This window comes from Mucilaginibacter phenanthrenivorans (genome assembly GCF_024721155.1).
GTDB classification, from domain to species: Bacteria; Bacteroidota; Bacteroidia; order Sphingobacteriales; family Sphingobacteriaceae; genus Mucilaginibacter; species Mucilaginibacter phenanthrenivorans.
Genome location: NZ_JAHVAP010000008.1, coordinates 346,029 through 403,699 on the forward strand (window position 1 = coordinate 346,029; position 57,671 = coordinate 403,699).

The 57,671-nt window shown below is 40.7% G+C and carries 42 protein-coding genes (2 of these 42 cut by a window edge); 26 read left to right on the plus strand and 16 right to left on the minus strand.

The annotated features are described in order from the left end of the window. A protein-coding gene (locus tag KXD93_RS20865; protein ID WP_258139289.1) for a hypothetical protein crosses the window boundary here: on the plus strand, window positions 1–190 show its end. 308 nt of this gene lie to the left of the window's left edge; the window shows 190 of its 498 coding nt (coding positions 309–498); its start codon lies off the left edge, out of view; it ends in the stop codon at window positions 188–190. A 105-nt stretch (window positions 191–295) separates the two neighbouring features. On the opposite strand, the gene KXD93_RS20870 is transcribed toward KXD93_RS20865, so the two are convergent. After that, on the minus strand, window positions 296–571 hold the full coding sequence (locus tag KXD93_RS20870; RefSeq protein ID WP_258139290.1) for an NAD-dependent epimerase/dehydratase family protein: 276 nt from the start codon (window positions 569–571) through the stop codon (window positions 296–298). Window positions 572–886: 315 nt separating this feature from the next. Here KXD93_RS20870 and KXD93_RS20875 point away from each other — a divergent pair, with 315 nt between their 5' ends. Further along, window positions 887–1,750 carry a DMT family transporter gene (locus KXD93_RS20875; RefSeq protein ID WP_258139291.1) on the plus strand — a complete coding sequence of 288 codons (864 nt, stop codon included), beginning with the start codon at window positions 887–889 and terminating at the stop codon, window positions 1,748–1,750. Between the two features lie 18 nt (window positions 1,751–1,768). Here KXD93_RS20875 and KXD93_RS20880 read toward each other — a convergent pair whose 3' ends face one another. After that, window positions 1,769–2,227 (minus strand): GNAT family N-acetyltransferase, encoded by a 459-nt coding sequence (locus KXD93_RS20880; RefSeq protein WP_258139292.1) that lies wholly within the window; start codon window positions 2,225–2,227, stop codon window positions 1,769–1,771. 363 nt (window positions 2,228–2,590) lie between these two features. Here KXD93_RS20880 and KXD93_RS20885 point away from each other — a divergent pair, with 363 nt between their 5' ends. The 17 genes from KXD93_RS20885 (at window position 2,591) to KXD93_RS20965 (ending at window position 27,581) form a co-directional block, all read left to right on the plus strand. Continuing rightward, window positions 2,591–3,280 (plus strand): ApaLI family restriction endonuclease, encoded by a 690-nt coding sequence (locus tag KXD93_RS20885; RefSeq protein WP_258139293.1) that lies wholly within the window; start codon window positions 2,591–2,593, stop codon window positions 3,278–3,280. After that, window positions 3,267–4,478: a DNA-methyltransferase gene (locus tag KXD93_RS20890; protein ID WP_258139294.1), complete on the plus strand. Its 1,212-nt coding sequence runs from the start codon at window positions 3,267–3,269 to the stop codon at window positions 4,476–4,478. Before KXD93_RS20885 ends, KXD93_RS20890 begins: the two co-directional genes overlap by 14 nt. Before the next feature lie 344 nt (window positions 4,479–4,822). Beyond that, on the plus strand, window positions 4,823–5,464 hold the full coding sequence (locus KXD93_RS20895; RefSeq protein ID WP_258139295.1) for a hypothetical protein: 642 nt from the start codon (window positions 4,823–4,825) through the stop codon (window positions 5,462–5,464). Between the two features lie 223 nt (window positions 5,465–5,687). Further along, the gene (locus tag KXD93_RS20900; protein WP_258139296.1) at window positions 5,688–7,430 is read left to right on the plus strand and encodes a sensor histidine kinase; all 1,743 of its coding nucleotides are present in this window, start codon (window positions 5,688–5,690) and stop codon (window positions 7,428–7,430) included. Then, window positions 7,427–8,185 (plus strand): LytR/AlgR family response regulator transcription factor, encoded by a 759-nt coding sequence (locus KXD93_RS20905; protein WP_258139297.1) that lies wholly within the window; start codon window positions 7,427–7,429, stop codon window positions 8,183–8,185. The genes KXD93_RS20900 and KXD93_RS20905 overlap by 4 nt, the downstream gene beginning before the upstream one ends. An 11-nt stretch (window positions 8,186–8,196) precedes the next feature. Further along, window positions 8,197–9,723, plus strand: coding sequence for a TlpA family protein disulfide reductase (locus KXD93_RS20910; RefSeq protein ID WP_258139298.1), 1,527 nt, complete (start codon window positions 8,197–8,199; stop codon window positions 9,721–9,723). Between the two features lie 745 nt (window positions 9,724–10,468). After that, window positions 10,469–11,041, plus strand: a complete 573-nt coding sequence (locus KXD93_RS20915) for an RNA polymerase sigma-70 factor (protein ID WP_258139299.1) — start codon at window positions 10,469–10,471, stop codon at window positions 11,039–11,041. Window positions 11,042–11,291: 250 nt separating this feature from the next. Beyond that, the gene (locus KXD93_RS20920) at window positions 11,292–12,257 is read left to right on the plus strand and encodes a FecR family protein (protein ID WP_258139300.1); all 966 of its coding nucleotides are present in this window, start codon (window positions 11,292–11,294) and stop codon (window positions 12,255–12,257) included. A 197-nt stretch (window positions 12,258–12,454) separates the two neighbouring features. After that, window positions 12,455–15,793, plus strand: coding sequence for a SusC/RagA family TonB-linked outer membrane protein (locus KXD93_RS20925; RefSeq protein ID WP_258139301.1), 3,339 nt, complete (start codon window positions 12,455–12,457; stop codon window positions 15,791–15,793). A gap of 38 nt (window positions 15,794–15,831) precedes the next feature. Then, window positions 15,832–17,643 (plus strand): RagB/SusD family nutrient uptake outer membrane protein, encoded by a 1,812-nt coding sequence (locus KXD93_RS20930; RefSeq protein WP_258139302.1) that lies wholly within the window; start codon window positions 15,832–15,834, stop codon window positions 17,641–17,643. A 107-nt stretch (window positions 17,644–17,750) separates the two neighbouring features. Next, window positions 17,751–18,752 (plus strand): hypothetical protein, encoded by a 1,002-nt coding sequence (locus KXD93_RS20935; RefSeq protein ID WP_258139303.1) that lies wholly within the window; start codon window positions 17,751–17,753, stop codon window positions 18,750–18,752. A 4-nt stretch (window positions 18,753–18,756) separates the two neighbouring features. Beyond that, complete coding sequence (locus KXD93_RS20940; RefSeq protein ID WP_258139304.1) at window positions 18,757–19,488, plus strand: basic secretory protein-like protein; 732 nt, start codon at window positions 18,757–18,759, stop codon at window positions 19,486–19,488. A 50-nt stretch (window positions 19,489–19,538) separates the two neighbouring features. Next, window positions 19,539–20,678 carry a TlpA disulfide reductase family protein gene (locus KXD93_RS20945; protein WP_258139305.1) on the plus strand — a complete coding sequence of 380 codons (1,140 nt, stop codon included), beginning with the start codon at window positions 19,539–19,541 and terminating at the stop codon, window positions 20,676–20,678. A gap of 14 nt (window positions 20,679–20,692) precedes the next feature. Then, window positions 20,693–22,141 carry an alpha-L-fucosidase gene (locus tag KXD93_RS20950; RefSeq protein WP_258139306.1) on the plus strand — a complete coding sequence of 483 codons (1,449 nt, stop codon included), beginning with the start codon at window positions 20,693–20,695 and terminating at the stop codon, window positions 22,139–22,141. 8 nt (window positions 22,142–22,149) lie between these two features. Continuing rightward, window positions 22,150–23,823 carry a trypsin-like peptidase domain-containing protein gene (locus tag KXD93_RS20955; RefSeq protein ID WP_258139307.1) on the plus strand — a complete coding sequence of 558 codons (1,674 nt, stop codon included), beginning with the start codon at window positions 22,150–22,152 and terminating at the stop codon, window positions 23,821–23,823. 193 nt (window positions 23,824–24,016) lie between these two features. Continuing rightward, a complete protein-coding gene (locus KXD93_RS20960; protein WP_258139308.1) occupies window positions 24,017–24,961 on the plus strand; it encodes a BT_3044 domain-containing protein in 945 nt (314 codons plus the stop codon). A gap of 406 nt (window positions 24,962–25,367) precedes the next feature. Continuing rightward, a complete protein-coding gene (locus KXD93_RS20965; RefSeq protein WP_258139309.1) occupies window positions 25,368–27,581 on the plus strand; it encodes a tetratricopeptide repeat-containing sensor histidine kinase in 2,214 nt (737 codons plus the stop codon). Window positions 27,582–27,839: 258 nt separating this feature from the next. On the opposite strand, the gene KXD93_RS20970 is transcribed toward KXD93_RS20965, so the two are convergent. Then, window positions 27,840–29,060, minus strand: coding sequence for a DUF1015 family protein (locus KXD93_RS20970; RefSeq protein ID WP_258139310.1), 1,221 nt, complete (start codon window positions 29,058–29,060; stop codon window positions 27,840–27,842). A 121-nt stretch (window positions 29,061–29,181) separates the two neighbouring features. Next, complete coding sequence (locus tag KXD93_RS20975) at window positions 29,182–29,961, minus strand: DeoR/GlpR family DNA-binding transcription regulator (RefSeq protein ID WP_258139311.1); 780 nt, start codon at window positions 29,959–29,961, stop codon at window positions 29,182–29,184. Window positions 29,962–30,255: 294 nt separating this feature from the next. On the opposite strand from KXD93_RS20975, the gene KXD93_RS20980 reads away from it, so the two are divergent. Genes KXD93_RS20980 through KXD93_RS20990 form a run of 3 tightly spaced genes read left to right on the plus strand, consistent with a single transcriptional unit; the run spans window position 30,256 to window position 34,164 of the window. Beyond that, window positions 30,256–31,848 (plus strand): glycerol-3-phosphate dehydrogenase/oxidase, encoded by a 1,593-nt coding sequence (locus KXD93_RS20980; RefSeq protein ID WP_258139312.1) that lies wholly within the window; start codon window positions 30,256–30,258, stop codon window positions 31,846–31,848. A 45-nt stretch (window positions 31,849–31,893) separates the two neighbouring features. Further along, on the plus strand, window positions 31,894–33,408 hold the full coding sequence (gene glpK / locus KXD93_RS20985; RefSeq protein ID WP_258139313.1) for a glycerol kinase GlpK: 1,515 nt from the start codon (window positions 31,894–31,896) through the stop codon (window positions 33,406–33,408). A gap of 24 nt (window positions 33,409–33,432) precedes the next feature. Further along, window positions 33,433–34,164, plus strand: coding sequence for an MIP/aquaporin family protein (locus KXD93_RS20990; protein ID WP_258139314.1), 732 nt, complete (start codon window positions 33,433–33,435; stop codon window positions 34,162–34,164). A gap of 299 nt (window positions 34,165–34,463) precedes the next feature. Here KXD93_RS20990 and KXD93_RS20995 read toward each other — a convergent pair whose 3' ends face one another. After that, a complete protein-coding gene (locus KXD93_RS20995; protein ID WP_258139315.1) occupies window positions 34,464–35,702 on the minus strand; it encodes a FecR family protein in 1,239 nt (412 codons plus the stop codon). 92 nt (window positions 35,703–35,794) lie between these two features. Beyond that, complete coding sequence (locus KXD93_RS21000; RefSeq protein ID WP_258139316.1) at window positions 35,795–36,397, minus strand: RNA polymerase sigma factor; 603 nt, start codon at window positions 36,395–36,397, stop codon at window positions 35,795–35,797. Window positions 36,398–37,774: 1,377 nt separating this feature from the next. On the opposite strand from KXD93_RS21000, the gene KXD93_RS21005 reads away from it, so the two are divergent. Genes KXD93_RS21005 through KXD93_RS21020 form a run of 4 tightly spaced genes read left to right on the plus strand, consistent with a single transcriptional unit; the run spans window position 37,775 to window position 45,517 of the window. Next, window positions 37,775–41,203, plus strand: coding sequence for a TonB-dependent receptor (locus KXD93_RS21005; RefSeq protein ID WP_258139317.1), 3,429 nt, complete (start codon window positions 37,775–37,777; stop codon window positions 41,201–41,203). A gap of 58 nt (window positions 41,204–41,261) precedes the next feature. Beyond that, window positions 41,262–43,148 (plus strand): RagB/SusD family nutrient uptake outer membrane protein, encoded by a 1,887-nt coding sequence (locus KXD93_RS21010; protein ID WP_258139318.1) that lies wholly within the window; start codon window positions 41,262–41,264, stop codon window positions 43,146–43,148. Between the two features lie 42 nt (window positions 43,149–43,190). Continuing rightward, window positions 43,191–44,375: a DUF5000 domain-containing lipoprotein gene (locus KXD93_RS21015; RefSeq protein ID WP_258139319.1), complete on the plus strand. Its 1,185-nt coding sequence runs from the start codon at window positions 43,191–43,193 to the stop codon at window positions 44,373–44,375. A gap of 29 nt (window positions 44,376–44,404) precedes the next feature. Then, complete coding sequence (locus KXD93_RS21020; protein ID WP_258139320.1) at window positions 44,405–45,517, plus strand: DUF4998 domain-containing protein; 1,113 nt, start codon at window positions 44,405–44,407, stop codon at window positions 45,515–45,517. 1,308 nt (window positions 45,518–46,825) lie between these two features. Here KXD93_RS21020 and KXD93_RS21025 read toward each other — a convergent pair. From KXD93_RS21025 to KXD93_RS21070, 10 genes are all read right to left on the minus strand, one after another. Then, window positions 46,826–48,175: a sugar transferase gene (locus KXD93_RS21025; RefSeq protein ID WP_258139321.1), complete on the minus strand. Its 1,350-nt coding sequence runs from the start codon at window positions 48,173–48,175 to the stop codon at window positions 46,826–46,828. A 120-nt stretch (window positions 48,176–48,295) separates the two neighbouring features. Continuing rightward, complete coding sequence (locus KXD93_RS21030) at window positions 48,296–49,408, minus strand: glycosyltransferase family 4 protein (protein WP_258139322.1); 1,113 nt, start codon at window positions 49,406–49,408, stop codon at window positions 48,296–48,298. Window positions 49,409–49,434: 26 nt separating this feature from the next. Beyond that, window positions 49,435–50,547: a glycosyltransferase family 4 protein gene (locus KXD93_RS21035; RefSeq protein WP_258139323.1), complete on the minus strand. Its 1,113-nt coding sequence runs from the start codon at window positions 50,545–50,547 to the stop codon at window positions 49,435–49,437. Next, window positions 50,544–51,908 carry an O-antigen ligase family protein gene (locus KXD93_RS21040; protein ID WP_258139324.1) on the minus strand — a complete coding sequence of 455 codons (1,365 nt, stop codon included), beginning with the start codon at window positions 51,906–51,908 and terminating at the stop codon, window positions 50,544–50,546. Before KXD93_RS21040 ends, KXD93_RS21035 begins: the two co-directional genes overlap by 4 nt. Window positions 51,909–51,918: 10 nt before the next feature. Next, window positions 51,919–52,800 (minus strand): glycosyltransferase family 2 protein, encoded by an 882-nt coding sequence (locus KXD93_RS21045; RefSeq protein ID WP_258139325.1) that lies wholly within the window; start codon window positions 52,798–52,800, stop codon window positions 51,919–51,921. Between the two features lie 3 nt (window positions 52,801–52,803). After that, entirely contained in the window at window positions 52,804–53,943 is a 1,140-nt protein-coding gene (locus KXD93_RS21050) for an NAD-dependent epimerase/dehydratase family protein (protein WP_258139326.1), read from the minus strand. Window positions 53,944–53,966: 23 nt separating this feature from the next. Further along, window positions 53,967–54,527 (minus strand): acyltransferase, encoded by a 561-nt coding sequence (locus KXD93_RS21055; protein WP_258139327.1) that lies wholly within the window; start codon window positions 54,525–54,527, stop codon window positions 53,967–53,969. A gap of 71 nt (window positions 54,528–54,598) precedes the next feature. Then, on the minus strand, window positions 54,599–55,144 hold the full coding sequence (locus KXD93_RS21060; protein ID WP_258139392.1) for an acyltransferase: 546 nt from the start codon (window positions 55,142–55,144) through the stop codon (window positions 54,599–54,601). Window positions 55,145–55,225: 81 nt separating this feature from the next. After that, entirely contained in the window at window positions 55,226–56,686 is a 1,461-nt protein-coding gene (locus KXD93_RS21065) for an oligosaccharide flippase family protein (protein WP_258139328.1), read from the minus strand. Further along, on the minus strand, window positions 56,687–57,671 hold the 3' portion of the coding sequence (locus tag KXD93_RS21070; RefSeq protein ID WP_258139329.1) for a GumC domain-containing protein. 92 nt of this gene lie beyond the right edge of the window; the window shows 985 of its 1,077 coding nt (coding positions 93–1,077); its start codon lies beyond the right edge, outside the window — the gene reads right to left on this strand; the stop codon is at window positions 56,687–56,689.

Consider the following 57,671-nt stretch of genomic DNA (forward strand, 5'->3'; position numbering starts at 1 on the left):
ATTGAGCAAAAGCTTTCGCCGTAAAGGGGACAGCGTTGGACAAATTATTGAAGTAAAAGAAAAAAATTATCAGGGACCACTGATAGGATATACTATAACGCACACATTTAGGGCTAAAAATGGTTTTGGAGCCTTGGAGTTAAACACGAAAGATTTTATGCTTGACAGCAAGCTTACGATAGCATTTTAGTTTATTAATTACAATTGTAATCAATAGACATGTCAGTAACTTCTTCGGTTTGCACCAGCTATCCAATCAATATTGTGTTTTAATGGCGAGGCAATAGCTAATTGTTTAAAGAATATCCAAATCACGCGCTACATAATAACTGGGTACAAGTGGCCTGAAGCCGGTCTGTTTCCTGAGTTTTGAAATGTCCATTATGCCTTCAAATGGATCGTTTAGTGGCCCTTCAGCCGGGGCAAAGGCATCAGCCGCCTGTCCAACAGAATCAGCAAGCTCATATAAGGTGATGGGCGCATCATTTGCAATATTGAATATCTCCCCATTTAGCCCATCGGTATGAAGCAGTAAAGTTAACGCCTGGGCAACATCAAGGTGGTGTACCATGTGCATTCTTGAGCCTGAGTGACGTTCCCTTTTTTTTCAACGAGGAATGAATTCTTCTTTATTTGGATCATTAACGCCTCAACCTAAACCTATCCGCGACAAACGTATAACAAATCCTTTGCTTTATGACGCGACATGAATTTCTGCTGCAGCATGGCATGGTATAACTTAAAGTCATCCTGAATTACTATTTGTCATTTGCCTTGAATTATAATTACAAGGACCTTAGTTATTAATTAACCAGCTAAATTTTCGCGGGATGTATTTTCAGCTAACTATGAATACCTTATTACAATACTTCAAACCAGATCGCAGATGAGCTTTTATGTCCTCTCGTTAGTGTTAACGGCAGCCGTGCTTCATGCCTTTTGGAATTTGCTTGCCAAAAAGGCAAATGGGAAAGCTCCCTTTATCTGGCTGATGTATATTGTTAGTACTATTTTGTATTTACCGCTATTGCTTTATAGCGTAGGGCAGGGCGATAACATTTTTTCTCAGCCGGTGCTATGGCTTTCCCTGAGCAGCGCAATATTGCATATGGCCTATTTTCTCATCCTGCAAAAAGGATACAGAAGCGGCGACCTGTCTGTTGTATATCCCCTTGCACGCGGCACAGGTCCGCTGTTCTCATCACTTGCTGCCATTTTGCTTTTGCACGAACAGTTAAAATTAAAGGCAACCATCGGATTGTTCTTAATTCTTATAGGTGTATTGGTAATAACCGGCCTGAGTTTTAAGAAAGCGAACAATGCTAAAATAATGACCGGTGTGTTTTGGGGTGTATTAACCGGTTTATTTATTGCCTTGTACACCTTTAACGACACGGTTGCGATAAAAACATACGCGGTATCCCCGGTGATAATCACGTTTGTTTCAAGTGTTTTCAGCATCATCCTGCTTTTTCCGTTCGTGTGCTCGCAAGGGGATGAAATCAAAAGAGAAATTAAGCAGCACAAATGGAGCATTATAGCAATCGGCCTGTTGAGCCCGGCGGCTTACATATTGGTGTTGGAAGCCTTAAAATATGCCCCGTTAACAGTTGTTGCCCCGGCGCGGGAAACCAGCATTTTGCTGGGCGTGTTTATGGGCTCGCGGGCGCTAAATGAGAAAGATGGAAAAAGGAGGCTAATTGCCAGCGCGTTGATACTAGGGGGAATAGTTGCGTTGGGTTTGAGTTGAGTGGCGAAACCTTTATAATTAATCAGAAGTTGATGTTCTTATCATCTCCACATGTTCAATCCCGTCTTCGTCATATACTTCGCCGTCACTGACAAAACCCAGGGATGTATAGAAGGGAAGGGCGTAAGTCTGTGCGCCGATGCGGATAACCTTTGCGCCGAACAGGTCTTCACAGCCTTCTATTGCCAGTTCCATTACTTTTTTGCCGAGGCCAGTGCCCCTGAACGCAGAGGAAGTGATCACCCGTCCGATAGACACCTCCGGGAAGGATACGCCGGCCGGAACCAGCCGGCTGTAAGCCGCCAGTTTACTGCCAGAAAATAAAAGCAGGTGATAACACTGCTGATCCTTACCATCCATGTCCTGGAACACGCAATTCTGTTCAACCACGAACACCTCGCTGCGCAGGCGGAGCAGTTCATATAACTCGGTGACGTTAAGCTCCTGGAAGGATTTAATTTTATGTATGAGGTTCATCAGATCTGTTGTCAGCAGCAAAAATATCTAAATAATTCGTTTTAAGGGCGTTCCCGGTAAAAGTCTGTTTGGTTTATTCTAAAATAAGCGAAGCGGCTTCACGTGTTAAAGCTAATATGAAGGAGGATGTTGGTAAGTTGCTGGGGGAGTGATTGGTGGATTTGGAATTGTGATAAAAAGAGCGGCTTCCTGAACGCGGGCAACAAGGCGGGAGCCTCATATCTTTGTTGAAGACAATAAAACAGGACTAAGGCAGCATTTTGAATGGAGCCTATCTTGCTGCAGCTGAAAACGCTTGCTGTAGCTGGGGTAATCTACACTTACAGCTTAATAACATACAAATTTTCGTAATTTTACAGAGAGATGGACGAATTAAAGAAAAAAATAAAAAAGTTAGCTGAAACTTATTCCACCAACCTTAAAGAACGGATCGAAGGTAGAAAGGAAGAAATGAAAAGTGATGACAACTCACATTATCTAATTTATAGGGTTTTAGGAATAACTACAGAAGAGGGGAAGCTTATTGATATATATCAGAATACAGGCCGTTTTCTTTATAAATATGCTGGATCTTTTTTGGAAGAAGCAGCAACTTTATGTTTTAACTATAAGTTTCCTGAAGGTATTAAAAGTAAAGTTCAAAACACTTTAGGGCGACGTCCCCAAACATTTGAAATAGACTTTCTTAATAACAATGATGCATTAGAGGTCAAATGGCGTGATGCCACGACAGATGGCGATCACATTACCAAAGAACACACCAGAGTTCAAGTAATAAAAGGACATGGTTATAAGCCGATCAGAGTTATGTTTTACTATCCACAGCGAGAGCAAGCCATTAGAATCCAACAAACCTTAAAAACTTTATATGCGGGTGTTGATGGAGAATATTATGGCGGAGAAGAAGCATGGGATTATTTAAAGAACTACACAGGCGTTGACTTAAAGACTATCCTGACTGAAATTGCGCACGAAAGCGTACCGGTTGTGAGCAATGAATTGAGCCATGTAGTCTCTGAAATTAAGAAAAATGAATTAGATGGAGATAAATAGCATCATTCACGGAAATTGCGTTGATAAACTCAAAGATATAGAGACTAGCAAAGTTGATCTAGTTTACTTTGATCCGCCGTTTTTTACCCAAAAAAAGCACTCATTGTCGAATCGGGACAATTCTAAATTGTATGAGTTTTTGGATAAATATGAATCATTAGAGGAGTATTTATACCTAATTGAAAGCACGTTGAAAGAATGTAAAAGAGTGTTGAAAAACACAGGTAGTGTCTTTCTACATTGTGACAAAAATGCATCACATTACATTAGAATAGTTTTAGATAAAGTGTTTGGAAAGAGTAACTTTCAAAGTGAAATTGTCTGGGCTTACAAGCGTTGGTCAAATGCCAAAAAAGGACTTTTAAACTCCCATCAAATTATATTTTTTTATTCTAAAACTGAAGACTTTAAATTCAACACGCTATATACCAATTATTCATTAACAACAAACCTTGATCAGATTTTGCAAGATCGAGAAAAAGATGAAAATGGTAAATCTATTTACAAAAAAAATGAAACCGGCGGTGTCGTAATTGGAAAAGAAAAAAGAGGAGTTCCTTTAAGTGATGTTTGGGGAATCCCATATTTAAATCCAAAAGCAAAAGAGAGAACTGGATATCCTACGCAAAAGCCGGTTTTATTATTACAGCAAATTATAAATATCGTTACAGATGAAGGAGATTTAGTTTTGGATCCATTTTGTGGAAGTGGGACTACGTGTGTGGCTGCAAAATCACTAAAACGGAATTTTGTTGGAATTGACGTTTCAGTGGACGCGATTAACCTAAGTAAATCTCGTTTAGAAGAAATGGTAATTTCTGAATCTAACTTGCTGAATAAAGGAGTAAACGAGTATTTAGAAAAAACAAATAAAGAATTATCCATTCTTCAAAACCTAAATGCTTTTCCTGTGCAAAGAAATTCGGGGATAGACGGGTTTTTAAGAGATTATTGCGATGGTATGCCGGTTCCCGTTAAAATCCAAAATGAACATGAGACACTTGAAGACGCCATTGAAAAACTGGAAAAAGCTTCAATTGGAAAAAATTATTCAATTAAAATTGTAATTCAGACCCGAGAAACGGGACTAAGCCGACTTTTTGGTTTTGAAACGGATATAAAAATAATACAATCACTCGAACTTCAAGCAAAAAGCATAGCGAGAACGTTACAAAGTCCCTCTAAAATAAGTGTTTAGGTAATTCATAACTTAAACAATGCGAACTTATGTCTTGGGTCACGATGAAAGACAACTTATTGTTGTCCGAACCCGCCACACCAGCGCGTAAGGCCTATGGTTTTATAAGCAAAATATCTAAATAAAAATGCCGCATCGAAGACTATGTAGCAAGCGGCATCTTTTTCATTTTGGCACGGGGCATGAGTATGCCTTTACGCTTTTATACGATGCTGCATACTTATATCGTTTCTGATACTCGAGTCTTTGGAAATAACTTTTACCTTCAATACTTGAATGTTACCGAATTATTTCAACTACGCAAATAGGTTGCGCATTAAATAGTTTTCTTTGTAGAGTAAAAAATGATGGAAATGGATGAAATGACATTAAAGTTGGATAGCCTGATTGAAGAGCTGGCTACATATGAGGGAAAGTATGTAAATCTAAGCGCCGAGATAATTAGTGCTGATAACCAAAATATGTATACAATGGATCTGTTATCAACAGCAATCGCAAATAGGGCGATCCAGCTAGTCAATGGATTTTGTCTTTTAGTTAGGGACGATAACTACCTGTGTGCAATTCCATTGATTAGATTACAATTGGATAATGCGTTACGGTTCTACGCTTTTTTTCTTGTTAAAAGCAGGGATAATTTATTTAGTCATTTTAGTGACGGAAAACCTATCAATAAATATAGGGATAGTAAGAATAACTTTCTGACAGATAATTACCTGGCAACAAATCTCGACAAATTGTTCAAAGGCGTATTGGACACTTACAAAAATACCTCTAGCCATATCCATTTAAGCGACCAACATTTATTGGCGACACGGTTACTTCGTACTGATAAGTCAAAACCGATGAGAATAGGTGTTGGCCCCAAAATAGATGCATTTTCTGTAGAACTCAAAATAAATTTCGCTTCGACAATGAATGAAGTTAGTAGGCTTGTGCTGATTATTTTGAATCAATGGAAACTTGAAAAGGAGGGCAAATCCTGATATTATACCGTAATTTCAAAAATAGCTTGAAGTGCTGTTTAAGATGTTTAGATCTTACTCTAACCTTAACGCGGCTCACGAGATAAAAGCCTTACGGCAGCGAAAAACGCTTGCGGTTGCGGGGAAATTCCACCCAATTCAAAATAACCCTTACCAGATTCAAATCGGCATATCTTAACAAGGGCTTAAAACGTTTACTTTGGTCTATACAAATCAAAGAGCAATGCGCAGTGTAGTTATAATCTTGTTTTTCTGCTTTTTAAAACTCTGCTGTTACGCGCAAAAGCCGGTAATGTATTTGGATAGCGTAAATCCGGTTATTCAGCACGATAGTCACGGCGATTCCATTCGTAAGTATTTTTCCAGTACAATTGTTAACTACAGTAATTCTCCTTCAAAGAAGAAAAACGTAGTGATTACAGCATTTTATTCTAATAAACTGGCGGTGAACTATCGGCAGGCTTTACAAAAGATCCCGCGGTTAAAAGAATTCGGCAACCCCGGATCGCAGTTTTATGTACAATTTATTGACGGCTACGCCGGTAAATATGCGATCCCTGTTTTCGATTCATCCGGAATAATCATTACGGCTAATGGCATTAATCCGCAAAACGTTAACGAATATCAATTCAGGGTTATTGAGAATAAGCGGAAAGTAGTATTGCCCTGGACAACGCCGAAGTTATTTTGCAAGGCCTATTTGATGACTAAAATTGCTGATCCTAATAAAATAGATGAGTTTTCGGCTTACATAGGCCAATTTAAAGAAACATATGGTAACGCGCTTACTTTTCAAATTCGCAAGATCAGTATGCCTGATAGTATTGAAACTTCAATATCAGCGTATTGGGTAAAATGGCAGCCAAGGGTTGTCGGGGTGTTCACGTTTTCCCAGCTCCCCGAATTCTTAAATATCTTTAAAAAGCAATGGACGAGTCCAATCGAAGATCCCAATCAAAGCGACTGGAGTAAGGATATTGCTTTGCTGAAACTAAAAAAAGACTTTCGATACAATGAAAATGACCTCATCTTTTATTTAGATGATATCATTAAATCAAAAAGGATTATTGAATACAATCTTGTAAACGGAAAAGATAGTACGGGTTGGACGGTCAATGATTTCGATTTTAATTTGGTTTGGCTCAAAAATCTGTCTCCGGGGAAATATCAGCTAAAAATACGTTATAGCGTACAGCGCAATAATATATGTACCTATGCATTTACTGTAAAAGCTGCATGGTATCAAACTTTATGGGCTAAGGCTGCTTTAAGTTTGCTTGGTGCATTGGCTGGCGGTTTTCTTTTATTGCTATGGAGATCAAGAAAGCAAGCGGAAAAGCTAAAGGAACAAAGTACTTTAAAGCAATTGGTGCAAACCGAGCTCAAATCTATCCGGTCGCAGTTTAATCCGCATTTTGTATTTAATGCGCTTAGCTCCATACAAGGGCTTATTACTAAAAACGACTCGCAAAATGCGTCGAAATATTTAATTGAGTTCAGCAATTTAATGCGCGATTCATTAAAAGCCAGTGATAAAGAATTTGTAAGTATTTCTACCGAAATAAAGATCCTGGAGAACTACTTAACGCTTGAAAAGCTGCGTTTTGGGTTTGATTATCACATTAAAGTAAGCGAACAGATAGATGCCAGTGCATTTGAAATACCGGGCTTGTTTTTACAACCCCTGGTAGAGAATGCGGTAAAGCATGGCATATCGGCCCTGCAGGAAAACGGGCAACTGACCGTAACGTTTGAGAAGTTGAATAACGATATGGTAGTCAGCGTAAACGATAATGGCAAAGGGTTCAACGAAAATGAAAGCGCCAACGGATTTGGCCTTCAGCTTACAAAGGAGCGGATAAAGCTATTGAACCAAACACTTAACGGGCAGCAAATAGAATTTTCAGTAAAAAGGACGGATAATAAAACACAAGTTATTATCCATTTTAAAAATTGGCTTATATGATACGAGCGATAATTATTGATGACGAAAAAAACAATATTGAAAATATTGTGCGCTTACTAAAAAAGCATGAACTACCTGTAACTATTGTAGGCTCGGCCACTAATGCCGATGACGGGATCAGCTTAATTACAGCAAGCAATCCAGACCTGTTGTTTTTAGATATCCAAATGCCGGATAAGAATGGCTTTGAAGTACTTAAAGCCTTGCCGCATCACCAGTTTGAGGTGGTTTTTGTTACCGCGTTTGACCAATATGGCATACAAGCCGTTAAGTTTTCGGCTATAGATTACCTGTTGAAACCAATAGATCCCGAAGAGTTAAAAGCATCCGTTAATAAGGTAGAGGCAAAGCTTAATAAAAAGAAGGCAAACCTTCAGCTTGAAAATTTGATGGCGTTTATTAAGGATACGGATGCAAAAAAGGAACACAAGCTGGCCCTGGCTTCAACTAAGGAGATCAGGTTTGTGCATACCGGCGATATCATCCGTTGCGAATCGTCAAATACTTATACCCAGTTCTTTTTATCCGATGGAAAAAATATCATGGTATCAAAACCCATTTTTGAATACGAAGAATTATTAAGCAGCTATGACTTTATCCGGTGCCATCAATCGCATTTGGTCAATAAAAAGTTTATCAAAAGTTTGCTCAAGGAAGATTCTGGCTACCTGTTAATGGACGATAATACCCGCATCCCCATCTCCAGGAATAAAAAGGAAAATGTAATGAAGGCTCTGCATACCATAAAAAAATAAAAAACCATATCATGAAAAATCTATTATTGATCGCACTAATGTGCTGCTGCAATTATTTAAATGCGCAAAATTCACCTCTGGTTGCTATTGAGGATAAAAAAATGGACGCCTATCTTGCCGGCCGTAAGCCCGCAACACTTACTATCGAAATAAAAAATCTCCCTGATAGCGTTAAAAAAGTGAATATTAAATATACCCTTGTACAATTTGGCGGAAGCCTCCAGGTTACTAAATATGCCGAAACAAATGCCGCCGGCCTGGCCAAAATAATCCTTGATCAGAATTTACCATACCAGCAGGTATGGCTAAGCGCCGGCGATTACTTGTACGCCGGGATCTATGTTAATACCGGGCTTATTGTTACCGTTGACGCGCACAAAGTACCCAAAGACGGCGCTTATATGATAGGCGAGGGGGTAAGCTATTCTGGCAACGACGGCGAATTTAATACCGTAATGAATAAAAAGTCACTTTTTAGAAAAAACGAAAGGGAAGGTTTGTTTAATGATCTCCGTGCTTTGTGTAATTCGAGAAGGAAATATGCCGTGGATGCCTTCACCTTTAAAACCGATTCCATTTTGAAATTGGTGAAAAATATCGATAACGAATTTATCGCCGGTTTCCCTAATTATGGCTGGGCCGTTAGCAATGAAACTTTGTCTGATTTTTACGGAAATATTTGCACGGCCTATTGGAATGATATCATGCCCACCCAGGTTTTTAATGAAATAAACGCACACCATCCCTTATTTACAAGTAACGACGGCGGTTTGTTTTACAGGTACTTAGGGATCTATAGTTTGAGCAAAGGACGTTTTAAAAACGAAGAAAAACTTAGCGGTGCTATAAAAGTGTTCGACAGTTTATATACGCAGCAGCGATCTGACTTGTTGAAATTATACCTATTGGAAACGGAAAAAGATAGTTACGCCCGGCCATACCCGGTAATCATCAATAGTATTAAAACAAGCTGGTGCAAGAAAATTGCGATAAATGAATTGACTAAAGTGAACGCAAACCAAAAAAGGATAGACAGCGTTTTTGCGCTATCAAAAAAATTAGAAGACGCAAATATTGGCACCCCGTTAATGAAGTTACCGTTTGATGCCAGCTTATATAAATTAGATACGGTAGCAAACATTGATAACTTTATACTGAGCCTAAGGTCAAAATTTCCCAATAAGGCACTCATTATCGATTTTTGGGCCACCTGGTGTGCCCCTTGCATAGCCGATATGCCCTACAGCAAAAGCTTGCATGAGAAAAATAAGGACCTGCCTATTGAATATATTTACCTGTGTACCAGCAGTGGTTCGAGTATGGATTTATGGAAAAATAGGATAGGGGACCTGCAAATTCCGGGTACGCATATTTTTGTGAACGATAAAATTATATCCAGGTTGAAGACGGCTTTCAATTCAGAGGGAGGATTTCCAACTTACGTGGTTATAGATATTAACGGTAAAGTAAATCAAAAAAAGATCACGTTCATGGGCGCTTTAGACAGGGACAGTGTGAAAAAAACTGTGGGACTTTAGCGGGAGAATATTTATTGGATACGTTAAGAACGCCCTCTACAAGCCTGTTCCACAAGAAAATTTTTCAGAAAGTGCAATTTTTAAACGGTGATTATTAGCTGTTCACCGATGCGTAAAATTAAGTAGTTGATAATGAGCGTGTTTCATAGCGTTCCGGGTGTTCCATGTGAAAAAATGGAACACCAAATTTGAATCAGGCAGAAATTAAACATGCACACCTTAAGCAGGTCGGTTCCAAATGCAAGCTTTTTAAGAAAGAGAAAAAAATAGGTATTTTATCATGCCTGATTATCGGTCTTTATCATTGACTAAAAGTGAAGTATCTGATAGTGAGAATGTTTCACAGTGTTCCGGGTGTTCCATGTAAAAAAATGGAACACCAAATTTAAACCCGGAAGAAATTAAGTAGGTTGTTACCAAAAACAATGGCTTAGGCGGGGAACGCTCATTAGCTCATTAATCAACTATTAATTTTTCAATAGGTAATTTGTAAAATATTATATCCGCGTCATCCTGTTTTATTTAGAAAATTTTAGTTTAGTCGGCTAATTCCCGCTTAGACGAGCAATTGCATTGAATCTTAAATAAACAGTGCTAAAAGTCAAGTCTTTGTATATAGTTGATAAAAAAAAGAAGATTTTTTTGAATAAGTGATAGTTTATTTCTTCTAATAATAAAACATATTCAATAAACTAATAGCTTTACGTAAAAAAATGTAATTTAGGGCATTCATCCCATATGTTTTATGACGTCATACGCACATCTTCCTGACAAAGAAGTACTACAGCAGATGGTTGATGGTGATGATATAGCGTTTACAGAAATTTATAACAGGTACTGGAAAAAACTTATACTTTTAGCGTATAGTCGTACTAAAGACAAGTTCCTGGCGGAAGAGATTATTCAGGAAGTGTTTTTAAGTCTTTGGAACAGGAAAGAGAGCCTCGTTATAGAATCGCTGCCGGGGTATTTGGCAACTGCTATAAAATTTTCTGTATTCAAACATGTTCATAATTCAAATCGCAGATCTAAAATCATTAAAAACCTTTACAGTACGCAGTCAGCTGACCTGCCTGAAGATATTGTACATGCCAAATTTTTACAGGAATATATTGAAGGCATAGTTGAACAGTTACCAGATAAATGCCGTATGGTTTATCTCTATAGCCGAAAGCAAGGGTTGACTAATCCCGAAATCTGCCTGGAGATGGGGATCAGTGAAAAAACAGTTGAGGCCCATTTAACTAAAGCGCTTAAGGTTCTCCGCCTTAACTTAAAAGAGTTTCTGATCTTGATTTTAATTGCAAAGCATTTTTAGGTTTTTTCCGGTTTGTCCTGCTATCCAGCTGCCGCAGTGCCTCGCATAAATTTACACTACCCCAGAAGTCGAAAGTTTTGATATTAAATGCCTTTGCCCTGGCCCACCAATTTTAATAGTTTAACGTCAATAACGTATTTATTGATCTATTGCGCCTTTCACTGTTTTATTGACCGTAAAATAATTTAACTTTTTAATTTTTTGACTAAGGGTTAATGTAAAGTTAATGTACTCCCTTGTAATAAACGATATGGAAAAAAGCTATTTAAAGCATTTAATAAATAAATACATCAGCGGTACCGCGACCGAGGAGGAAAGAAATGAACTGCTTGCCTGGTACAGAACAGAAGAAGAGGAGTTCATCTCACCTTATGAAAATATTGAAGAAGAAGAATACGCCAAAGAAAAAATGCATAATGTGCTTTTGCAACAGATTAATAAACAAAAAGATACAACTAATAAGCTGCGTTATGTTAAAATAGCTGCGGCTGCAGCAGTTTTGATCGGCGCCTTCTTTTTTCTGTATAGGTACCTGCCAACACAGCATCCTGAAGCTGCTGCGATAGTTTTCAGCACAGTAACAACACAACGGGGCGAACGAAAAATAATAAAACTTACAGACGGATCCGTTATTTATTTAAATGCAGGCAGTTTTGTAAGGCTGCCATCAGCCTTCAACGGACCGCTAAGAGAAATTTATTTTGAGGGAGAAGCCTTTTTCGAGATTGCTAAGGATAAAAACCACCCATTTATAGTACACACCGGAAAAACCAGAACAAGGGTTTTGGGTACATCATTCAATATCACCGCACGTAACAACCAGCCAGAGATTACCGTAGCCCTCATTACCGGAAAGGTGGCATTTACCGACGGTAAAGAAAAATCAGACCTTTTACCTGGGCATCTGGTGGCTTACAATAAGCGAACCGGTAAATTGAAATTAAAGACGATCTCCAATATTGAAGCCGTAACTAATCGGCATAATGGTGATTATGAATACAATAACGTTAAGGTGGCGGCAATTGTTGAAGATTTAAACATAAACTTCAATGCTAACATCACAGTGGCGGGCGCAGTTAAGAACTGTGATTTCTTTGGCCGTATTAAACAAGGGGAAAGCGTAGAATCTTTTCTTAAAAAACTGGCAACTATTGAAAATGCCAAAATTATAAAATCTGGAACCGGGTATCTAATTAAGGGAGGAGGATGCAATTGATATAAATATACTACTATTCTAACAGTCTAACAGCCAGGCCCCTAAAGGCCATGGCTGACGACCCAAAATGCAATGCAACACAGCTAAACTTCTCAGGTTTGGACGCCAGAAGTTTTCGCAGATTTATTAACATTTTATGAAGTGAATATATGAAAAATTATGTTCCCCGCAAATGGGGAAGCAAGTTTAGGCTTTTTATGAAATTGAGTACAGTGCTATTGATTTTTTTAGGAAGTACCAGCTTAACGCTGGCAGCAGCTTCGGCTACTGGCCAGCCAATCCTATCAAAAGAAGTTACTGTAAGTTTTAAGAATAATTATATAAGTTCTGCATTGGAGAAAATCTCCGAAGTTTCGGGTGTAAAGTTTACCTATAATGGGATAGTTGCCAATAGCAGGATTAAGGTATCGGCTTCGGTAGCTAATAAAAAACTCAGTGAGGTATTAAATATCACATTAAAAAACACGCCATATGGATACGAAGTATTAGATGGCGAGATTTATATAAAAGTATTACCGCCAAAGCCAATAGTTGAAACGCCGCCTCTACAACGTATTTTAACAGGAAAAGTAACGGATGAAAAGGGTATAGGTTTACCCGGCGTTACTGTAAAAATAAAAGGAACGCAACGCGGTGGAATTACTGATGTTAACGGTAATTACCAAATCCAGGTTAATGATAAAACTGAAATACTTGTTTTTAGCTATGTAGGCTACATAATGCAGGAGAAAGTGGCCGGTGATGATGACGTAATTAATATCAGCCTGGTTCCAAATCCTGAAGGTTCGCTCAAGGAAGTGGCCATTGTAGCTTATGGTAATCAGCGAAAAATTAGTTTGGTAGGCGCACAGTCAACAGTTGACGTTGGAGAATTAGCCCAACCCGTTGCTTCTATCAGCACCCTTTTGGCAGGCCGCATCTCCGGTGTAATTGGTGTGCAACGTTCCGGCGAGCCGGGCGGCGATGGCTCAAACGTATGGATTCGGGGACTCGCTACTTTTGCCGGTAATAACACGGCCCCTTTGATCATGGTAGATGGTGTTCCCAGGTCAATGGACAACCTGGACCCGCTGGATATTCAATCTTTTACTATATTAAAGGATGCCTCGGCTACTGCGGTATATGGTGTAAAGGGAGCAAATGGGGTTATATTGATCCAGACTAAAAGAGGGAAAGCCGGTAAACCAAATATTAACGGCGATTATTACGAAGGGCTTCAATCTTTTACCCGCATTCCGCAAATGGCTGATGGGGTAACCTACATGAATATGGTAAACGAAGCGAATACTACCCGTGGCCAGGCGCCGGTATACTCCGCGGCCACCATAAACAATACAATCAACCAGGTAGATCCCTTGCTTTATCCAAATGTAAATTGGATAAAATCAGTATTCAGGGACTATGCACCAACCCGGCGTGCCCATTTTACCGTTAGCGGTGGTGTGCCAAGTGCACGTTACTATGTTTCTTCAGGCTATCAGTATACAGCCGGATTACTCAAGACAAGTAATAACCAGGGATACGATATTGATGACGACTACGGGCGTTACAATTTTACCAGTAATCTTAATTTGGAAGTAACCAAGACAACAAAAATTGACCTGGGCATACAGGGAAATGTTGGAAAAGGCACATCCCCGTCAATAGCGCCGTCGGATATCTTTAACCAGGCCATGATCCTCCCGCCGGTGACGTTCCCTATAATGTATCCCGGAGGTTTTGTACCGGGGCGCAGCGCCAACGGCGACCAGCGTAATCCCTATGCAGATCTTACCACAAGAGGTTATAATTCAGGCTATAGTTATGCGCTGCAAACAAATATCAGGCTCACACAGGACCTGAGCTTTTGGCTGCCCGGATTGAACTTTTCGACCATGTATTCTTACGATGCCGCAAATACCACGTATATAACCCGTACAAAAAGGGAAAATACCTATATTTTAGATTCAACGCACCCATATAACACGGATGGTTCGCTGAATTTGGACCAAACTTACACCGGCACAGGCAACTTTTTAAGCTTTGGCAGTGGTAGCAGCGGACATTACAGCACTTATACTGAAACATCGTTAAATTATGATCACGCCTTTGGAAAAAGCCATATAGGAGCTTTGCTTTTATATACGCAGGATGATCTCTCCAATTACCCGGTAGCAGATATTACGTCGTCCATACCTTACCGTCACCGCGGTGTAGCTACAAGGGAAACCTATTCTTTTGAAGATAAATATTTCGCTGAATTTAACGCGGGTTATAACGGATCTGAAAACTTTGCCCCGCAAAACAGGTATGGTTTTTTCCCTGCCTTTGGCGTCGGCTGGCTGATATCGTCTGAAAGCTTTTTTGCCCCGTTAAAAAATGCTGTTTCTTTCCTTAAACTTCGTTATACTAACGGCCTGGTGGGCAGCAGCGATGATGGTAACCGGTTCGGGTACCTCACATTTGTATCGGCAAATCATGCAGGCTATACTTATGGATTAAACCGCAGTGGCGTTAGTGGGATCAACGTTGATCAATACGGTACCGATGTAACCTGGTCCAGATCGCATAAACAGGATCTGGGTATCGACCTGAAGTTATTTAATGATAAACTATCGCTTACCGCAGACGTTTTTACCGAACATCGCACAGGTGTACTTATTCAAAGGGCCAGTGTACCTGCTTTTGCCGGTATAGCCACCCAGCCTTTTGCAAACGTAGGAATAGTGGATAACAAGGGCTTTGACGCCACTGTGGAAGATCAGTTAAAATTTGGTGAGTTTACGCTTAATATTCGCGGTACAGTAACCTATAATAAAAATAAGGTTATCCAAAACGATCAGCCGACCCCTCCTTATCCGTGGATGGATCAGAGAGGGCAGCCTGTGCTTGCACAATTTGGTTATATCGCAGAAGGACTTTTCACCAGCCAGGCTGAAATAGATAAAAGTGCCGTCCCCGGAGATAAAAGTATTGTTAAGCCCGGCGACATCAAATATAAAGATTTGAATAATGATGGTGTTATAAACGCTTATGATGCCACTAAGATAAGCAACGGTGATGTGCCGGCCCTTGAATACGGGTTAACATTAAATGCCGCTTATAAAAGTTTTGATATAGGCGTAGCATTTCTCGGAACCGGCCGTGCTGACCGTTATGTTTCAGGTACAGCAATACAGCCGTTTTCAAATAACCAGGGGGTAAGTAATGCTTATGCAAATATTACAGATCGCTGGACCCCTGAAAATCCAAGCCAGAATGTATTTTACCCACGCCTTGCATATGGCGATGCTGCCAATGCTAACAACACCCAAACCAGCACCTGGTGGGTTAAGGATGTGAGCTTCATAAGATTGAAGACACTGGATTTTGGCTATACTTTCCCTAAAGCTTTATTTAATAAGCTGGGTGTAAAAGGGGCCAGGGTTTATGTAATGGGATACAACCTGCTAACGTTCAGCAAATTTAAGCTGTGGGATCCTGAGCTAAATACCGGGAACGGAACAAGCTACCCTAATGTTAAAACTTTGACAATGGGTGTAAGCGCACAGTTTTAATCACAGAATCTGATAACATATTATTTAGAATTAGAATCATGAAAAGAATTAAGATATTATCACTCATTTTTATTATGATGGCCGCGAGTTTGTCATGTAAAAAGGGTTTCCTTGACCAGGTGCCAAATGATAAGCTCACCCTTGATGAAACCTTTAACAATAGCGGAACCGCCTTGCAGTTTTTGGCAAATGTTTACTCTGCTATACCCGATGAGGCGAGCCAGCGGTTTGCACCCTCCAGCAATGCCGGGCAATGGACCGGGGGCTGTGACGAGGCAGAATATGATTGGGGCTTTGTAACCAGTCAGAATATTAACAACGGATCTTATGATGCATCAAGCAGCCTTACCGGCGCATTCTGGAGCTCTTATTACCAGGGTATCCGGTCGGCTACTATTTTTATTGCAAATGTCGATAAAGTGCCCGATATGTCTGCTCATTTAAAATTGCAGTATAAGGCAGAAGCCAGGGCCTTACGTGCAATATATTATTTCTATATGATGCGCATTTACGGCCCGGTTGTGTTGCTTGGCGAACAGGTGATCTCGCCGGATGTAAAGTCAGGCGGTATTACAATGGCCCGCAGCACATTTGATGCATGTGTAGACTATGTTACAAGCGAACTTGATGCCGCAGCTGCAATCCTTCCGGCTACACCATCCAGCACTAATAATTACGGCAGGATCACCAGTGGTTTTGCCCTTGCCATGAAATCAGAAGCATTATTATACAGTGCAAGCCCATTGTTTAACGGCAACACAGATTATAGTTCTTTGATAAATAAGGATGGCACGCATTTGATCAATCAAACATATGATAAAACTAAGTGGCAAAAAGCCGCTGATGCGGCAAAGGCGTTTATCACACAGTTTGTGCCCACCAATTATTCCCTTTTTAGAGAAAATGATCCGGCAACAGGTACTTTTAGCGCATATCTTTCTTGCAGGGATGTGATGCTGACTGACTGGAACCCGGAAATTATTTATGCCAACATAGGGGCGGGGGTTACCAACAGGCAGTATGAAACCACGCCTTACCACCAGGGGTTTGCTGACGAAGTAAGGGGCTCAGGCGGACTTGGTGCAACACAAAACATGGTGGACGCCTTTTTTATGGCCAATGGTCGTTCAATAACAGATCCGGCTTCCGGTTATGTGGCCAGCGGTTTTTCTAATTTTACAGCACCAAACGCCGATTTTCCTTTAAGCACTTACAACCAATGGGTAGGAAGAGAGCCCCGTTTTTATGTAGATATTACCTACAATAACAGCGAGTGGCTAAATAAAAACTCGGGAGAATTTATCACACAGACTTTCTATAACGGTAACTCGGGCAGGGCTGCAGGGGGTAATGATTACAGCCAAACAGGCTATATCGTCCGCAAAAACGAACCCACCGGTGACTGGCGACAAGGCGGTCGCTCATGGGTAATGCTAAGGCTTGCGGAAATTTACCTGAACTATGCAGAGGCACTGAATGAAAGTAACCCAGGCGATCCGGACATTCTTATATATCTAAACCTTATCAGAAACCGCGCGGGAATACCTGAGTATGGAAAGGGTATTCCTGCCCCTGCGGGCCAGAGTGATATGCGTGCAGCTATCATGCATGAAAGGCAGGTAGAGCTTGCTTTTGAAAACAACAGGTTCTTCGATGTAAGGCGTTGGAAAATTGGCGAGCAAACACAGGCCGGTCCTATGTATGGCTTAAATATTAACGCCGATCCGAATGACTTTTACAAGGTTGTTACTTTCGAAAACCGGGTTTTTACAAAGAAGTCTTACCTCTATCCAATTCCACAATCTGATATTAACTCTGATTCACAACTGGTACAAAATACAGGCTGGTAATCCAAAATCGATTTTTTGTTGATAGTTAATTAGTAAAGCGGGGAAGCTCAGGCTTCTCCCTTTATAGCTATCGACTTATTAACTTATTAATTAATATTTAAAAGATAATGAGATCATTAACGGTTTTAATAACTGCCGGCGGCTTGCTGACAGGCCTATGCCTTGCAGGATGTAAAAAATCCGTACGCAAAACGAACTCAATCACTACCACCAGCACATCTACTGGTTCCGTAGTAGTAAGTATGCCGCCGGCAACCTGGCAGGAGCACTGGTTTGCACATAATAAATTATTATCACGTGTTTATTACAACGCCAACCTTGCGCTTTATTTTGATAGCGGGATGGATACGGCGGTGGTATGGCCAAGAAAGCAGCTTTCCGACGCTTGGGTATATATCAAGAAAACGTACGGTGCTTTCGGCGACTCTACCAGGCTATATGTTGTTATGCACGGCATCCCGCCGAATGCCGATCCTATTGAAAATGGGTATGGCGGTGGCCATCCATCCCCTTATTATGATGCCAGCCATGATTATCGCAATACGATTGATTGCGGTTTAGGTGTAGTGGAATGGACAACACCAACAGGTGACCCGATCAGGGAGCCGGTGCATGAGATGGGTCATATTGTTGCCAGTGCTTCATATGGGGCCGTTCATGACGTTTCGAGCAGTATTTGGGGCGACAGTAAATTCGCTGAGATTTTTATGTATGACGTTTTGATGAACATTGGGCGCCAGGACGAAGCAGCAGCGATTTACCAGCAACTGAGTACAGTGCAGGCAACAGATCCTGATTACAACATTAACTATCCAGGGGTTGCTTATCCCGGTGCCGATTTTTTCATGAACTGGTTCTATCCTATTTATAGTAAGTATGGCAAAGGAGCTGTACTGGCCAGGTACTTTAATGAACTGGCAACCAATCTGCCGCATGACAGGAGCGATGGTTTGAACCTGGGGGAATTTGTCCATTTTTTCAGCGGCGCGGCCGGTGTTAATCTCAGCGCCCAGGCAAAAATCGCCTTTGGAGATTATTGGAATACTACTGCGTTGCAGCAGCTAAAAGAAGCACAAGAAGATTATCCAAAAGTAAAATATAACTATTAATAAAATGAAATATCCTTTAATGATGTTCGTCATCGCCATGGCATTGTTTACCGGTTGTGTAAATGCCCATAGTTCAACTTTATCAACTTATACGTTTGATAGGGATTCTGTAACCAGAGGACCGTATACGCTCGTGTTTATCAACAGAGACACAGTTTTTGCCCATACAGGCGCCCTTGTTAAAAAAAGCATGATAGCTGCTTTTTTTAAAGTATACCCTGCTGAAGCAGCTATGTTTAATGCAAACACACCCAAACATGTGGTGTTTTTGATAGATCCAAACTACCAGGGTGTAGCCGCTACGTTTACAAGCAATGTTGAAAATACCCGTGTCGATACCGTGCATTTCAACCCGGGCTGGATGCTGAAAATGCCTACCGATATTGATGTGGTTACCCACGAGGTGATGCACATAGTTCAGGGATACGGTTACAGCGCAGGCCCGTGGTGGTTAACAGAAGGCATAGCCGATTATGCGCGGTACAAATTTGGCGTAGACAATTCAGGAGCAGGCTGGAGCATGCCCGATTATAAAGCGGGTCAAAGCTATACTAACAGCTACCGCATCAGCGCAAGGTTTTTGGTATGGATAGAAGAAAAAAAGACCGCCCATGTGGTGCAAAAACTGGATGCCGAGCTCCGCGCACATACCTTCAATGATGCTACCTGGAAAAAATTGACAGGAGAATCAGTTGACGAATTATGGAACGATTATGCTGCTAACCCGGCTATTTGATGCAAAATAACAGAAATTAATCTTCAATTCAGGATAAGCCTGACACAACTATGAAAGTCAAAATATTACTATTAGCCATACTGCTGCCACTGTTTTCAGCAGCGCAATCAAGCTTTAAAATTTCCGGTAAAATCGGGACAATCGGAAAACCTGCTATGGTATATCTTGATTACCAGGACGCCGGCACCGGCATGGGGCGTGAAGATTCCTCAGCAGTGGTGAATGGAAACTTCGTTTTTTCGGGTAGTTTAAGTGATATTGCCACTGCCAGAATGGTAATGGCACACCATGGACAGGGAAAAAACGGCGCTATTTTTAAAGGCACCGCCGATGCGATTTATATTTATTTCGGGAGTGAACAAATAACGATCACCTCAGCGGATTCATTGAGTAATGCGGTGTTCAGCGGGTCGAAGGTATATAACGAATACCAGGCTTACAATAAAGCTATTGGGGGGTATTTTATCGACCTGATAAAAGCTGCCAACGCGGCATTTGCCCGCGGTACACCGGAACAGCAAAAAGATACCGCCTACATTAGCGCGCAGCGAAAAGCGTATAACCATGTTTGGGCAACACGTGCAGAAAACCAGCTGGCTTATGCCAAAGCGCATCCCAACTCGTTTTTTAGCCTGGTTGCCTTATCCGAATCAGCTTCTTACCGATTAGATACCCTACGCATGGTTCCGGTTTATGAGGCGCTGAATGCCAAGCTTAAATCTACTGATCTCGGCCTAAAAACCGAGCAGCGTTTACGTTCAGCCACCATTACATCGGCAGGCAACGTGGCGCCGTTATTTACGCAGAACGATGCCGGCGGAAAGCCGGTGTCATTAGCGAGTTTAAAAGGGAAAGTAGTATTACTGGATTTTTGGGCCAGCTGGTGTGAACCCTGCCGTGCGGAAAGCCCTAACCTTAAAAAGGAATATGAACTGTACAAAAGCAAGGGTTTCGAAATTATTTCCGTATCTGTCGACAATGTAAAAAGCAGGTGGCTGGGAGCAATCAAGGAGGATCAATTGCCCTGGCTCCAGGTATCTGACTTGAAGGGCTGGAATAACGCCGTAGCAAGACTGTATGGAATTACCGGCGTGCCCGCATTCTTTCTGCTAGACAGGCAGGGGCGTATCATAGATAGGGACCTCCGCGGTGAAGCACTGAACAAAAAGCTGGCGGAAATTTTTAATTAAACTTATACTATTCGATGAAAAAAATACTGACACTATTCTTTGTATTTGCCGGCGATATGCCATTTAAAAAATTGGCGATTGTACTGCTTATGGCAGTTACTCCTTTCCTGTTGAAAGCACAGGCTAAACCCGATGAGTCTGTAAAACCCCTCGCACAGTTGCAACAGGACTTTGTAGACCTGCGTTTTGGGATGTTCATTCACTTTAACATTCCTACCTACGCCAACCAGGACTGGCCCGACCCGGAGATGCCGGCGTCGGTATTTAATCCCACAAAATTAAACTGCGACCAATGGGCAAAAGCTGCAAAATCGGCTAATATGAGCTATGGTTGCATTACTACCAAACACCATAGCGGTTTTTGTGTATGGGATACCAAAACGACTAATTATAATGTGATGAACAGCCCGCTGAAGCGTGATGTAGTTAAAGAATTTGCCGATGCTTTCAGAGCTAACGGGCTAAAGGTTTTTCTTTATTACTCCATTTTAGATACGCATCATAAACTCAGGCCAAATCGCATAACGCCCGATCATATTAAAATGATCAAAGCCCAGCTCACAGAATTGCTGACCAAGTATGGCCCTATACAAGCGTTGATTATTGACGGATGGGATGCGCCCTGGTCAAGGATCTCGTATGATGATGTGCCATTTGAGGAAATATACAGGCTGGTGAAATCATTACAGCCGAACTGCCTGCTAATGGATTTGAACGGCGCCAAATATCCTGCCGAGGCTTTGTATTATTCAGACATTAAAACCTATGAAATGGGTGCCGGTCAGCGCGCACCAAAAAATGGGATTCATCTTCCGGCATTGGCCTGCCTGCCATTACAGCAAAACTGGTTCTGGGAGACCAGCCATCCAACTACGCCTGTTAAGGATCCTGTAAAAATAGTTAACGAGGATATTATCCCCTTGAATAATATCAATTGTAATTTTATTTTAAATGTGGCCCCCAACCGCGACGGCCTGATGGACGATAACGCACTGGAAGCTCTGAAGAAAATAGGCGCCCTGTGGCACAACGACGGGACAAAAGCTAAGCTGCCATTGGCAATGGATGCTCCTATTATTTCAACAAACATTGCAAAAAGGCAGCCCGCCAACGCAAGCTGGAGTGATGATTATGCCATTATGGATTTTGCCAATGACGATGATTTTGGGTCATCATGGGTGTCAAATTCCAGCGTTAAATCGCCATGGTACGAAATTGAATTTAAACAAGACAAGGAATTCAATACGATAGTAATTGCCGAAGAAAACCCCAATATCAAAACATACAGTCTGGAATACTGTGAAAATGGCAGCTGGAAACCGCTGTTTTCGGGTGAAAACGGGAAAAAGATTAAGATCAATCGATTTAATAAGGTTTTGGGAAATAAAGTAAGGATCAACATACTTACTTATGACCATCAGCCATCCATTGCTGAATTTGAAGTATACAATGAGCGCAGATAGTTATTAGGATGAAAAATAAATTGCTGATTATTTTCCTGCTTTGTTTTTCTTTTAAAAGCTACGGTCAAAAGCCGGGCGGTAAGAAAGATTTTCAACAGGGGCTTTTCAACGCCATTGAGACAGCTTACCCGGCGAGCGTACGGATGTGGGGATTTGATACGGTTTCAAAACAACAAATGAGCGGCCAGTTTAGCGGTGTGGTTGTCACTGCAGATGGCTACATCCTTACTGCAGCGCATGTTACAATACCTGGTAAAACATATCAAGTGATGTTTCCCAATGGCAGGGAGGCTATAGCTGTCGCACTCGGAAAAATAGAACTCGCTGCTGATAAAACTATTCCCGATGTTGCAATGATGAAGATTGTAGCTGTAGGGCCCTGGCCTTTTACACCCATGGGTAATTCGCTAACATTGAAAAAATCAGACCCCTGTATAAGCATAGCGTATCCTGAAAGCCTTGCGCGGAACAAACCTTCAGTAAGATATGGTCAAATCTCCAATGTGAAAAATGAACGCGGCTTTATACAGTCATCTTGTATCATGGAACCCGGCGATTCCGGAGGACCTCTTTTTGATTTGAATGGCAATGTCATCGGGATCCACAGTGCTATAGAAGTTCCGGAAGCATCAAATTATGAGATCCCTATTGAACTTTACCAAAAATACTGGGCGGCGTTAGAGTCTGCCACTGTTTACACTTCTTTGCCTGATTCTTCAGAAGGGATAGGTTTCGTTCGAGAGCGCGCCATTGAACCTCATGTACTCGGATTAAACGCTGCAGATGGAAAATTGAAGAAATATTGTTTGCCTATTGAAAGCAGGGGAGATGGTAAACTGCTACGGTCGGTCGGTACTTTATTTTCTTCGGCGGGATTACAGGTTAAGCTTATTAATCATAGCGTATTTGTAATAAGTAAAAGTTCATTGATAGGTGCGGATTCCATTTTTGCAATCACCAAAAAAGGAAAAATAAGTTTAAAGGTGGCAAACCGCGACATTCAAAATGACCTGGTATTACTGATTCCTGCGGGTGAAATTTCTGGTGGAGTGCCATTAAGGGCGGTAAATATTGTTGCGGAAACCAGGATCGTGCCGGGCAGGCTGCTGATATCACCATTACCCGATTCTACGAATGTTTTCAGCATTGTAAGTACAGAAGTTTTTAATTCACCGAAAATAATGAGTGCCGGTTTTCTGGGCGCCGCTATCGCCTACAATACGTCTCCTATGGTAATCACCGTTATTCAACCCAACTCACCCGCCAGCGCGCAGGATCTGAAGGTTGGCGACAGGATTTTGAGTATTAATGGAGTGCCGATGAACCGCCCTGAAAATTATGCCGAACAACTGCAAAAATATTGGCCGGGTGACACCATCGCCCTAGCCACAGAAAGAGCTTCTCAGCTATCAGTGAAAAAAATTGTATTGTCATCAATGTTAGAACAAAAAGTAAATCACCCGGCAGCCTTCTTCAAGGGAGGGAAAAGCGGCAGAATGGATGGCTTTGAACATGTTTTCTCCCATGATGCTGTACTTACTCCCCAACAGATTGGCGGGCCGGTATTTGATATAGATGGGAATTTCTGCGGGATAAATATTGCCCGTTACAGCAGGGCGGTCAGTTTGGTGCTCCCGGCTGAAACTATTTATTCATTTTTTAAACGGGAGGTGCTTGAATAAAATAATCACATGGAATTTATTCCCTCGTTTTGGCCTGAAAACAATCCTTTTATTGACACTAACTAAGGGTAATGGCAGCAGAAAGGTACTGTGTCATGGCAGCATTTATAGTTAAATAACTGGTTAGCTGATGCTAATGGGTTATAATTAATAAAAGATAACGGAAATAATAAAATCATTAAAATAACTAAACATGAAAAAAAATCTTACTAAGCTTTCAGCACTTGTCGCGCTTGCCTTTTTGGCCGGGTCATGCAAAAAAAATGATAGTTATAATAACGGCACTGTACAGACGTCCGTCGAACTGCCTTTGGCTGCTTATGCCGGACCGGCAGCTTATGACAGCGGAGGCTTTATTTATGGCATAACTGATAGTATCAGCGCAACGCCGCAGCCTTTGAGTACCCTGATCTACATTTCTGCAGATAAACCACTTTCGAAGTCGGTAACGGTTACGTTGGCGGTAGATAACGCGGCAATAACGCGGGTAAACGCCGCTCACAAGGCGCTTTACTTATCAGACAGTACAGCTGCTGTACAAACTGCATCCACACTACCTGATCCCGCAGATCCGAAATATACTATTTATATAGCGTTGCCTGCAAATGCTTATGCCGCCCAGGGCACAACCGTAACTATCCCCGCCGGGCAGCTCAGGGCTAATTATACAGTTAACATTATTTCGGCTAATTTAACATATGGGGCATCCTATATGCTGCCAATATCTATCACTGATGCAGGGGGACAGAAGATCAGCTACTATAAATCAGTTTATTATACGGTAGGGCTAAAAAGTGCTTATGAGGGTGATTATACAGCAAACGGATCTATATCGTTTCCAAACCCGGCATCGAACCGTTCATGGGTTAACCGTGATAAGCCATTAACTACAGTAAGTGGTAATACTGTTCATGCAGAAGCTGCAGATTTGGGTGGAAGCAACTATTTTATGAACCTTACTGTTAATGCAGATAATACTGTTACGGTACAATCTGCACCGGGCGCAGCAAATCAAACCATCCAGAATAACGGGCAATGTACCTATGATCCATCTTCTAAAACATTTACATTGAATTACAAATATGTTGGAGGAACAGGAGACCGCCATATTGCTGAAACGATACACAGAAATAACTAATACATTAAGCCGCCTCATTCACATGGGGCGGCTTTGTAATGATAAGCACAGTAAATATTAAAAGTTATCATCGGCGCCGGGTTAAGAAATTATCCAGGCCCTTAAATAGCTAACAACGTCAAGTCCGATAGCACTTATCGCAGTTGGGCTTTGATACAGGTAATTTGCTTTCATTCTCCAGCAGCAACATTCCTCCGTCTTCTTTGAGCCAGCTGCGGACATAGCCGTCATTCACCCAATGGCTTTGTTGAATGCGCCATTATGAGTGGATTTTTCAATTCAATTAAAATAATAACTTCTAAATCAATTTTACGTATAAACAGCTTACAAATAGGATAGTATAAAGAAGTAGTCTTTTTTATCCTGCTAAATATTTAGTTGAGCTCGTAACGCGGTTTATATAAAAATGAAGGTTAAGTTATCATTAATTTTTTTATTGATGCTTTTGGGGAATTTGTGTTTTGCCCGCTACCGGGGTAAAGCAGATAGTTTACGCAACGAGCTGTTAAAAGCTATCGCGAACAAAAAAAAGGATAATGACACCAGTAAAATTAACGACCTAAACAAGTTAGCAGATGCCTACCAGGCCAGCTATCCGGACAGCAGCGTTTACTATGGTGACCTGGCGGTACATATTTCGCGGAAGATAAAATACAATAAGGGGATTGCCGATGGTTTGGCGTTATCGGCAAAAATCTACATTACCCAGGGTAAATACCAGTTAGTTCTTGTTAATTTAAAACAAAGTGATTCCCTTTATAGAGCTGGCAATGACCTGCGGGGCCTCAGTACCTGCGATAAGATCTACGGCGATCTTTATTGCCAAAACAGCGACTACAAGAAAGCTTTATTTTATTACAAACGATCACTTTCCGCAAAACTTAAGCTAAAGGAATTGCCCGGTATCTCGCGCCTGTATTTAGACCTGGGCAATGTTTATAATGGGATGGGCGCTTATTCCATGGGCATAGATTATTATTTTAAATCCTTAAATATTGATACCCGGCTCCATAATAAAAGCGCAATTGCCGACGATTACAACGATATCGGTTACCTGCTTCAGAATATGAATATTTACCCTAAGGCGCTCACGTATTACTACAAAGGGTTAGCTTTGTATACCCAGGTGCATTCCAGCATCGGCATCGCTATTATTAAACAAAATATCGGCGAAGTTTTTTTAGCACAGGGCAAATATGACGATGCCATCAAATATGTAAATGCAGCTTTGGTCATTTATCTTCAACAGGATAATAAAGACGGCATCTGCCAGTTATATGGTGATCTGGGCTTGTGTGCCCTTTATAAAAAGGGCAACACCGCTGCCTTAAGCTATCTGCAACAATCATTAACAACGGCCGCTGTCAACCATTTAGATGCAGACCGGGCCATGGCGCTAACCAACATCGCCCTGTACTATAACCGCAACCTCGACTATAAGCGGGCCTATGGTTATGCCTTACAGGCTAAATCCTGGGCCGACCATATTAATTCCGTTTTGCTGCGCACAGCTGCCTATATCCAGTGGATCAAAGCGCTGGGCGGCTTGCAAATGTACAAGGAAGCCTTTATTGCCCAGCAGGCGTTTGACCAAATGACCTTGAGCGCGCATAAGGATGAGAGCGTACAGAAATTCACCTTGTACAATACGGAATACAATTATGCCAACAAGGAGAAGCAACAGCTATTACAGCGAAAAGCTGACGCCCTGCTTTACCGGCAAAAAATACGCGACCAGCGATTATTGAACATCATATTTTTTATCATTACCGCTGCCATGGTGTTTATCATTGCGCTGTATTACCGGCAAAAGCACAAGCAAATGAAGATCAACGCCAAGCTGAGTGAAAAAAACCAGGAAGTTTCGCAGCAAAAGGTTGACCTGGATGTGCAGGCGGAGGAATTAAATGAATTAAACAAATTAAAGGACAGGCTGATCTCCATCCTGGCGCATGACCTCCGGTCGCCCTTAAGCACCCTGCGGGGATTGTTCAAACTTTTGGAGGATGACACTATTTCGCATGAGGAATTATTGGTCATGATACCGGGTGTGGTAAGCAAGCTTGATTATACCTCCGACTTTTTGGATACCTTGCTGTTTTGGATCAACAGCCAAATGGAGAATTATCATAGCGCCACCAAGAAGTTTTCAGTTAACGAAGTCATCGACCTTGAATATGCGAATTGTAAGGAACAGGCCGCCTTAAAGGGTATAACATTAACTGTAAGGGTAACCGAACAGTTAACCGCTGTCGCCGACCCCAATTCGGTTAGGATTGTCATCAGGAACCTGGTTACCAACGCCGTCAAATTTTCAAGTGATGGTGACTGTATTACCATCTCGGCTACGAAGCTGGATGCCGCTATTCTTGTATCCATAAGCGATACCGGAACGGGCATGACCACCGAACAACAAAACAAACTGTTCAAAAACCGCGTAGACAGCGCCACTGGAACCGGCAACGAATCAGGCACTGGTATGGGCCTTTTATTTTGCAAGGACCTGGTTGAAAAGTGCAGCGGTAAAATTTGGGTGGAGAGCCAACAGGGTAGTGGCACTGCTTTTTATTTTACCATTCCCATGGAAGATGCCGAGCTGCCGGAACTGCAATTAGATTGAAATTAATCTCTTTTCAGCCTGTGGCTGGCGTTTTTATTGAACTGCTCATTTAAAAGGAGTCTTGCTTAAGTTAAAAAAAGATTGATAAACTGGAGGAACCCCCGGGGGGGCGACAGGCTTGACGGTGTGCGAGATCAGACCTACATCCACCGTTATCCTGTGCCTTCTGTCAGTTGCGATCACATGGTGCCCAACTTTTTTCGTAATGCTGCGGTTAGTTTCGTGTCGATCTGACTGCAGGCACCGATCGCCCGGATCTCAGATTGTTTCATGTTGATATAAGATTAAACCATAGGGGACTTTGGGATCGATCCAGGTCGACTTCGGCGGCAGGTTGATGCCCGCATCGGCTGCCCTGGTGAGCTGATCCACCGTCAGCGGGCAAAGTGTAAAGCCGATGGCATAGGGATGGGCCTGAATTAGGGCTTCCATTTCAGCCTTCGCCTTTTCGCCACCGGTGTGCCTTAAGCGCTGATCAGTTCTAGGGTCGCGGATGTTAAACAAAGGCGCCAAAATATAGTCCTGCAGGATGGATACATCCAGGGTAGTTGCATTGTTGTCAGACACATAGGTTTTAGGTTTGGCGGTGAGGTTAAGCCATATTCCATCCATATACATACCCATTCTTCTTTCTTCGGCCGGCTGCACTGGTTTGTTGTTAAAAGACTCCTGCATATAGAAGTTGGGCAGCAATTGCCTGAAAAGCCATTCCTTGCTGACGGGCTGCTCAGGGATCACCACCCGGTTGTACTGCCTGATCTTTAGTTCCGCCGTGGACATGTAAAGCGCGGAGATGGTGTCGTATGCAGGTTTATTGTTGCTGATCTGTTCTGCTAAAAGGAGCTCGGCAGACCGTTTGCGGTGATGCCCGTCCGCAAGGTACACGTCGCTGACGTTTGCAAATGCATTAACCAATCGTTCTATGAGTTCTGGCTGCGCTATCTTCCAGAGCTGGTGTATACCGGCAGAACTTTCAAATCTGACATCCGGATAGCGTTGTTTTGCTTCGGTTATGATGTTGGCAATGACCGGTTCCGGCGGATAGGTGAGCAGTATCGGGCTTCCTTCCAGGCCAGTATGCTCCCGGTAGTTTTTTAACCTGCGTACGCTTTCCTGAAATGTAAGTTCATGGGTTTTTATAGCATCATCAAGGGCGGTCATCGCCCAGATACCTGTTTGAGTGTAAGCAGGGTGCGTTACTTCGTAAACATAAATACAAGGCGTTCTATCCAGCCATAAGCGTTCGCTTTCTAACAGGTGGGCCAGCGTAGCATTGATATCCTCGTAGGCCATAGCCTGGCCCTCGGGTGTTTCCGGTCGTTGTCTTGCCCCGGTTTCCAGCAGCGTTTTTAGCGGCGGCAGAGCCCCGGGCAGGGTCGTATTGCCGGCAACGGATTCCGCCTGCGGCTTGGTAAAAACCAGTTGATCCGCATAAAAGGGGTTGGGGTGTATGGCCCGGAAGGGGCTGATCTTTGCCATATCAGTAGATGGGTTGAAAGTTAGTATGTTCCTTTTCCTGTGCAGGATTGTGCACCTGGATAGATCGGTAATGATCTGATATTGTATTAAAGGATTTCGTACAGTTTATCGGGCGACCGAGCTATTTTTTATTAGTTGCTATAACTGTAACGTTGATGCCCTTATCCTCCAGTAATTTAACGGTTGAATCTGCTATGCCATCATCTGTTATAATATATTGAATTTGATCAAGCGTGCATATTTTCCCTAAGCCCCTTCTTCCTATTTTTGAACTATCAGCCAGTACCACAGTAACCTGTGCGGCATCAATCATTTTTTGATTTAAACGGGCTTCCATAAGGCTGGTAGTGGTTAAACCTACCTCTAAATCTATTCCATCGACACCTAAAAAAAGCATGCTGCATGATACATCAGCAAGTATTTGTTCGGCATAAGGGCCCATAACTGAAGATGAATTTTGCCTTAGCTGTCCCCCGAGCTGCAAAACCTCAACATGCTGGTGATGAGATAATTCCAACGCCACATTTAATGCCGAGGTAATTACTGTTAAATGCTTTTCGGGATGAATGGACCTGGCCAGCGCTAGCATAGTTGTGCCCGATGCAATGATGATTGAATCATTATGCCCTATCATTTTTGCCGCAGCTCTGGCTATGATGCTTTTTTCCCCTGCATTAAGGTGCTCTTTTTCAGCAACCGGCTTATCGTTTGTATAGGGGTTGGTTTTTGTGCCGCCACCATGCGTGCGAAAAAGCAAATTTTTATCTTCAAGCAATTTTAGGTCCTTCCTGATAGTAACATAAGAAACATTCATTTCCGTACTCAATTCCTGAACATTAACATAACCGGCGTCGTTCAGTTTCTTTAAAATATATTGATGTCTTTCGGTAATGCTTTTCATGTCCTGATACAAAAAAATACAATTATTACCTCAAAAATAACAATAAGCGTAATATTATAGGCTATATTCAATAAATGTTCTGTAAAAACAAGTTGGCAAATATTTCGTTTTGTTTCATTATTTATCATTAAAGCGAGCGTGTATACTAATTATGTATAAAAAAGTGGCATTTACACTCATTGTTAAAAAAAAATAACTTTCCATGTGTTGTAATATTGTTTCGATATATTTCGTTTTGTAATTTTGAACGACAATCGAACAAAATAGCTCCGTAATAAAAAATATCTGAAGATTATGATCGGCACAGAAAGAGAGAAATTAGTAGCGGCCTTAAGTGACCCGGAAAAAATATGGGATGTAATTGTCATCGGGGGCGGAGCTACAGGATTGGGCACTGCACTTGATGCTGCCTCCCGAGGGTATCAAACGCTGCTATTAGAGCAGGCTGATTTTGCAAAGGGAACGTCCAGCCGTAGCACAAAACTGGTACACGGTGGCGTACGCTACCTTGCCCAGGGCGATATTGGTTTGGTAAGAGAGGCGCTATATGAAAGAGGCCTGCTCCTTAAAAATGCAGCTCATTTGGTTAAAAACGAATCATTCATTATACCTAATTATGAGTGGTGGGGCGGTGCTTTTTACACCATAGGCTTAACATTATATGATCTGTTAGCCGGAAAGTTAGGTTTTGGCCGAGCTAAACATATTTCAAAAAAACAGGTGATTAGTAAACTGGGCACTATACAGCAAAAAAATTTATATGGCGGAGTAGTTTATCATGATGGCCAGTTTGATGATGCGCGGCTTGCTGTAAATCTTGCTCAAACCTGCATTGAGCAAGGCGCTACCGTGCTTAATTATTTTAAGGTGAGTAATTTAATCAAAAATAAAGAGGACAAAATTACAGGGGTTGTTTGTACCGATATAGAAACCGGCACACGCTATACCATAAAAGGCAAAACTGTAATTAATGCAACGGGTGTATTTGTTGATAACATTCTAAATATGGATAAACCGGAAAGGAAACCAATGGTAAAGCCAAGTCAGGGTGTCCATATTGTGCTCAGTCGGTCATTTATGCCGGGTGAGGATGCATTGATGATTCCTAAAACGGATGATGGCAGGGTGCTTTTTGCCGTTCCATGGCATGATAAACTGGTTATAGGCACCACCGATACCCCCATTGATGAACACAGCCTGGAACCGGTGGCCTTACAGGAAGAAATTGACTTTATTATGCGTACAGCGGCTAAGTATTTAGTAAATGCGCCAACCCGTAAAGATGTATTAAGTGTATTCGCCGGTTTGCGTCCTTTGGCTGCACCGGAAAACGGATCGTCAAAAACAAAAGAAATATCACGTAGCCATAAACTGATCGTGTCAGCGTCAGGATTGATAACCATAACCGGGGGAAAATGGACAACCTACCGCCGTATGGGCGAAGATACTGTGGATAAAGCAATTGAGGTTGGGGGATTAGTGCCTTATCCGAATAAGACTAAAACATTACCTATACACGGCAGTAAAGGAGATGTAGATCGCAACGATCACTTATATGTGTACGGAAGCGATGAGGCTGCCCTGCTCGCGCTTGGTTATGAAAAGCCCGAATGGACGGAAAAATTGCATCCCCGCATGCCTTATATTAAAGCGGAGGTGATATGGGGTGTTAGACATGAAATGGCCCGTTCAGTAGAAGATATTTTAGCCAGGCGGGTAAGAGCCTTGTTTTTAGATGCACGAGCAGCAATTGATATGGCGCCGGTGGTAGCTGATCTTATAGCCGGTGAACTCCATAAAGACGCCGCATGGAAAAAGGAGCAAGTTGATTCGTTCAGAAATGTTGCTAAAACCTATTTGCTCGAACCATATTCACCGGCAAGCTAAACCACCAACCTGTTTTTTTAACATATACCAAAAATAAATAAAGTTATGGAAGAATACATTTTAGCGTTAGATCAGGGAACAACCAGTTCCAGGGCTATTATTTTTGATCATGATGGAAAAATCAAATCTGTAGCACAAAAAGAATTTACCCAGATTTTTCCACAATCGGGATGGGTAGAGCATGATCCTAATGAAATATGGTTTACTCAGGCAGGGGTAGCCGCCGAAGCAACCGTTAAGATGGGTATTAACGGCACTAACATCAAGGCCATAGGCATTACTAACCAGCGTGAAACGACCATAGTTTGGGACCGTACTACCGGTGAGCCGGTTTATAACGCGATTGTTTGGCAGGATAGGCGAACTGCAGCGTTTTGCGATCAATTAAAAAAACAAGGCAAAACAGACCTGATACGCTCAAAAACAGGGCTTGTAATTGATTCTTATTTTTCAGGAACTAAAATAAAGTGGATACTGGATAATGTAGAAGGCGCCCGCGAAAAAGCAAACGCCGGTGAACTGGCTTTTGGTACAGTTGATAGCTGGCTTGTATGGAAATTTACCAGGGGTAAAGTGCATGTTACCGATATAACTAATGCCAGCCGAACCATGCTGTTTAATATCTGTACCCAGCAATGGGATGATGAGTTGTTAGCGCTGCTGGATGTTCCTAAAAACATGCTGCCCGAAGTAAAACAGTCCAGCGAAATATATGGCGAAACAGCCACTACTATATTTGCCTCAAAAATACCTATTGCAGGCATGGCCGGCGATCAGCATGCCGCGCTTTTTGGCCAGATGTGTATTGAAAAGGGTATGGTTAAAAATACGTATGGTACCGGTTGTTTTATGCTGATGAACATTGGCGATAAGTTTATCGAATCGAAAAACAACTTGTTAACTACCATTGCATGGAAAATTAACGGGCAAATACAATATGCATTTGAAGGAAGCATATTTATTGCCGGGGCTGTTGTTCAATGGTTGCGTGATGGCCTGGGAATTATTAAAACATCAGCCGATGTGGAGCAACTGGCCCTAAGTGTCCCGGATACGCAGGGGGTGTATTTTGTACCCGCTTTTGCCGGTCTTGGTGCTCCATACTGGAAGCCCGATGTGAGAGGTACTATTGTAGGCCTTAGCAGAGGCACTACATCTGGTCATATTGCGCGGGCGGCAATAGAATCCATCGCTTACCAAACGATGGATGTATTAAAAGCAATGGAAGCTGATTCCGGTATCGAGATAAAAGAGTTAAGGGTTGATGGTGGTGCAACAGCAAATAATATGCTAATGCAGTTTCAGTCCGATTTACTTAACTGCAGGGTTATAAGGCCTACTATAGTTGAAACAACAGCATTAGGCGCGGCTTACCTGGCCGGACTGGCCGTAGGTTACTGGAAAAATGTGGAAGAGATACAGCAGCTTTGGAAATCAGAGAAAGAGTTTACTGCTAATGCAGATCCCTCAATCATAAAGAAAGGCATCCATGGATGGGAAAGAGCAATCCATACAGCTCAGTGCGCGGTCGATGAAGTTTCACAAGGTGAATTGGTTTAGTTGTCAACTTAAAATTTAATTAAAATGTCTCCATTTATAGCGGAGTTAATTGGCACTATGCTGATGATACTCCTGGGCGATGGCGTAGTGGCCAACGTTCTTTTGAAAGATACCAAAGGAAACAACAGCGGCTGGATGGTAATAACCACTGCCTGGGGTTTAGCTGTTTTTGTAGCCGTTACCGTTGCTGGTCCGTACAGCGGCGCTCATTTAAATCCTGCTGTTACTATCAGCCTTGCAATAGCGGGTAAATTCGCATGGGCAAGCGTTGTTCCTTATATTATAGCACAGTTTATGGGCGCTTTTATTGGCGCCTTCCTGGTTTGGGTAATGTATTATGATCATTTTAAGCGTACCAATGATCCGGCTTCGGTGTTAGCTATATTTTGTACCGGCCCTGCGGTACGCAATTACATATCAAACATAGCAAGCGAAATTATTGGCGCGTTTGTGCTGATATTAGTGATTTTTTATATTACAGGTGCCGAAATAACGCCAAGTAAAACGCCTATTGGGCTGGGTTCGGTTGGCGCGCTGCCGGTAGCGTTTTTAGTGTGGGTGATAGGCTTATCATTAGGCGGGACAACCGGCTATGCCATTAACCCGGCACGTGACCTGGGGCCACGAATCATGCATGCTTTGTTACCAATTAAAGGTAAGGGCAGCAGCGACTGGGCCTACTCCTGGATCCCAATTGCAGGCCCACTCATTGGAGCGGTAATAGGGGCGCTTTTATACAATCAACTGCATGGATAAATTAACCAGTTAATTTTTTTACAACATTCTTATGAAAATCATTTATAAAGTTAGCCTAATGGCTACACTTGGCGGGGCTTCGGAACACGAATTCCATACACGAACAGGAAGTTTTGGTTTGAGTAGTCGCGACGACTGTGGCGGCATTATTGATGCCCTTGCGGACACTACGGCGCAGCGCCGCATTTAGATTTTTATCACTAAGGTAAATGGATTATTTAAAATATTGTAATGCAGAACTAGTGAAGCATTGGGTCCGGGTGTCCAAACAGGCCATGTTTGATGTATCAAAAAATTCATTAAGATACAATAATCTTATGATCTTTTATGGCAAATGAAACGCTTCCGGTTAGCTGAAGCATTTTCAAGACGTCTCTTATATCGTCATATTTGGAAATTACTCCGGAAAATACTTTGCCACGCATATCTCCGTGGTATTCCACTTCTACATTATACCACCGGGCTATCTTTCGCATGACAACGTAAACATCTTCGTTATCAAACTGAAAAAAACCGTCTTTCCAGGCAGTTGCAGCTGCTGTGTCAGCCTCACTAATATTTAAATTATCGCCGTTAAGCTTAGACTGTTCTCCGGGTCTAAGGATTTGTGATATGGCAGAAGCCTTCTGGTTATCGCCTGATATTGGGATTACTTTTACGCTACCCTTTAATAAAGTTGTCTTCACGCAGTTCTCTTCAGCATAATCATTCACATTGAATTTTGTACCCAGCACTTCTATTTTTTGACGCCGGCTTAATACGATAAAAGGCTGGCTTTTAAAGCCCCTTTTATTCGTTTGCGGGGACGAAATTTTAACCACTTCGAAGTAAGCCTCGCCGCTTAATTCCACAACACGTTCCAGCCGTGAAAATTGCGTAGGAAATTTGATAGAAGATGCGGCATTCAACCAAACCTTTGATCCATCAGGAAGCACGACCTGGTATTGACCTCCCTCAGGTGTTGAAATGGTGTTGTACGTATGTTCGTCTGTTTCTCTGGAATTGACTTTTGAGGTAGCATTGGCCTGATAAACGAGCACCCCGTTACTTGTTTTTTTTATGGTGAAGTTTGATTGAGCTGCGATTGCTCCAACTACGACGGCCTCCAAATTAATTTTCGTTCCATTGCCCAGGGTTAAAATTGCCTTATTACCCCCAGCCGAGATTTGTTGTTTGCCAGCATCAGCTACAAAAGCTTTTGGTTTAATGTTGTGGTAAAAATAGGTGACTATTACGAGGAATAATAAACTGGCAGCAGCGACATAAAGGATACTGATCTTCCATGTTTTTTCTGTAACAGCCTTCTTTTTGACATTGGCCTTTAAAATTGCCCTCAATTGAAGATCCAGTGCACTTTTAGAAACATCCTGCCGATCCTCGTCGGATGGTGATTGTTTTAATTGTTCTTCAGCCAACTGCCGGAATAGATCATCATAGGATCGGTCCGAAAACAGATTCATGATCAAATCTGCTTCCTCGTCGGTACATTCATTATTAACCAATTTATTAAATAGTAGTGATAATTCCCTATAATTCATCTGTAAGCGGTTATACTAGTGCACTAAAGACGTAATTCAAATAAATTCGGGGGGGCGGCACCAACCTGTTTGACTTAAAAACTTTACTTCGGCTAACAAAACAAAATTAAAAAAAAACAATACCCAAAACATGTAACAATTTCCATGTTTTTTGTCATGTAGGACTTAACAAGATTTTTTGCCTTACTAAGATACTCCTTTACGGTATAAGGTGATATCCCAAGTTTTTCTGCAGTTTCCTTATACGTATAACCTTCGAGTTTACATAGTTGGTAAACCTGACGCTGCTGGGGTGTAAGTTCGCCTAAAGCTTTTTCCAGAAGTAACACACTTTCCTTAAAATATATATTTTCCTCGATATGAGAATATTGTTCAGTAATAGTAGCTTTAAAATGGGCGGACAATTTTCGGTTACTTTCCAATTTTCTGTAAAAATCACAAACCAGGTTGGATCCGGCCCTGTATAAATATGCCGAAAAATCACTTTCATAAGTAATTACTTCTCGTTGTTGCCATACCCGGGAGAATAAGACTTGGATCATTTCCTCTACAACTTGTTTATCCTTAACCATTTTAAACATGTTAGCATACATTTTCGCACTATACTTATTATAAAGCTGGGTAAATGCAAGAACGTCCCCGTTTTTTAGCAACGCGGTCAGCTCCGTATCCGGTTTGTTGAGAGAAGAACTCATAGCATCTTTTTCATTTACAATTTTTTATCGACATTAGGTTACACTGGTTAACGCATCAGATTGTGGACAGTCATCAGGTACCATTTATTTTAAATAATACAAGGGGAAATTGACTTCACCTGTTGATTATTCACAATCCTAAACAACTGCGAACCTCAATTAAAACTTTGCCCTGGTCACTAAGTTGATTTGTTCTTACACCAATTCTACTATATGATCATTTCGTCAGAAAAATCTTCCGTGTTCAATGCTGCTGTTAGTTAGACGGCAATTAGCTTCCATTTAGGAGGATTGTTTAAAACACAGCAATCTTTTAACTTTTAATTGGAATAGTCCAATCGCAGAATATTAGCTTGCTGATTACGAACGGTTAAAAAGCCATCTTTATGAATAACTACTTGATTTGCTCATGCTGCTAGATTCAGGTAAATGTTAATCGGTTAACCAAATATATACAATAAGACAATATTAGTTTTAACCAAACCATAATATTATATGTATTTTTTGACAAAACGTATCCCACTTTTGATAATATGAATAATATTTAACCAATATTGCGCTAATTTCAGTGGATTTGTTTTTCAGTAAAAACCGCGAGAACTTGTTGGACATAGCATCAGACGGGTTGCCTGTGATGTACCAAGTTAACCGGCAAAATCCAATCGCTAAAAATTGTATTTAAAAACAAATTCAACCTGGCAAACATTTAAGGAACTTAAAAAAGCTGCTTTTTATCTGTTTTCTACCAACATGCATTCCTAAGGAATACCCATTTAACTATTCATTATATCAAGATAGCTGGTTTGCAGAAAAAAGATCATATTTAAATGCATTCAATAGGAACCCTGGTGAAATCTGCAATTTTATAAACTTCACGAAGTTATGGGTAAACTTAAGGGGCGGCAGTAGCCTTGTAACTTTTTCGGGATTCGTTGTGCATTAATCAATCCTTTTATTAATGCCACAGGCTTACGAAATCCAGATTGGGCAATCAGTAATGCAACCCTCTTTTTCGGACTAATATTATCTGTAAGTCGCCTTGGTTCTCGGGTACGGAATAAAAAACTCAGAAATTTAAAGACTTATCCCCCCTTTTTTTCTTGATAACCGTCTTTACCGAAACCATACCTAAAAAAACTGTAATGCCTGAATTATTGCTAAGGAAAAATAACTGCTACTGCAAAATTTTGACAGGGTTGTTCTACTTATAAATAATTAGCGAGGCATTATAATGAAAGGAACAGCATTATGAATTAACCTTACTAACCTTTAATGGAAAACAAAGCCAGGGCTGCTTGCAACAGCCCTGGCCAACGTTGGCCTATTGAAATAATTCCCATTATAGAAACAACTTTCATTTCATAAACCTAATTCCAAATGTATAAAACTTATACGGCATTTTGCTGCGGCATAAACCCGCGTATTATGCTCCAATTCATCAGGATAATGAAGCTTACCATTATTTTATTAATTGTTACACTTCTACAGGTCAGTGCCGCAAGTTACGGGCAAAAAGTGAGCCTAACCGTAAAAGAAGCAACACTTGAAAATGTTTTAAAAGAGATCAAGGCACAAACCGGTTTAAATATTCTTTATAACCCAAATTCGCTGAAAGAAACCAAATTGATTAGCCTGGATCTTAAAAATGCAGATGTTGACTATGCCTTACAAAAATCTTTTGACGGGCAACCAGTTACTTACCTGATTGAGCGACAAACCATTATTGTTAAAAAAAGGCCCGCGATAGCCGTTTTTAAGGAAGCTGCTGCAGAGAGCCAAAAGATTATTGTAACGGGAACAGTGAGGGATTCGGTGGGTGTCTTGCCAGGTGTTACTATCAAAGTCAAGGGGACAGGGATAGGAACAAAAAGTGATGATAATGGAAGGTTTGTTCTGGAGGTCCCAAATGATAATCCGGTACTGGTATTTTCCTTCGTTAGCTATATTACGCAAGAAGTGGCCGTAGATGGCAGAAGTGTTATTAATGTGCTGCTCAAACCCAACAAAAATTCATTAAGTGAGGTCGTTGTCGTGGCCTTCGGAACACAAAAGAAAACCGATTTGGTTGGTTCGGTTACTTCCATCAAGGTTTCTGAGCTTAAGATTCCGTCAAGTAACCTGACAACTGCCCTGGCTGGCCGCGCTGCAGGTCTTATTGCCTTTCAACGCAGCGGGGAGCCGGGCAAGGACAATGCGGATTTCTTTATTCGCGGAGTTACGACATTTGGTTATAAGAACAACCCTTTAATACTGATTGATGGGATGGAATTAAGCACAACCGATCTTGCTCGTCTGCAGCCGGACGATATTGCCAGCTTTTCCATCTTAAAGGATGCTACTGCAACTGCGGTATATGGCGCGCGGGGTGCGAATGGGGTAATTTTGGTGACCACCAAACAAGGGAGGGTCGGTAAGGCACAAATTGGCTTTCGTTTTGAAAACTCAGTATCAACTTCGGTAAGGGATATTGAGCTGGCCGACCCTGTTACCTACATGAGACAATCCAATGAAGCTATATTAACCCGTAACCCATTGGGTGTCACGCTATATAGTGATGAAAAGATTGCAAATACAGCTGCAGGACTAAATCCGATTATTTATCCTGCCAACGATTGGAAGAAGCTGGTTTTTAAAGATTACACCATGAACCAGCGGGCAAACCTAAATGTAAGCGGGGGAGGGGATGTTGCAAAATACTTTATTTCAGGATCCTTGAATAAGGATAACGGGATGCTAAAAGTAGACCACCGGAACAATTTTAACAATAATATCGATTTAACGAGTTATTCACTTCGGTCCAATATTACCATAAATCTGACCAAAACAACCGAAATGATTGTTCGTTTAAGCGGAAACTTTGACGATTATACCGGCCCTTTGGATGGGGGAGCAGAAATGTATGCGAAGGTTGTCCACTCAAACCCTGTGCTTTTCCCTCAATATTATCCTAAAGATGCCGATCACGCGTTTGTAAAACACATTATGTATGGGAATTATGACCAGGGTGGTTATACTAACCCTTACGCGGATTTAACCCGGGGTTACATGAACTATTCCAGATCTCTGATGCTGGCACAGCTAGAAGCCAAACAGGACTTGTCTGGGTTAATTGATGGCCTTTCATTCAGGATCATGATGAATACTAATCGCACATCATATTTTGACGTAAGAAGAGCCTATAACCCTTATTTTTATACCCTCACAGGGTATGACCCGGTTGCCAATACTTATTCCATAACGAATATTAACGAACCTACTGCAACAGAATACCTGGATTACAGCCAGGGAGATAGGATTCTCACTTCTACTTTTTACACCGAATCCATGTTAAATTATAACCATTCATTTAAAAAACACGGATTTAGTGGTTTGCTGGTTTACATGTTACAGAATAACTTAAGTGCAAATGCCCCGGATCTTCAACAATCTCTTCCCTTCAGAAATATAGGCTTATCAGGAAGGGCAACTTACAACTACGATAGCCGATATTATTTAGAATATACCTTTGGTTACAATGGATCGGAAAGATTTTCTGCAAAACACCGTTTTGGTTATTTTCCATCTGCCGGGATAGCCTGGAGCATATCTAATGAAAAATTCTTTGAAAAAATCAAGCCGGTTGTTGACAACCTGAGGTTGAGGGCTACTTATGGATTTATCGGAAACGATGCAATCGGCTCTCCGGCAGATCGTTTTTTCTACCTCTCCAATGTTGACATGAATGCAGCTTCCAGAGGTGCTACTTTTGGAAATGGTCAGGGTGGAAATACCTATCTAAATGGCGTAAACATTTCCCGATATGCCAATGACGACATCACGTGGGAAAAATCGACAAAAGCAAATCTGGCACTTGAAATCGGGCTTTTTAATAAGTTAAAGATAAATGCCGAGGTCTATTCTGAAAAACGTAAAAATATTTTAATGTCACGTGCATCAATTCCTGTCACTATGGGTTTAACCGCAGATGTGAGATCGAACGTGGGCGAGGCTGCAGGCAAGGGTGCTGATATTTCTATAGAATATCAACAAAACATAGGAAAGGATTTTTGGTTTTCGGCAACCGGAAACTTTACATATGCCAGGAGTAAATATACCGTATATGAGGAGCCTGTTTATGACGAAAAATACCGCAGCCGTATTGGCCACTCCATTTTTCAACAATACGGATATATCGCAGAACGGCTGTTTGTTGATGATGCAGAGGCAGCAAACTCGCCAAAACAAAATTTTGGACCCTATGGAGGCGGAGATATTAAATATACCGATGTAAACCATGATGGTCAAATTACAGAGGCGGATAAGGTACCTATTGGCAATCCAACATTGCCGGAGATTGTTTATGGATTTGGGTTTTCCACCGGTTATAAAAACTTTGACTTTTCTGCCTTCTTCCAGGGACTCGGAAATGAATCGTTCTGGATTGATGCCAATGCAACATCTCCCTTCAATAATCAGACTCAATTGTTAAAGGCTTACGCCGACAGCCACTGGTCTGAAGATTCCCGTAATGTATACGCACTTTGGCCAAGATTAAGTCCGGATATCAACAATAACAATAACCAAACAAGTACCTGGTTTATGCGTAATGGTTCGTTTTTGCGCCTAAAGCAGGTCGAACTTGGTTATAAACTCCCTGAAAGTTTACAGCGGCGGTTGCATCTTTCTAATTTGAGGGTTTACTTAAACGCAAGTAACCTGCTGAACTTCAGTAAATTTAAGTTATGGGATGTTGAAATGGGTGGAAACGGGCTTGGCTACCCCATTCAACGCGTGTTTAATATTGGCTTAAACATGTCGATAAGGTAAAGTCATGCGATTTAGGCATAAACAATTTACACATCTTAAATTGATAAACACACATATTATGAGAAAATATATTCTAATTACAACCTACACATTGCTCTTTTTAGCGGCATTAAGTTCCTGCAAAAAGTTCTTAGATGTAGTTCCTGATAACGTTGCCACCATAGACAACGCCTTTACCATGCGTACCCAGGCGATGAAGTTTTTATTTACCTGCTATTCATTTATGCCAAGAAACGGGCAATTGGGTGACGATCCCGCGATGGTTGGAGGAGATGAGCTATGGGAAATTCCTGAAAGGGGCGCCTATTTAGATATGGCCAAAGGCTTCCAGAGTAAGGTCGGACCGCTGGGTGACAGATGGGCATCGATGTACCAGGCAATCAGAGACTGCAATATTTTTCTCGAAAATATCGGAAAGGTACCCGATATGCAGGAAACTGAAAGGAGACGTTGGATTTCGGAAGTGAAATTTCTTAAAGCCTATTACCATTTCAATTTGGTAAGGATGTATGGACCAATTCCGATGATCAAAACCAACCTGCCTATTTCAGCTGATGTAAATCAAGTGAAAGTTGTCCGCGATCCTGTAGATTCGTGTTTTAGTTACATCGTACAGCTTCTTGATGAAGCAGCGCACGGATTGCCTGCTACAATCATTAGTCCGGCTACAGAAGCGGGGCGAATAACCCAACCAATAGCGCTTTCCTTAAAAGCCAAAGTATTGGTTACAGCAGCCAGCCCCTTATTTAATGGCAATACTGATGAGAGCGGTCTAAAAAACCTGAACGGAACGCCGCTCTTTAATACTACATATTCTAAAGTTAAATGGGATTCCGCCGCCACTGCATGTAAAAGAGCTATAGACGCATGTGAATCCGCCGGTATAAAACTGTACGTTTATAATCCTGCCTTTCAACAATACACACTCACGGATACCATCAAAACACAGCTAAGTATAAGGAACGCTGTTACGGAAAAATGGAACAGCGAGATTATCTGGGCTAACACCCAATCTTATACCGGCGATTTGCAACGATTAATATCCAGCTGGTGGGACCCTTTATACCTTGACGGAGTTATTACCAGAGGAGAACTATCCCCTCCCTTAAAAATTGCGGAAATGTTTTATACCCAAAATGGAGTGCCGATTAATGAAGACAAAACCTGGGATTATACTGGCCGTTATAGTCTGCGTACAGCCGGGGATTCGGATAAGTTGTATATACGAAAGGGATACACCACCGTTGGGCTGCATTTTAACAGAGAACCACGTTTTTACGCCGATCTTGGTTTCGACGGAGGAGTTTACTACGGACAAGGACGCTATGATGATAAAAGTTACATGGACCTTTTCTATTTGGAAGGTAAATTTAAACAGCGGAACGGCGAAGGTAAATATGGTTTTAATACCGTAACAGGATATAACCTTAAGAAATTGATAAGTTTTCAAAACACCATCAATTCATCAAACGATTACTCGGTTGTTGACTATCCCTATCCTTTAATGCGTTTGTCTGATTTGTACTTATTGTATTCAGAGGCATTGAATGAGTCTGCTGGCCCATCTCCGGAGGTATATAAATACATCGACCTTGTCAGAAAGCGTGCCGGTTTAGGTACCGTCGCATCATCCTGGACGAATTACTCCACCAATCCAGCAAAATTCCGGAACCAGGACGGTATGCGTGACATTATCCATCAGGAACGTTTGATTGAGTTGGCGTTTGAATCCCAGCGATTATGGGATCTTCGCAGGTGGAAGGAATCAGCTAAAGAATTAAACAATCCGATTAAAGGCTGGGATCTTTCGCAGACAACGTCTATTTCTTATTACCGCATCACAGTACTTTATAACCAAACGTTTGGGTCAAAAGATTATTTCTGGCCTATTGCCGAAGACAACATGACCGCTAACAGAAATTTAGTTCAAAACCTGGGTTGGTAATTTATATCATTCACCGATTGATCATTTAATAAAAAAATAAAAATGAAAAAAATATATTTTATTGGAGGACTGTTAATCGCCTTTTTTTGGTACAGTTGTTCAAAAGAAGGAAGATTAGATTTTGTAGATTCTAATTTGCCTGCCCCTGCCCAAATCAGCAATGTTAAGGTTGATCCAACCCCGGGAGGGGGAGTGCTAACCTATAAGCTTCCGGGAGACCCAAATTTGGCCTATGTAAAGGCTGTATATGAAATACAACCAGGAGTTTTCAGAGAAGCAAAATCGTCACGATATACAGACACACTCCGTTTGGTTGGTTTTGGTGATACCTTGAAGCACGCCGTGAAGGTATATAGTGTGGGCAACAACGAAAAAGCATCTGAACCTATTTTAGTTGACGTTATACCCAAAACACCACCCGTTAAATCGGTATTTAAAACATCAAATTTTTCAGAGACATTCGGTGGTGTAAGCATATCGATTACAAACCCGGATAAAGCCGATTTGGCTATAGTGGTGCTGAGAGACACCACCGGGAACAATAATTGGGTAACCGTGAGAACTTTTTACACAGCCGCTATAGCAGGTAATTTTGCGGCCCGTGGGTTTGAATCCAAACCTCAAAAATTTGCGGTATTTATCCGTGACCGATGGAACAATAAATCTGATACATTAATTAAAACGCTCACCCCGAAATTTGAAATTGAAATTCCAAAAAACACCTTTAGTAAATTGGTCCTTCCTACCGACCAGACTGCACTTGCAGATCCAGGTTTTAACATTGAAAATATATGGAATGGCTTAGCAGACAGACGGATTTATGCTTCATCAAATGCCTCATCTCTTCCGCAATGGATCACTATTGACCTGGGTGAAAAGGTGTTGTTAAGCAGGTTTAAACAATGGATGGAACCCAACGACCATTGTTATACGGGATCTGGTTTAAAAAACTTTGAACTATGGGGATCGAATTCTCCTGATCCTGACGGCGGCTGGACACATTGGACCTTATTAGGGAATTTCACAACATTTAAACCATCAGGACTGCCTTTAGGGCAAAAAACAGCTGAAGATATCAATTATGCCACTGTTTTGGGTGCCGATTTTAATTTTGACGTACAACCTCCAGCAGTACGTTACCTCCGTTTGAAATCATTGGAGACATATAGCAGCCCCGGCCAGGTAGTGATCATGGAGATGACATTCTTTGGCCAAATAGTACAATAATTATTTTACCTATTTAATCATAAATAATAATGAAAAAGATATCACGTATCAGGTTAATGTTTTTCTTGGCAGGTTGCCTTTTTTCAGCCTGTACGAAAATGGATGCGACATACAAGCAATTTGTTGTGCGGGGGGGATTAACCTACGCTGGAAAGGCTACGTCGCCAAAGGCCTATTCCGGCCTAAACCGGGTGAAGATTGCATGGCTAAGGGGGGCGGATCCCTCCGTTATAAAAGCCAAAGTTTTCTGGAACAATTACCTGGATTCCGTAGCTGTTGATATTCCGCCCTCGGGAGACACGATAAGTGTAATGATTGATAATTTGTTGGAGAAAAACTATACGTTTGTTATCCGCACCTATGACGGCAGGGGAAATTCTTCCATACCCGTAGAAGTAGTGGGCGGATCTTACGGGGCAAAGTATCAGGCACAGTTGTTAACCCGGCCCGTAAACTCTACCGTAATAAATGCCCACGGAAAACTTACCATTAATTGGGGCGGTGCTGATGTTTCAAACGGCGCCTTCGCATCAGAAGTTAAGTACACAGATATCTCAGGGAATGTTAAATATCAAACATTTCCGGTAACTTCTAAAACTTCCGAAATACTTGATCTTAAACCCAATACAAGTTATCAATTCAGAACGATCTTTAAACCAGATTCCCTGAGCATTGATAATTTTTACACCAGCTATTTAGATGGCGGTATATTCTCGTTTGATAAGAAGGACTGGAGTATTATTGACTTTTCTTCCCAACATCCGGGTGGCGATAACGCTGTAACCAATTTCATTGACGGTACTGATGCAACACGCTGGCATACATGTGCCGGATGCTCAAGTTATCCCCATTTCGCAACGATAGACATGGGGGTGGAGCGAATAATTACCCAATTTGGCGTTTGGCGCACCACTTTTGAAACTGGTGGTGATGATCGCGGCCCCGATAAATTCCAGTTTTTAACCAGCACCGACCGTTTAAACTGGGTAAATCAGGGCACATTTAATTTTAACCGTTTAATTAATGGCGAACAACGGTATCTGACTACTAATAATCCAAGGGCGAGGTATTTTAAGTTTGTCGGCATAAGCGGACCACAGGATTATATGGTTATGGGTGAAATAAGCGCATATGGTTTATGACATAGCTTATCCAGTTCAGTGGTCCGACTGATGACTATCTTTGCCAGTTCAGCAAGAGCGATGTCCGGAGCCCCGGTAGTTTTCTGGTAGTGTATCAAAACTGTTGTTAGTTACACAGCTAATTGAAAACCAACAACATATTAAAATTAGTGAATAAAAAAACATGAAAGCGAGTGGTATTGAGGTACCATCCGCTTTCTTTTTATAACTTACATGCTACCTGAATACTTGAACCTTTATGTTACGTATCAAACCTGTTGTTGATGAAAAATGTACCTATCGTAAAAGTTAACTATAAAGTTTGGTATTGCCTGCTGGAAGCGGCGTTAATGCTGTAAAATCTGTAAGAGGAGGTTTTTGTTCTTTATAGAACCAATGTTTATAATCCAGGGCTAAATTCGGAGATCGTTTTGCTCCTTAAGGAGGGATGCGGGATCAGGAGCATTGCCCGGATCGTAAAGGTTTCACTAGGTACGGTCATTAGCCTGATAAAACAACTGGCTAAGACGATCAAAAAACTGCATTGGTCAGGAACAGGATCTATGAAGTTGATGAATTGAAGACTTATATCAGCAAAGAAGCAGGGAATCCTGGGTAATTTATGCAGTTGACCGGGCGACAGGGGAGGTGGTAGATTTAAAGGTTAACGGCAGAAATAAAAAGAACATTAAAAACGACTTAAGCATCTGGTAGCAAAAAAAAGAGGTGAAGCAGGCTTATTTGGCGATCTGCTTTTATCTCCAAACATAGAGCCGTTCATTGTTTATACAGCTAATAATTTGGTCTTATGAATGGATATTGACTCAGGCATATACAAATACGCTTAATGCAAGTTATTTCATCAAATAACCTGCATTAAAATAAGTAACTTTCAGGTAAGGTAGGGAAAACCGGTCACTGTGGAAGATCATCTCCCGCCACTCCCAGAATCTCCAAGGCTGTATGGTGAAAGTTCAATAAAGCTGGTTTCACCGGTATCTTTATACAGTTTTTGTCCGGATCACCAAGTCTTTCGCTTTAGCCATCAATACACAAGATCCGATATTACCTATGAATCTGCCAATTTTTTCTGAGGCATTTATAACAATAATAATTTTTAATCGGCAACCAGAAAAAGACTGTTCGCATCAAAAAAGTTCTGGGTACCCGACTCTGTTTAATTTTACAATAAGGGCAATTGAAACTTAGGGTATTTAATGACATGTTTTATTGCCAGGGTACTTTTGATCCGAATAAATTTGCAAAATTTCAATAAAAAAGCTTTCAATAAAATATTTGTCGGCGAACCGCAGTTCACCAACCGAGCTATTATTTACCCTTTAATTGAGCCATTATTCTTACTGTTTGCAAAATAATGTTCAAATCAATATTTAACTTAATGTTGTTTAAATAAATTAGGTCATATCGGACACGATGTCTCATTTCCTGCATGTTTTCAGCGTATCCGTAATTTACCTGGCCAATTGATGTAAGTCCCGGTTTAATTCTAAGCAATTTTTTATAATTAGGCGCTTCCACCAGCAGTTGTTCAATAAAGAACTGGCGCTCTGGCCTGGGTCCAACGATGGACATATCCCCTTTTAAAACGTTCCAAAATTGAGGCAACTCATCTAACCTTGACTTTCTCATAAATTTGCCCCATTGCGTGATGCGCGGGTCATTATCGCTGGACAATTGGGGCCCCAATGCCTCGGAATTTACAAACATGCTTCGGAACTTGTATATATAAAAAGGTTTATTACCCCTTCCAATCCTTTCCTGCCGATAAAAAATCGGACCCTTTGAAGTTAATTTAGTAATAATCGCTAATGATACAAATACCGGAAATCCTATAATTGTAACCAGCAGGGAAAAGAGGATGTCAAAGCTGCGTTTGAAAAATACGATTTTCATACTTAGCTGCGGGGTAGACGTTAGTTGAATAACAGGCAGGTTATCATAATTTATAACACTGGCGAAATTGTTACTTAAGAAGAGGTCAGAAACCAATTTTATCTTGGTATGATTTTCGTCGCCCCGGTCCACCAGCCTTTGCAACAATGGTGCGTCCATATCCCTGTAACAAACAAAGATCTCATCAGCTTCCTTTTCAAATAATTTATCAAGTACAAGCTCATCTGAAAAGATTTGCATCTCCTGTTCCGAAATAAAGTCTATAAAATGATAGCCATATTCAGGATGCTTTTGAAATGCCTTTATTAATTTATCGGCTATATTTTTGTCGCCAATCAAAAGAATGTGTCGCCTGTTAAATCCTTTTTTTCTAATATAATCAAGGGTAAAAAAGATAATGGAACGTTCTATAATGAGCAGGATCAAAAACAAGCTGTAAGTAAAAAACATCTCCCAGCGGCTTACTTCATAAAACTTAAAAAAGTAGACTACGCAGAGCACCGTCAACGACTGGTAAATAAGAGAAGTCAAAATTCTATTAATGTTTGCGCTTAAAACCAATGGTCTGTGAATAACATAATTCCTGGTCAGGGAGGATATGGTTATCCAGGCCATATTGCTTAATAGTAAAAAAATAGAGGAGCTTATCTCATTAGAAAAGTAGTTAAATACCAGCAAATGAGCACAGTGCAGGGCTATGTTTAATACGATCAGGTCAGATAAAAATGTAACCGGGGGCAGAAGTTTTGAGTATTTAATCTTCATAGGATAAGGTGCTGCAAAGGTAGTTATTTTCAAATTATGAAAAAAAATTATTATGAAATTTATTTTTTTTCTTACCAATACGCACAATGACTATGGAACGCTACATTCGAACTTTAGTTTTTATTTTTTTTTATCCTCCATTTTTGTATTTATAAAGCTTGAAATTTCCTTTTTAAACCTGCTTGTAGAAAATCCTTGTGCATGGGTAATAATTTCGTTACAATTAAATGACCCTTGTATGACATCGAATAATTCAACAGCCTTTTTGATCGCAGTTGCAGATTGTTCACAAAAAAATATACCCGTTTTATTTTCAATGACACTTTCAACTGCGCCACCTTTTTTATAGGCTATAACCGGCGTGCCGCACGCCTGCGCTTCTACCGGCAAAATCCCAAAATCCTCCTCCGCTGCAAAAACAAATGCTTTGGCATCCCCTAAATATTGCTTTAAAACATTAAATGGTTGATAGCCCAACAAAATAGTATTCGGCCCGGCCAGTTTGCTTACCTTTTTAAAATCAGGCCCGTCACCTATTACATATAATTTTTTATCAGGCATCTGGGTAAATGCACTTACAATAAGGTCAATTTTTTTATAAGGGACAAACCTGGAACAGGTAACATAAAAGTCCTTTTTTTCAAATACGGGCGTAAAATCCTCGGTAGCGACATTCGGGTATATAACCGTACTTTCCCGGTTATATACTTTTTTTATACGTCGGGCTATATAATGGGAATTCGCAATAAAATGATCAACCCTGTTGGTGCTTATGATATCCCATTGCCGTATACGGTGCAGCAAATACTTTGCTATGAAACCTTTAAATCCTTTATTTAATCCCGTTTCCCTCAAATACTGATGATGAAGGTCCCAGGCATACCTGATTGGCGAATGACAGTAACAAATGTGAAGTTGATTTGAGCCTGTTAAGGCGCCTTTTGCAACAGCATGTGATGAGGATATAACGAGATCATAGGCCGATAAATCAAACTGCTCGATCGCCAAAGGAAACAAGGGCAGGTAAGTGCGGTATTTTGTTTTGGCAAACGGTAAATTCTGGATAAACGAAGTGGTAACTTTATGGCCGGATAGTCCTAACGTTTTAATAGTTTCATCCCGGGCAACCAGCGTATAAATATCAGCATCAGGATAAAGGGCGGCTATTTCCTTAAAAACATTTTCGGAGCCGCCAATAACAGTAAGCCATTCATGAACTAATGCAACTTTCAAATTTTTATTATTATATAGGTTAAAAATTATAGTTTAACCGCTAGTAATCTGTTTAGTTTTTTGGTAAATACAAGCGTGTTATACAATGTTTTAGTATTGGAGAATTGTGTAAAGGCCAAAGCACTTTTTGCTTCGGGCAACATAGCCATAACAGTGTTTATAGCCGTCAGTAGAGAATCCCGATCTTCAAAAGAAATTGCCCCGGTGTTGGCTGCTATCTCTTTTAAGCCCCCCCGGCTGCGAGCAAAGGTAATGCATGAGCAAGTCATCAGCTCGGTTGCTACTATTCCAAATGCCTCATTTAGATCGGAAGGTATCACCCCAAAATGAATATTGTAATCATTAACAAGTTGAGGAATGTTATCCGAGCTGCCCGTAAAATTCACATTTGCAGGGGCCTCTTTTTTCAATGACTCATAATAAACCAATGAATCATCAACCGGGTCGCCGACTATATAAAATTGACACTCATTATAAACCCGGGCGATATCGATAATGAGCTCGAATCCTTTTCCCGAATAAATTCGGCCTACCGATATAAAGTTAAACTGGGTTTGCTGATCAGTAAACCTGTTCTTAAACTCCAATCCTTCATACTTTTTTGCCAGGCCAGGTTCGATAACATGTAATTTTTTAGCTGCAAATAATGTGTTTGATCCTATATAGTTTAAAAAGCCGTTTAATAAAAATTCGGATGTAAACACCAGGGCATAGGTATTTGGCTGATTGTTTAATAACTTTAAAAGGAGCTTACCGCCGTTTGAAAAATCAAGATGTACGTGATAAATAAATTTACGCCTTATAAAAAATGATATAAAATAGAACAGGATAAAATACCGTGGCCCGTTAATATAAATAATATCGGCTTTGCAAACGTTTTTTATAATGCTCAAAATGCGTATATAATGCAGCATTAGTTTTAGAGAGTCAAATACCGATTTCTTTTCGTTAGTGAGTTTTAAGGCTGGCAGGTAATGGAAGTTTGCCCTTGTTACATTGTTTTCAATATACCCCCCTTGCGGAACCGCTACCGTGCAATCATAACCCAGGCGAACAAGGGAATTGATAAGGTCGATCAAAACGCTTTGGCCGCCGCCCATTTTATTATATTGATCTACCAGTAAAACCCTTTGCTTCATTTTTTATAACTTGTTTGTAAATAGCCATTACCCTCACTGGCCGCTGATTCATTGTAATATTTAATATAGCAAAGCCCTAAAGCGATAAAAACCCACAGATAAAGTGAATATGCCGGCGCTATAGAAAGCATAGCCAAAAAGTTGAATAGTGTGCCTAATAAAAACATTTGGTTATACTTGCTTTTATTTTTGTTGATCCAGAACTTCCTTAACGCCCCGCCTAAAAAAGCAAGGAATGAAAGGCCACCAATTACTCCTTGATCTGCCAGCACGCACGAAAATGAATTTTGTGGAAATATGCCAGGGCTAAGCATTTCGCCAAACTCCCTGATACCCATTTTAAACTCATATATATACATGTAATACATGCTGTTACCTACGCCAACACCGGTTACCCAATGATCTTTAAATATTTCGATACCTATTGATGATGTGTAGCTCCGGTAGCTGCCACTATCGGTGGTGGTTTCGGGCACTGAAAGGAAGCCTGATAGTTTAGATACAAATATGTATTCAAAAACAGGGTAAAGATCAAAGTAAAGCAGCGCGAAATAGCCTAGTAGCAATAAAACAACTAAAGTAAAAACAATACCCATCTTTATTTTAAACGACGTTTTAAAAAGAAAAACAGCACTTGATAAAATGAGCACAAAGCCAAACATTGCTGTTGAAAACGTAAGTAATAACGATAAAACATTAATGACCATTACAAGGTACCAGAAGTACTTTTTAAACATATGTCTTGTATACCATCCTATTAAACAAATCCAGGCCTGGTATAAAATGTAAAAGCTTGGCTCCTGCGAAAAGCCGGAACTGCGAAAATTATAATACGTTTTATTTTGAATAAAAGACGGCAACAAAATGACAACATCCTTAACAAATAATGCAAACAACGAACAGATGGCTATAAACGTTCCTATCAGTACAATGTATTTCAGGATCTTTTCAAAGCGCTCATAAATGTATTTCGAAATAACAATGGCGTTAAACGCCGTGAAGTTAAAAAACATGTATATGAGCTGCAGAAACGGAAATACATAATAGTTAAACTTAAATGATTCCGCATCCGGATAGCGATAGAAAAAGCCACTTGGATATCCTAAAAATATATTGGAGTATAAATAACTGATTACAGGCGACACCACAAAAAAACAACAGGCTGCTAATGATACGCTATTGGCAAATTTAAATCTGTCAATAAACGCTATCTCGATAAAAAGCAGTGTCAAAGCTAATAGTTCGTAAATTTTAAATACCCCACCAACTTTAATAATAGGAAACGACTGAAAACCTATCAATAGCACTATAAGTACAACAATGCCATCTTTAAAACTACGTTCCTTTGTTACAGCAGTCATTGTTATTCATTTATAACTTAAAGCCTTCGCGCAGCCCTTTTAAAAGTTGGGCCCTTTGATCGGAATCAAATTGAACATACCGTAGTATCCTTGTTACCAGTGTATAGGATAATGAACTTAAAAACTGTAAACCTTTAAAATTTTTCCTTATAAAGTATATCCTGTTCCGTGTACCGTAAAATATCGAGAATAAGGTTCTGTCGCCACCTGTAGATGAACTTTCCTTATGAAAAATATGCAGGGATGGCAATAGCTTAATCTCGTACCCATGCAGGTAATGTGCCCGGTACATAAAGTCGGTGTCATCGTAATAAACAAAATACTTTTCGTCCATTAGGCCCACTTTTTCAAATACTTGGTTATTAAACAAAGCGAAACAAGTAGGGGCGAAATCAACATGTTTTTCAATGCTATATTGCGGCGCATCATCTGCACCTTCGCCAATACCAATAGTTGTTCCCTTGTAAAGTAGAAATTTGGCCCCGGCTACCTGGATCTTCTTATTATCAAAGAAAAATATTTTGGGGATAACAATAGCTTCGTTGTTTTGTATAGAATAATTCAGGATACTCTGCAACAGGCTGGGCTGATAAAACTCAATATCATTATTAAGCAGCAGCGTGTGGCTTGTGCCCGCTTTAACAGATAGTGCAATACCCTGGTTGTTGCCTTTCGCTACCCCAACATTCTTGTCATTTTTAATATAGGTAAACGCCGTGACGCCATTGCTTTGGGCCAATCCCTGTATCAACGCATCAGATTGTTCGTTGGGGTTGTTATCAACGATATACAAATGATAATCGGTAAAAGATTGCCCCCCGATGCTTTGAAAAAATCCAGGCAATACTTTTTCGCTGTTAAACAGTACCGTTACTAATCCAACTTTTGCCATAACTTATTTAAAAAGCCCTTTTTCTTTCATTTCGGCAATCGAATCTTCGTACTTGCCTGCACTTACCTGCTGCCCGTTAACCCATTCAACAAACCTGGCGATCCCCGTTTCAAAATCAACCGAAGGAACGAAGCCAAGCGTTTTATTGATCTTACCTAAATCGGCGTAATTGTGCCTGATATCGCCCAGACGATAGTTACCAGATATGTTAACCGGAACTTCGATGCCGTATTGCTTTATTAATGTTTTGGCAACTGTAAGTACATCGGTTGCTATACCCGCGCCAACGTTAAAAATCTGGCCGTTAGCCTCGTCATTTATAATGCCTAAATACGTGGCTTTAATAACATCATCAATAAATACAAAATCGCGGCTTTCCCTGCCATCCTCAAAAACATTGATTCCCTTGTTGTTTTTTATGAGTGTAGAAAATATGGAAAGAATGCCTGTGTAAGGGTTTGACAATGACTGCCCGGGTCCGTATACGTTTTGATACCTGAAGGCTATGGGTGCAATACCAATAGTTGGGCAAACGGTCATGATCATTTGCTCCTGGTTTTGTTTGGTAATTCCGTATACCGATGATGGGTGGATTTTTGATTCCTCATCAGTAGCCACAAGCTTTAAAGTTTGTGAATAACCTGGATGTTTTACCTCAAAATCACCATTATCCATGTAGGCCGATGTACGGTGTTCGGGATAAACATATTGATCCAGACCTTCGGCGTAATATTTACCTTCGCCATAAATAGACCGTGACGAAGCTATCACCACTTTTTCAACCTGGTGAACGCTATTAGCCAAAATATCAAGCATTAAAGCGGTGCCCTGTACGTTGACTTCTGTATATCTTGCTATTTCGTACATAGATTGGCCCGTGCCTGTTTCGGCAGCATAGTGTACAATAACCTGCCGGCCCGCTATGGCTTTTTCCCAGTCGGCCTTTGACGTTACCGTGCCTTTTATAAAATTAACCTTATCCTTAATAGCCAAATATAACGGCGATTCATTTTCAGCATTGTCGCCGTGGATCTGGGGCGAAAGGTTATCCAACACAGTAATCTCAAATCCCTTGCTTATTAGTAGCAATGCCAGGTTGCTCCCTATAAAACCTGCCCCCCCTGTAATTAGTACTTTTTTCATAGTTATATTTGTCTACAGCCGTTTTAGTTAGTAAAACTCCCGTCGGGCGCTGTTTTTACCCATTCATTTAACTCAAAGTTATACCGCTTAATTATTTTAGCGGGTGCTCCCGCTAAAACACAAAAATCGGGGTATACACCTTCTCTTATAATACTATTTGCCCCAACAACACATCCTTTACCAATAATTGCGCCGGGCAATATCACGGAATTATTTAGTATAAGACAATTATCTCCTATAACAACTTCTTTAACAATAAGTGCGAGGTTCTTATAAATTTCCGTTACGTTTTCAAATGGATGAACAATGTCAGTTATTGTTACGTTTGCAGATATTGCTGTATCTTTCCCTATCACTACTTTATTTGCACAAGTTAGGTGCATGTTTTGTTCAATGTTTACGTTATCGTTAATGACAATACCCGGTTTAAAATTAATTCCGGCATGGTTTGTAACGCCTTCAATGCGGGCATGATAATTAACAGATACGTTGTTTTTAAGCCTTATACAGCCAGGCGTTATTATTATCGGCTTTACAATGACATTTTTAACGCCACACTCTTTTAAAAAAAGCCTGTACCACAAGTTCGTTTTTAGGCGATGGTATAATCTAAATGACCTGGATATGTTTTGATAAATACTCAAAGCTCAGTAATTCATGTTTTTAAAAATCCGCCGTCGGGTGTTGTTCTTAACCATTCGCCAGATGTACGATCATACCTTTTGATTATTTTTGCCGGGTTGCCTACAGCTACGCAATAATCTGGTATGTTTTTTATAACCACAGCGTTGGCGCCTACTACACTGCCTTTCCCTACCGATGCCCCTATAACACAAACATTTTCACCAAGCCATGCACCATCACCTATGGTAATTTCGCTAAGCTGCTTTATTTGTTGATCAATAACCGGCAAGTCTATATTACTATATGAGTGTAGATTATCGCTTATGTAAACTTTGTCGGCCGTTAAAACCTTTTTTCCTATATGGATCTTACCAGTTGCATAAATATGGTTAAAGTGGCCAATATGTGTGCCATCTCCAATTATTAAACTGCAATTTTCTTCCCCTGTATGCGGGTAAGCGGCCAACCAGGTATTATATTCTACAATTACCTTGTTGCCAATTGAGATGTTTTTAGCCCCATAAATTTTTAATGGGGCAATGACTTTTGACCTTGATCCAAAAGTTTTAAAGATCATCTTATGATAGGGGTATATAAAGACGAAATAAAAAAGACTTTTAATTTTACCAAACATTGTTTTTCTTTATGTATGCTGTTTTTAATTGTCGACGGATACCCGGATGCTGTTGACTTTATGTTTAAAAAACAGATAAATGACGTATATCGCAACCAGTACTACACATGTGACATCAGAAATCCTAAAATCCACAGTCGGTTTGTATAATTTGTTAAACGCGGTAACTATTATTAAAAAAAACAGAAAATATATATCCTGTTTTTGAAATAGCATTCGCATTTTTAAATTGTACATTTTATTAAAAGTAAAAAGTAAATAAAACGATCCCAGCAATACCGCCAAAAACCATCCGCAAACAACACCATAGCCACCAAAGAAATATCCAAAACAGTAACTGAGTGCTAAGTTGAGAAGCCCCAAAATAAAATGTGTTTTTATCAAGATGTTCAGGTTGCCATCGGCCATGTAATAAAAATAGGCCGGGCCATTTAGAATGTTAAATATTAGGCTTAAGCCTAATATGAATAGTGTATTACAAAAAACCGGCTGATAGCTCCCTATCCAATAAAATGATATCAGCTTTCCGCTAATAATGATAATGCTCATAATAGCCAATGAAAAAAACAGCACATTAGAAAAAATTTTTTTATAAAAGGCAGGGATCTCATCTTTATTTAATCCCACCATTACCGGTACCAAACTTTGAGTAGCGCTTACTATTATTCCCCTTGCCTGCATCAACAACCTGTTGGCCATTTCATAATAGCCCGCAAATGCCATCCCGCCAAATCTTCCTAAAAGTATTTTTGTAATAGGGTCATTAAGCATCGCTGCAAGGGATACGAATTGAAATTTCATTCCATAATTGAATATTTGCTTAAAGATAGCCTTGCTCCAATTCCATTTTAGCGGATTGTATTTAACATGATATATAACTGTTAATAAACAAAATACAAGTGCAAAAACAGATTGTATTACCTGTGCAAAAGCTACTCCTTTTAAATGGTAAACCGGCACAAAAAAGTAGGTTGCGACTAATAATACAAGAGACGAAACTGTAAAAATTCCGTTTCGGATATAGTTTTTTTGCATGCCATCCAACACCGAAGCATACACCCCGTTTACTGAATTTATGATTAAACAGGTTAATGAATAAGGCAATATTAACAGCCCTTCTTTGATAAACTTAGCGGGTAAAACAGCTTTCAAAATTAAATCAGCACATGGATAGATGATAGCTGCAATCACTATAAAAAGCCCTAATAAAAACAAGGAAGCTGTAAAGACCAGCTGCTCCATTTTTTTTGTGTCTTTTTCCTTGATAAAAAGCGCTACAAAGCGTACAACGGAATCGGCAATGCCAAAGTTTGCAAGAGTTGCCAACGATGATGTTGACAAAACTACCGACCAAACTCCCAGCACTTCTACACCAAGCCTTGATAACAGATACCTATATAAAAACAGGTAAACAAGGCCTATAAGAACCACCTGCCCGCCAGATGTAATGACATTTAAAAGAACTAGTTTCTTTTTCCCTTCCATTTAAAACTTGCTTATTACCCTTTTTACTGTTAACCAGCAAATACATAAAAAGAGACCCGCCACTAAACCCAATATGGCGGCCTTTATTTTGCCTAGCTTGTTCACAAACAAAGGTAATACAGGGGTATCAATGGGCTGTATGAGCGGTGTTTCCTTCCGAAGCTGAATTTTAGATAGTTCAAGGTTCTTTATCATTTCAGCGTACACGGCCGAGCTTATTTGAACATCAACCTGCCTGCGCTGCGAAGGTACTCTTAAGACCGAGAGTGCCGGGTTGGCATTTGGCGATGCATCAGCGGCAGAAGCCACCCCTGTTATGGAGCTATTAAGAACAGATTTTACGCTATCTGTCTGTTTTTGAAGAATGGTAACATTTTGTTGTTGCTTTTTGGTTTTGGTTAATATGTAAAAACTGTTTACCGTGTTAACTATATTATTAGCAAATTCTTTGGCAAACAACTCATCTTTTGAAAATACGTCAACTTCTATAATACTGAGTTTTTTATCGGGCTTATCTACATTAAGTACGGTTTTATTAATATTATCAACCAGATCAATGATGATGCTATCCTGCTGGCGGTTAAATGAATCAGGATTGCCATTAAAATTGATATTTTTTAATTCGGGCTTATCTTCCCATTTTTTGCGTAGCTTATTAAAGTTGATGTATCTGTCAATAATTTTTTGAGGTTTGCCATTAAACATTGCCGTGCTTAGCAATGTCTTTTCGATCATATTACGCGATTTGTACAACTCCAAAATATTATCGCCATGGAAAATTCCACCACCGCCACCTTCAATATTCACCCCCGCCAATGATGCCAACCCTGCATACTGACCAAGGCCACCTTTATCTTCTTCTTCAAGCACAAATGTATAAACAGCTCTATATTGGGGCTTTTTAAAAATGGAGTAAGCCAAACCAACACATAATCCGAGTAAACCCATCATAGCAATTAACAATAGTTTACTGCGCAGGTATTTG

Bases quoted from the DNA above. Each gene is read 5' to 3' on its own strand.
- KXD93_RS20950 (WP_258139306.1), top strand. From the start codon at position 20,693: ATGAAAAAAATACTGACACTATTCTTTGTATTTGCCGGCGATATGCCA.
- KXD93_RS20890 (WP_258139294.1), top strand. From the start codon at position 3,267: ATGGAGATAAATAGCATCATTCACGGAAATTGCGTTGATAAACTCAAA.
- KXD93_RS20955 (WP_258139307.1), top strand. From the start codon at position 22,150: ATGAAAAATAAATTGCTGATTATTTTCCTGCTTTGTTTTTCTTTTAAA.
- glpK (WP_258139313.1), top strand. From the start codon at position 31,894: ATGGAAGAATACATTTTAGCGTTAGATCAGGGAACAACCAGTTCCAGG.
- KXD93_RS20880 (WP_258139292.1), bottom strand. From the start codon at position 2,227: ATGAACCTCATACATAAAATTAAATCCTTCCAGGAGCTTAACGTCACC.
- KXD93_RS20915 (WP_258139299.1), top strand. From the start codon at position 10,469: ATGACGTCATACGCACATCTTCCTGACAAAGAAGTACTACAGCAGATG.
- KXD93_RS20910 (WP_258139298.1), top strand. From the start codon at position 8,197: ATGAAAAATCTATTATTGATCGCACTAATGTGCTGCTGCAATTATTTA.
- KXD93_RS21015 (WP_258139319.1), top strand. From the start codon at position 43,191: ATGAAAAAAATATATTTTATTGGAGGACTGTTAATCGCCTTTTTTTGG.
- KXD93_RS21000 (WP_258139316.1), bottom strand. From the start codon at position 36,397: ATGAGTTCTTCTCTCAACAAACCGGATACGGAGCTGACCGCGTTGCTA.
- KXD93_RS21060 (WP_258139392.1), bottom strand. From the start codon at position 55,144: ATGATCTTTAAAACTTTTGGATCAAGGTCAAAAGTCATTGCCCCATTA.
- KXD93_RS21040 (WP_258139324.1), bottom strand. From the start codon at position 51,908: ATGACTGCTGTAACAAAGGAACGTAGTTTTAAAGATGGCATTGTTGTA.
- KXD93_RS20870 (WP_258139290.1), bottom strand. From the start codon at position 571: ATGGTACACCACCTTGATGTTGCCCAGGCGTTAACTTTACTGCTTCAT.
- KXD93_RS20970 (WP_258139310.1), bottom strand. From the start codon at position 29,060: ATGGCAAAGATCAGCCCCTTCCGGGCCATACACCCCAACCCCTTTTAT.
- KXD93_RS20995 (WP_258139315.1), bottom strand. From the start codon at position 35,702: ATGAATTATAGGGAATTATCACTACTATTTAATAAATTGGTTAATAAT.
- KXD93_RS20980 (WP_258139312.1), top strand. From the start codon at position 30,256: ATGATCGGCACAGAAAGAGAGAAATTAGTAGCGGCCTTAAGTGACCCG.
- KXD93_RS20960 (WP_258139308.1), top strand. From the start codon at position 24,017: ATGAAAAAAAATCTTACTAAGCTTTCAGCACTTGTCGCGCTTGCCTTT.
- KXD93_RS21035 (WP_258139323.1), bottom strand. From the start codon at position 50,547: ATGAAGCAAAGGGTTTTACTGGTAGATCAATATAATAAAATGGGCGGC.
- KXD93_RS20920 (WP_258139300.1), top strand. From the start codon at position 11,292: ATGGAAAAAAGCTATTTAAAGCATTTAATAAATAAATACATCAGCGGT.
- KXD93_RS20925 (WP_258139301.1), top strand. From the start codon at position 12,455: ATGAAATTGAGTACAGTGCTATTGATTTTTTTAGGAAGTACCAGCTTA.
- KXD93_RS20945 (WP_258139305.1), top strand. From the start codon at position 19,539: ATGAAAGTCAAAATATTACTATTAGCCATACTGCTGCCACTGTTTTCA.
- KXD93_RS20895 (WP_258139295.1), top strand. From the start codon at position 4,823: ATGATGGAAATGGATGAAATGACATTAAAGTTGGATAGCCTGATTGAA.
- KXD93_RS21025 (WP_258139321.1), bottom strand. From the start codon at position 48,175: ATGAAGATTAAATACTCAAAACTTCTGCCCCCGGTTACATTTTTATCT.
- KXD93_RS21020 (WP_258139320.1), top strand. From the start codon at position 44,405: ATGAAAAAGATATCACGTATCAGGTTAATGTTTTTCTTGGCAGGTTGC.
- KXD93_RS20940 (WP_258139304.1), top strand. From the start codon at position 18,757: ATGAAATATCCTTTAATGATGTTCGTCATCGCCATGGCATTGTTTACC.
- KXD93_RS21065 (WP_258139328.1), bottom strand. From the start codon at position 56,686: ATGGAAGGGAAAAAGAAACTAGTTCTTTTAAATGTCATTACATCTGGC.
- KXD93_RS20990 (WP_258139314.1), top strand. From the start codon at position 33,433: ATGTCTCCATTTATAGCGGAGTTAATTGGCACTATGCTGATGATACTC.
- KXD93_RS20935 (WP_258139303.1), top strand. From the start codon at position 17,751: ATGAGATCATTAACGGTTTTAATAACTGCCGGCGGCTTGCTGACAGGC.
- KXD93_RS20965 (WP_258139309.1), top strand. From the start codon at position 25,368: ATGAAGGTTAAGTTATCATTAATTTTTTTATTGATGCTTTTGGGGAAT.
- KXD93_RS21005 (WP_258139317.1), top strand. From the start codon at position 37,775: ATGTATAAAACTTATACGGCATTTTGCTGCGGCATAAACCCGCGTATT.
- KXD93_RS20975 (WP_258139311.1), bottom strand. From the start codon at position 29,961: ATGAAAAGCATTACCGAAAGACATCAATATATTTTAAAGAAACTGAAC.
- KXD93_RS20900 (WP_258139296.1), top strand. From the start codon at position 5,688: ATGCGCAGTGTAGTTATAATCTTGTTTTTCTGCTTTTTAAAACTCTGC.
- KXD93_RS20905 (WP_258139297.1), top strand. From the start codon at position 7,427: ATGATACGAGCGATAATTATTGATGACGAAAAAAACAATATTGAAAAT.
- KXD93_RS20930 (WP_258139302.1), top strand. From the start codon at position 15,832: ATGAAAAGAATTAAGATATTATCACTCATTTTTATTATGATGGCCGCG.
- KXD93_RS20885 (WP_258139293.1), top strand. From the start codon at position 2,591: ATGGACGAATTAAAGAAAAAAATAAAAAAGTTAGCTGAAACTTATTCC.
- KXD93_RS21010 (WP_258139318.1), top strand. From the start codon at position 41,262: ATGAGAAAATATATTCTAATTACAACCTACACATTGCTCTTTTTAGCG.
- KXD93_RS21045 (WP_258139325.1), bottom strand. From the start codon at position 52,800: ATGGCAAAAGTTGGATTAGTAACGGTACTGTTTAACAGCGAAAAAGTA.
- KXD93_RS20875 (WP_258139291.1), top strand. From the start codon at position 887: ATGAGCTTTTATGTCCTCTCGTTAGTGTTAACGGCAGCCGTGCTTCAT.
- KXD93_RS21050 (WP_258139326.1), bottom strand. From the start codon at position 53,943: ATGAAAAAAGTACTAATTACAGGGGGGGCAGGTTTTATAGGGAGCAAC.